The 57671-nt window shown below is 33.7% G+C and carries 61 protein-coding genes (2 of these 61 cut by a window edge); 9 read left to right on the top strand and 52 right to left on the bottom strand.

Annotated elements, in window-relative coordinates; all coding sequences use genetic code 11:
- From rfbB to RCH19_RS01690, 12 genes are all read right to left on the bottom strand, one after another.
- Positions 1–881, bottom strand: partial view of a dTDP-glucose 4,6-dehydratase gene (gene rfbB / locus RCH19_RS01745; protein WP_343021768.1) — the 5' portion only. Its footprint begins 166 nt before the window's first position; only the first 881 of its 1047 coding nucleotides appear in the window; it begins with the start codon at positions 879–881; its stop codon lies off the left edge, out of view.
- Positions 882–3260: 2379 nt separating this feature from the next.
- The gene (locus RCH19_RS01740; protein WP_343021817.1) at positions 3261–3530 is read right to left on the bottom strand and encodes a phosphomannose isomerase type II C-terminal cupin domain; all 270 of its coding nucleotides are present in this window, start codon (positions 3528–3530) and stop codon (positions 3261–3263) included.
- Between the two features lie 104 nt (positions 3531–3634).
- Positions 3635–4639 (bottom strand): mannose-1-phosphate guanylyltransferase, encoded by a 1005-nt coding sequence (locus RCH19_RS01735; protein ID WP_343021767.1) that lies wholly within the window; start codon positions 4637–4639, stop codon positions 3635–3637.
- A gap of 604 nt (positions 4640–5243) precedes the next feature.
- A complete protein-coding gene (locus RCH19_RS01730; protein ID WP_343021766.1) occupies positions 5244–6527 on the bottom strand; it encodes a nucleotide sugar dehydrogenase in 1284 nt (427 codons plus the stop codon).
- Between the two features lie 293 nt (positions 6528–6820).
- The gene (locus RCH19_RS01725) at positions 6821–7285 is read right to left on the bottom strand and encodes a UpxY family transcription antiterminator (protein ID WP_343021765.1); all 465 of its coding nucleotides are present in this window, start codon (positions 7283–7285) and stop codon (positions 6821–6823) included.
- Positions 7286–7596: 311 nt separating this feature from the next.
- The gene (locus tag RCH19_RS01720) at positions 7597–8988 is read right to left on the bottom strand and encodes a UDP-glucose 6-dehydrogenase (RefSeq protein ID WP_343021764.1); all 1392 of its coding nucleotides are present in this window, start codon (positions 8986–8988) and stop codon (positions 7597–7599) included.
- A 434-nt stretch (positions 8989–9422) separates the two neighbouring features.
- Positions 9423–9797 carry a four helix bundle protein gene (locus RCH19_RS01715; RefSeq protein ID WP_343021763.1) on the bottom strand — a complete coding sequence of 125 codons (375 nt, stop codon included), beginning with the start codon at positions 9795–9797 and terminating at the stop codon, positions 9423–9425.
- 329 nt (positions 9798–10126) lie between these two features.
- Complete coding sequence (locus RCH19_RS01710) at positions 10127–11110, bottom strand: SDR family oxidoreductase (RefSeq protein ID WP_343021762.1); 984 nt, start codon at positions 11108–11110, stop codon at positions 10127–10129.
- A gap of 36 nt (positions 11111–11146) precedes the next feature.
- Entirely contained in the window at positions 11147–13600 is a 2454-nt protein-coding gene (locus RCH19_RS01705; RefSeq protein WP_343021761.1) for a polysaccharide biosynthesis tyrosine autokinase, read from the bottom strand.
- 15 nt (positions 13601–13615) lie between these two features.
- Positions 13616–14407, bottom strand: a complete 792-nt coding sequence (locus tag RCH19_RS01700; protein WP_343021760.1) for a polysaccharide biosynthesis/export family protein — start codon at positions 14405–14407, stop codon at positions 13616–13618.
- A 73-nt stretch (positions 14408–14480) separates the two neighbouring features.
- Positions 14481–15101 (bottom strand): recombination mediator RecR, encoded by a 621-nt coding sequence (gene recR / locus RCH19_RS01695; protein ID WP_343021759.1) that lies wholly within the window; start codon positions 15099–15101, stop codon positions 14481–14483.
- Positions 15102–15360: 259 nt separating this feature from the next.
- Positions 15361–15726 (bottom strand): CoA-binding protein, encoded by a 366-nt coding sequence (locus tag RCH19_RS01690; RefSeq protein ID WP_121926120.1) that lies wholly within the window; start codon positions 15724–15726, stop codon positions 15361–15363.
- Positions 15727–15871: 145 nt separating this feature from the next.
- On the opposite strand from RCH19_RS01690, the gene RCH19_RS01685 reads away from it, so the two are divergent.
- Entirely contained in the window at positions 15872–16498 is a 627-nt protein-coding gene (locus RCH19_RS01685) for a MarC family NAAT transporter (protein ID WP_343021758.1), read from the top strand.
- 52 nt (positions 16499–16550) lie between these two features.
- Here the strand turns inward: RCH19_RS01685 and RCH19_RS01680 are convergent, their stop codons facing one another.
- The 37 genes from RCH19_RS01680 to rpsL all read right to left on the bottom strand — a co-directional run bounded on the left by RCH19_RS01680 (position 16551) and on the right by rpsL (position 40264).
- Positions 16551–17486 carry an arginine deiminase-related protein gene (locus tag RCH19_RS01680; protein ID WP_343021757.1) on the bottom strand — a complete coding sequence of 312 codons (936 nt, stop codon included), beginning with the start codon at positions 17484–17486 and terminating at the stop codon, positions 16551–16553.
- Positions 17487–17565: 79 nt separating this feature from the next.
- Positions 17566–18480: an arginine deiminase family protein gene (locus tag RCH19_RS01675; RefSeq protein WP_343021756.1), complete on the bottom strand. Its 915-nt coding sequence runs from the start codon at positions 18478–18480 to the stop codon at positions 17566–17568.
- Between the two features lie 63 nt (positions 18481–18543).
- Entirely contained in the window at positions 18544–19827 is a 1284-nt protein-coding gene (locus tag RCH19_RS01670) for a citrate synthase (protein WP_121925780.1), read from the bottom strand.
- Between the two features lie 159 nt (positions 19828–19986).
- Positions 19987–21279, bottom strand: coding sequence for a phosphopyruvate hydratase (gene eno, locus RCH19_RS01665; RefSeq protein ID WP_343021755.1), 1293 nt, complete (start codon positions 21277–21279; stop codon positions 19987–19989).
- A gap of 287 nt (positions 21280–21566) precedes the next feature.
- A complete protein-coding gene (gene carA, locus RCH19_RS01660) occupies positions 21567–22667 on the bottom strand; it encodes a glutamine-hydrolyzing carbamoyl-phosphate synthase small subunit (RefSeq protein ID WP_343021754.1) in 1101 nt (366 codons plus the stop codon).
- 344 nt (positions 22668–23011) lie between these two features.
- Positions 23012–23506, bottom strand: a complete 495-nt coding sequence (gene rplQ / locus RCH19_RS01655) for a 50S ribosomal protein L17 (RefSeq protein ID WP_121925776.1) — start codon at positions 23504–23506, stop codon at positions 23012–23014.
- Positions 23507–23569: 63 nt separating this feature from the next.
- Positions 23570–24562 (bottom strand): DNA-directed RNA polymerase subunit alpha, encoded by a 993-nt coding sequence (locus RCH19_RS01650; RefSeq protein WP_039110214.1) that lies wholly within the window; start codon positions 24560–24562, stop codon positions 23570–23572.
- Positions 24563–24583: 21 nt separating this feature from the next.
- Positions 24584–25189, bottom strand: a complete 606-nt coding sequence (gene rpsD, locus RCH19_RS01645; protein ID WP_072992271.1) for a 30S ribosomal protein S4 — start codon at positions 25187–25189, stop codon at positions 24584–24586.
- A gap of 88 nt (positions 25190–25277) precedes the next feature.
- Positions 25278–25661 (bottom strand): 30S ribosomal protein S11, encoded by a 384-nt coding sequence (rpsK, locus tag RCH19_RS01640; protein ID WP_024981527.1) that lies wholly within the window; start codon positions 25659–25661, stop codon positions 25278–25280.
- An 8-nt stretch (positions 25662–25669) separates the two neighbouring features.
- Positions 25670–26044, bottom strand: coding sequence for a 30S ribosomal protein S13 (rpsM, locus tag RCH19_RS01635; RefSeq protein WP_121925775.1), 375 nt, complete (start codon positions 26042–26044; stop codon positions 25670–25672).
- A gap of 2 nt (positions 26045–26046) precedes the next feature.
- A complete protein-coding gene (ykgO, locus tag RCH19_RS01630; RefSeq protein WP_008992256.1) occupies positions 26047–26163 on the bottom strand; it encodes a type B 50S ribosomal protein L36 in 117 nt (38 codons plus the stop codon).
- Positions 26164–26175: 12 nt separating this feature from the next.
- Positions 26176–26391, bottom strand: coding sequence for a translation initiation factor IF-1 (gene infA, locus RCH19_RS01625; RefSeq protein WP_007136545.1), 216 nt, complete (start codon positions 26389–26391; stop codon positions 26176–26178).
- A 4-nt stretch (positions 26392–26395) separates the two neighbouring features.
- Entirely contained in the window at positions 26396–27742 is a 1347-nt protein-coding gene (secY, locus tag RCH19_RS01620; RefSeq protein ID WP_121925774.1) for a preprotein translocase subunit SecY, read from the bottom strand.
- 13 nt (positions 27743–27755) lie between these two features.
- Entirely contained in the window at positions 27756–28208 is a 453-nt protein-coding gene (rplO, locus tag RCH19_RS01615) for a 50S ribosomal protein L15 (protein WP_066081007.1), read from the bottom strand.
- An 11-nt stretch (positions 28209–28219) separates the two neighbouring features.
- Complete coding sequence (rpmD, locus tag RCH19_RS01610; RefSeq protein WP_035668100.1) at positions 28220–28402, bottom strand: 50S ribosomal protein L30; 183 nt, start codon at positions 28400–28402, stop codon at positions 28220–28222.
- A 12-nt stretch (positions 28403–28414) separates the two neighbouring features.
- Positions 28415–28942 (bottom strand): 30S ribosomal protein S5, encoded by a 528-nt coding sequence (rpsE, locus tag RCH19_RS01605; RefSeq protein WP_121925773.1) that lies wholly within the window; start codon positions 28940–28942, stop codon positions 28415–28417.
- A 6-nt stretch (positions 28943–28948) separates the two neighbouring features.
- Positions 28949–29299: a 50S ribosomal protein L18 gene (gene rplR / locus RCH19_RS01600; protein WP_343021753.1), complete on the bottom strand. Its 351-nt coding sequence runs from the start codon at positions 29297–29299 to the stop codon at positions 28949–28951.
- Positions 29300–29310: 11 nt separating this feature from the next.
- The gene (gene rplF / locus RCH19_RS01595) at positions 29311–29853 is read right to left on the bottom strand and encodes a 50S ribosomal protein L6 (protein WP_121925771.1); all 543 of its coding nucleotides are present in this window, start codon (positions 29851–29853) and stop codon (positions 29311–29313) included.
- Positions 29854–29871: 18 nt separating this feature from the next.
- On the bottom strand, positions 29872–30270 hold the full coding sequence (gene rpsH / locus RCH19_RS01590; protein WP_121925770.1) for a 30S ribosomal protein S8: 399 nt from the start codon (positions 30268–30270) through the stop codon (positions 29872–29874).
- Between the two features lie 125 nt (positions 30271–30395).
- Complete coding sequence (rpsN, locus tag RCH19_RS01585) at positions 30396–30665, bottom strand: 30S ribosomal protein S14 (protein WP_007136553.1); 270 nt, start codon at positions 30663–30665, stop codon at positions 30396–30398.
- A gap of 3 nt (positions 30666–30668) precedes the next feature.
- Complete coding sequence (rplE, locus tag RCH19_RS01580) at positions 30669–31220, bottom strand: 50S ribosomal protein L5 (RefSeq protein WP_121925769.1); 552 nt, start codon at positions 31218–31220, stop codon at positions 30669–30671.
- A gap of 2 nt (positions 31221–31222) precedes the next feature.
- Positions 31223–31537, bottom strand: a complete 315-nt coding sequence (gene rplX / locus RCH19_RS01575) for a 50S ribosomal protein L24 (protein WP_343021752.1) — start codon at positions 31535–31537, stop codon at positions 31223–31225.
- Positions 31538–31548: 11 nt separating this feature from the next.
- Positions 31549–31917: a 50S ribosomal protein L14 gene (gene rplN, locus RCH19_RS01570; protein WP_026717863.1), complete on the bottom strand. Its 369-nt coding sequence runs from the start codon at positions 31915–31917 to the stop codon at positions 31549–31551.
- Between the two features lie 2 nt (positions 31918–31919).
- Positions 31920–32180 carry a 30S ribosomal protein S17 gene (gene rpsQ / locus RCH19_RS01565; RefSeq protein WP_086452759.1) on the bottom strand — a complete coding sequence of 87 codons (261 nt, stop codon included), beginning with the start codon at positions 32178–32180 and terminating at the stop codon, positions 31920–31922.
- Positions 32181–32197: 17 nt separating this feature from the next.
- Entirely contained in the window at positions 32198–32389 is a 192-nt protein-coding gene (rpmC, locus tag RCH19_RS01560; RefSeq protein WP_121925767.1) for a 50S ribosomal protein L29, read from the bottom strand.
- A 13-nt stretch (positions 32390–32402) separates the two neighbouring features.
- Positions 32403–32828, bottom strand: a complete 426-nt coding sequence (rplP, locus tag RCH19_RS01555) for a 50S ribosomal protein L16 (RefSeq protein WP_121925766.1) — start codon at positions 32826–32828, stop codon at positions 32403–32405.
- Positions 32829–32847: 19 nt separating this feature from the next.
- Positions 32848–33609, bottom strand: a complete 762-nt coding sequence (gene rpsC, locus RCH19_RS01550) for a 30S ribosomal protein S3 (protein WP_039110223.1) — start codon at positions 33607–33609, stop codon at positions 32848–32850.
- A gap of 6 nt (positions 33610–33615) precedes the next feature.
- Complete coding sequence (gene rplV, locus RCH19_RS01545; protein ID WP_007136561.1) at positions 33616–34026, bottom strand: 50S ribosomal protein L22; 411 nt, start codon at positions 34024–34026, stop codon at positions 33616–33618.
- A gap of 6 nt (positions 34027–34032) precedes the next feature.
- Positions 34033–34311 (bottom strand): 30S ribosomal protein S19, encoded by a 279-nt coding sequence (gene rpsS, locus RCH19_RS01540; protein ID WP_007136562.1) that lies wholly within the window; start codon positions 34309–34311, stop codon positions 34033–34035.
- 6 nt (positions 34312–34317) lie between these two features.
- On the bottom strand, positions 34318–35142 hold the full coding sequence (gene rplB, locus RCH19_RS01535) for a 50S ribosomal protein L2 (protein WP_104000022.1): 825 nt from the start codon (positions 35140–35142) through the stop codon (positions 34318–34320).
- A gap of 6 nt (positions 35143–35148) precedes the next feature.
- Positions 35149–35439 (bottom strand): 50S ribosomal protein L23, encoded by a 291-nt coding sequence (gene rplW / locus RCH19_RS01530; RefSeq protein ID WP_066081040.1) that lies wholly within the window; start codon positions 35437–35439, stop codon positions 35149–35151.
- A gap of 6 nt (positions 35440–35445) precedes the next feature.
- Positions 35446–36075, bottom strand: coding sequence for a 50S ribosomal protein L4 (rplD, locus tag RCH19_RS01525; RefSeq protein WP_121925765.1), 630 nt, complete (start codon positions 36073–36075; stop codon positions 35446–35448).
- Complete coding sequence (gene rplC / locus RCH19_RS01520; protein WP_121925764.1) at positions 36075–36692, bottom strand: 50S ribosomal protein L3; 618 nt, start codon at positions 36690–36692, stop codon at positions 36075–36077. Before rplC ends, rplD begins: the two co-directional genes overlap by 1 nt.
- A gap of 155 nt (positions 36693–36847) precedes the next feature.
- Entirely contained in the window at positions 36848–37153 is a 306-nt protein-coding gene (gene rpsJ / locus RCH19_RS01515) for a 30S ribosomal protein S10 (RefSeq protein WP_011963470.1), read from the bottom strand.
- 11 nt (positions 37154–37164) lie between these two features.
- A complete protein-coding gene (gene fusA, locus RCH19_RS01510; protein ID WP_343021751.1) occupies positions 37165–39321 on the bottom strand; it encodes an elongation factor G in 2157 nt (718 codons plus the stop codon).
- Positions 39322–39332: 11 nt separating this feature from the next.
- Positions 39333–39809 carry a 30S ribosomal protein S7 gene (gene rpsG / locus RCH19_RS01505; RefSeq protein WP_035668130.1) on the bottom strand — a complete coding sequence of 159 codons (477 nt, stop codon included), beginning with the start codon at positions 39807–39809 and terminating at the stop codon, positions 39333–39335.
- Between the two features lie 71 nt (positions 39810–39880).
- Positions 39881–40264, bottom strand: a complete 384-nt coding sequence (gene rpsL / locus RCH19_RS01500) for a 30S ribosomal protein S12 (RefSeq protein WP_022828353.1) — start codon at positions 40262–40264, stop codon at positions 39881–39883.
- Positions 40265–40507: 243 nt separating this feature from the next.
- Between rpsL and RCH19_RS01495 the strand changes: the two genes are divergently transcribed.
- The 7 genes from RCH19_RS01495 (at position 40508) to rlmB (ending at position 53747) form a co-directional block, all read left to right on the top strand.
- Positions 40508–42214 (top strand): hypothetical protein, encoded by a 1707-nt coding sequence (locus RCH19_RS01495; RefSeq protein WP_343021750.1) that lies wholly within the window; start codon positions 40508–40510, stop codon positions 42212–42214.
- A gap of 85 nt (positions 42215–42299) precedes the next feature.
- Positions 42300–45383 carry a SusC/RagA family TonB-linked outer membrane protein gene (locus tag RCH19_RS01490; RefSeq protein WP_343021749.1) on the top strand — a complete coding sequence of 1028 codons (3084 nt, stop codon included), beginning with the start codon at positions 42300–42302 and terminating at the stop codon, positions 45381–45383.
- 10 nt (positions 45384–45393) lie between these two features.
- Positions 45394–46914 carry a SusD/RagB family nutrient-binding outer membrane lipoprotein gene (locus RCH19_RS01485; RefSeq protein WP_343021748.1) on the top strand — a complete coding sequence of 507 codons (1521 nt, stop codon included), beginning with the start codon at positions 45394–45396 and terminating at the stop codon, positions 46912–46914.
- Between the two features lie 11 nt (positions 46915–46925).
- The gene (locus RCH19_RS01480) at positions 46926–47747 is read left to right on the top strand and encodes a hypothetical protein (RefSeq protein ID WP_343021747.1); all 822 of its coding nucleotides are present in this window, start codon (positions 46926–46928) and stop codon (positions 47745–47747) included.
- A 467-nt stretch (positions 47748–48214) separates the two neighbouring features.
- Positions 48215–51484 (top strand): SusC/RagA family TonB-linked outer membrane protein, encoded by a 3270-nt coding sequence (locus tag RCH19_RS01475; protein WP_343021746.1) that lies wholly within the window; start codon positions 48215–48217, stop codon positions 51482–51484.
- Positions 51485–51487: 3 nt separating this feature from the next.
- A complete protein-coding gene (locus tag RCH19_RS01470) occupies positions 51488–52939 on the top strand; it encodes a SusD/RagB family nutrient-binding outer membrane lipoprotein (RefSeq protein WP_343021745.1) in 1452 nt (483 codons plus the stop codon).
- Positions 52940–53009: 70 nt separating this feature from the next.
- Positions 53010–53747: a 23S rRNA (guanosine(2251)-2'-O)-methyltransferase RlmB gene (gene rlmB, locus RCH19_RS01465; RefSeq protein WP_343021744.1), complete on the top strand. Its 738-nt coding sequence runs from the start codon at positions 53010–53012 to the stop codon at positions 53745–53747.
- A gap of 47 nt (positions 53748–53794) precedes the next feature.
- Here the strand turns inward: rlmB and RCH19_RS01460 are convergent, their stop codons facing one another.
- Positions 53795–54577, bottom strand: coding sequence for a rhomboid family intramembrane serine protease (locus RCH19_RS01460; protein ID WP_343021743.1), 783 nt, complete (start codon positions 54575–54577; stop codon positions 53795–53797).
- 424 nt (positions 54578–55001) lie between these two features.
- On the opposite strand from RCH19_RS01460, the gene RCH19_RS01455 reads away from it, so the two are divergent.
- On the top strand, positions 55002–56279 hold the full coding sequence (locus tag RCH19_RS01455; RefSeq protein WP_121925756.1) for a replication-associated recombination protein A: 1278 nt from the start codon (positions 55002–55004) through the stop codon (positions 56277–56279).
- A 50-nt stretch (positions 56280–56329) separates the two neighbouring features.
- Here the strand turns inward: RCH19_RS01455 and RCH19_RS01450 are convergent, their stop codons facing one another.
- Together RCH19_RS01450 and RCH19_RS01445 are read right to left on the bottom strand one after the other, a co-directional pair.
- Complete coding sequence (locus tag RCH19_RS01450; RefSeq protein WP_343021742.1) at positions 56330–57079, bottom strand: hypothetical protein; 750 nt, start codon at positions 57077–57079, stop codon at positions 56330–56332.
- Between the two features lie 2 nt (positions 57080–57081).
- Positions 57082–57671, bottom strand: partial view of a YjjG family noncanonical pyrimidine nucleotidase gene (locus tag RCH19_RS01445; protein ID WP_343021741.1) — the 3' portion only. Its footprint extends 100 nt past the window's final position; the window shows 590 of its 690 coding nt (coding positions 101–690); its start codon lies off the right edge, out of view; its stop codon occupies positions 57082–57084.

Raw genomic sequence — 57671 nt, 5'->3', positions numbered from 1 at the left:
TAACGCAAGTCGTGTCCGGGTCTATCTTTCACATAGGTAATTAGTTGTTCACATGTACCACTTGGTCGTTTTAATTTTTCGTCCATTTGGCTGCAAAGTTCTTTGACTAAGTCAATATTCTGCCATTCATTAAAACCTCCTACATTATACGAACCGCCATCTTTGCCTTCGTGAAAAACCAAATCAATGGCTTTTGCATGGTCAATCACGTAAAGCCAGTCTCTTGTATATTTTCCATTTCCATAAATAGGAAGTGGTTTGTTGTTTAAAATATTATGGATGCACAGCGGAATTAACTTCTCCGGAAAATGATTTGGCCCGTAATTATTGGAGCAATTCGTGATCACAACAGGCAGTCCATACGTGTCGTGATAGGCTCGTACAAAATGATCGGAAGACGCTTTAGAAGCGGAGTACGGAGAGTGCGGGTCGTAACTCGTTTCTTCGGTAAAAAAACCAGTATCTCCCAATGCACCATATACTTCATCTGTAGAAACGTGGTGAAAGCGCTTTCCTTCGTACTTTCCTTTCCAAATGTGGTTCGCTGCGTTTAATAAATTAACCGTTCCAATCACATTGGTGATTACAAAATCAAGAGGATTGGTTATGGACCGGTCAACATGCGACTCGGCAGCTAAATGAATGATGCCTTCAGGCTGATGTTCTTCAAAAATTTCAAAGATTACTTTGGCATCTGTAATGTCTGCTTTTATAAATTTATAATTTTTGGAACCTTCCACATCAGTTAAGTTTTCCAAGTTACCTGCATAGGTTAAAGCGTCTATGTTTATAATTTTTACTTCGGGATATTTGTTTACGAATTCACGAATCACGTGTGAACCAATAAAACCAGCGCCTCCTGTTATTAAAATACTTTTCATTTTTTACTATATTTCAAAGTTACACTTTTTTCAATTGCACCGTTTATTTGTGATACAAATCAATTCTATATGTTGTTTCCATTGTAAGCTGAAAAAACTCGCAGTAAAGACCTTATGCGGCGTACACTGAGTTCACTTTTATAAACTACTGTCTACCGAATCGCGATTCATGCATGTTTTTGTATCGAACACTACTGACCTTTCTGCTTTTATCGCGGACAAATCTATATTTAAAAATTCGTTGTGTGTTACTGCAATTATAATTCCTTCGTATTTTTTGTCCGTTATAAGTTTTTCAATGATTTCAACCTTGTATTCTTTAAAAACCTCTTTTTTACTCGCCTAAGATTCGTAACTGTCAACTTCGACTCCGTATTCTTTTAGTTCTGTATAAATATCAATAACTTTAGAATTCCGAAGGTCGGTGCAATTTTCTTTAAAGGTAATGCCAAGAATTAACACTTATTAAACATAAATTTAAACTTACTTTTTATCATCAATTTAAGGGTTTCTGAATCAACAAATGGGCAATGATGTCGCTTACCTTCTTTTAGGCAAAATTACATCTTGGATTTAACTTTATTACTAATTTTATTTGTAAACTAATAAACATTTACCAAAATAAAGTCACCTTCAACTAGCCTTATTTTAAAATGTCTTAAGTGCCATTTTGTTATTACAGCTTCTAAAAATCAAATGTTTTTATTTCTAAAAAATTAAAAATCTTTGCCACTTCATTAAAAAAACTAATATTGGTATCTCTCTGTGAATTTTCAATTGACTTATCAGCCCCATTCATTTTAATTTACATTCAAAATTGGCATGTACAGTTATGAAATGTTTACATAAATAACTCACATAACACACGATATGTGCAGTCGAACGATAGGCGAATCTTGTTGCATTTTAATATGTATACACTTAATCCATAGGATTAATAAGAACGCGTGAATAATCTGCAAAAAAAATATTAAATTTAAAGCAACTGACACTATATAAAACGACCAATTAGGCTTCCTCGTTAAACACTGATGTGTAGTATATTCGTAAATTATGATGCCATCTTCTTTACACGCCGACACTACAATTGCAAAGTTGTGCAGGTTTAGGCCGTTTGTTTTCATCGAAAAGAGTAGAAATCGAATTTATATATATCTTTCAATCATAATTATCAAAATTATCAGACTAAAAAAAAGTAGTATAACAATCAAATTGAGTAACAAATACGCCTTGAAAAACATAATCAGAAATTTACAACTCAATATTACCTCGCCAATTTACTTTTTTAGTTTCAAATCCAATAATCAGCTATTTAGTTCCAGATAAACGCGACAGTGGCATATAACGTTTTAAATACCTTGTATTGCTATTTCGTTCATAAATATAATTTTGATTATTATATTTAATCTGTTATAGATTATTTTCTTAATTGTTAATTATTGCTAAAAATTAGATCTATACTGTTAAAAGCTTTACCAAAATTTGGGAAAGGTCGATCAAAGTTATTTCTAGTCGAAATCTTGTAATAAGTTAGGTAATTGTATATAATTTATTTTAGATGTATAAAAAATAATAGAATATATACATCCAATTTATATCAACTCTAATTATGACTCAGTCTAGCAGTAGAATGTTAACGAAGAAAAGCAAGATTGTAAGATAAATTTTAAACTCTAAATTGTTGAATATTATTATAGTTTAAATTATAAATCAAGAAGTATTATTAAGAAAAAAAGAATTTGAAGTATATAATAGTGGAACTTATCGAGCTTTATTATTAATTAAATACATAAAATTTGATATTATAATACCTTCTATTTTTAACGTAATATTTAGATTTTTTCATAGCTTCGCCCTTCCACATCCCATTTTGTAGAAATTATTCGACACATTTTAGCAAATATAGTTTTATAATCCCATTTTACATAATCGAAAATGAATTTCTAGTTAACACTTCATCGCATAATACATTAAAAGACTGCGTATGACATTAAATATCAAGTATGTTGCAAAGGGTTTATAATTTAAAAAAGAAATGAAATATCACTAAAATTAGCTAGAAAAAAAACCTATTCACAAAAGTTTAATTAATTAATTAGTTAAAGGATTAATAATTCTCTATTTTACTTGTTTTGAAAAGGAATCAAATTAGTAATTTTTTTACTTTTAATAGTGCTCTATCAAATACGTGCAACATTAAAGTTAACTACAAATCTATTTGATAAACAATACTAATACTATTAGTATTGTTACTCTTACCACAATAAATTATAAATTTCATTCCACCTTAAGCGATTCAACTTTTTGCTGTAATTATAGCTCTACTCTATTATAATCGTCTTTGATGCGCACATTATCATCTTCTCCAAAATAAGTGCACTATTTTACTTCTAGAAATAGTAGAGGTTGAGAAGAACGATTTTCTACATGATGTTTCATCCCTTGCGGTATTATTGCAACGTTACCTATATTATAGTCTTTCTCAATTCCATCAAGCGTAATTATTGCAGTACCAGCAACAACAGTCCAAACTTCTAATCGTTTGAAATGGTATTGATAAGATAACCGCCCTTTTGGATCAACAAGTATCCGTATCACGTTATAAGAAGAAGAATCCTCTAATACCCAATATTGTCCCCAAAGCCTTATGTCGTGCTCTATATATTTTTAATGTTATCTTTTAGTCTGTAAGCTTTATTTTATAATTAAAACTATAAAAATTCTTTGATCTTTATTATGTTTTTTCTAAAATATTAGTTTAATAAACTAGATTTTTCACGCTCTAATAAATGATAGACACTTTTTACATCCTGAGAAAATTCTTTTTTCAAAATTAAATTGGCACTCTCAGTATGAACAAAAATTGTATCTTTAACACCTATAAAAGCGGTGTAATTATTTGTACCAATAACCATATTTCCATTTTCATCGACGCTATGACCAATCGTAATTAGATAATCATACACAGATTCAAACGAACCTAAATCAGACCATTCAAAATGGGACGAAACTACTTTGATTTTTTTTGACCGTTCCATAATCGCATAATCAACACTTATGGAAGGAATCGTAAGTGATAATTCTAAATCGAGAATACCGTCTTTATTACTTTCCCATGCTAGCTTAGAAGTTTCATAAACTTCCGGAGCATAAACTTTTAGTTCTTCTAAAAACACATTAGCCTTAAAGCAAAACATGCCACTATTCCAAAGGAAATTTCCTTTAGCAATAAAATCACGTGCCGAAACTTGATTTGGCTTTTCCCTAAATGACACTACATTATCTCCTTTGCGCTCGATATAACCATATCCTGTTTCTGGTTTCGTAGGTACAATTCCAAAAGTTACGATAAAACCTTTAGCTGCTTTTTCAATTGCCTCTTGAATCGCTTGCTCGTACAATTGTATTTCGCCAATTATATGGTCTGATGGAGTCACAATCAAAATATCATCTGCTGAAGAAGCAAAAGCAGCAAAAGCGATTGCAGCTGCCGTGTTTCTTGGCGTTGACTCAATAATATCAATATATTCGGTACTTGACTTTTCTAAAACAGCTTTACTTAAATGACAGTTGTCAATATTCCCAACGACCATTACTTTATCCGCCAGATTTTTATTGCGGTCTACTGTCATCTCAAACAATGATTTTCCATCAAAAATATCGAGATACTGCTTTGGTTTACTTTTTCGTGATAGTGGCCATAAACGGCTCCCAACACCTCCTGTAAGTATAACGTGTGTAATTGAATTCATTTCCATAGTTAATATATATTTTGTAATCCATTGGCATAATTAATTTTCATCAATTATAGCAATATTTGATAGAATATTAAAGTATCGAGAATATTCGAAATTTCCTTAAAATGGAGTAAATCAATTGAACAAAAAAAATTTTATTAAATGTTTTTTTTCAGATTTCTATACATAAAAATCTCCAACAATTACGTCAAGTTAAAAGTAAAGAAAATTTATTTTCAGTAATTAAATTTTCTTTTTTCCTTGATCAAAAAAGAAACAAAAAAATACTTCAATCTTTTTATTTTTTTTTTGGATTCAGTGAATCTTCGATTTCAAGTCTGCGTATTCTCGTCGGTCAAATTAGTTTTAGAATGCTAAAAGAAAAGAACTCTTCGCCGCGGCGGATTAAACAGCTTTTCTTTTTGCACATTCTTCAAACATTTGACACTCGACTGCGGATACTAAGGACGATTAATTCTCATAATGAAAGATCTTTTTTTGCAACGTAAAAAAAATTAAAGGCCTTAAATAATTAATTAATATACTCCCTTTTTATAATAAATAAACCTTAGAATTTACTTTTTCAATTAATTACCATAAACGATTACTGTTTTAAAACTAAAATCTACAATCGTCCATCCGCCTTATCGCCTAAAACTCCCTTCACATCGTATACAATACTTTCAGAATTTCTTAATGCAGATAGATCTAGATTTAAAAACTCTTGATGTGCTACTCCTAATACTAAAGCATCAAACTTTTGATTCGGTATAGTTTGAGTTGTTTCCAAGTTATATTCATGCTTTACCGCTGATGGATCTGCTAATGGATCATAAATAGTTACAATTACTCCATAATCAACTAACGCAGCAATTACATCAACAATTTTTGTATTCCTAACATCCGGACAATTTTCTTTAAATGTAATCCCGAGCATTAATATCGTTGCACCACTAACTGAAATTCCTTTTTTAATCATCAGTTTAATTATTTGTGCCGCAACGTAATCACCCATACTATCATTTAGACGTCGGCCTGCTAATATAATTTCAGGATGATATCCAAATTCTTGAGCTCGTTGTGCTAAATAATAAGGATCCACGCCAATACAGTGTCCTCCAACTAATCCCGGTTTGAAAGGTAAAAAATTCCATTTGGTTCCCGCAGCTTCTAAAACTGCTTGCGTGTCAATATTCATCAAATTAAAAATTTTAGCTAACTCATTTACAAATGCGATGTTGATATCGCGTTGCGAGTTTTCAATTACTTTGGCAGCTTCCGCAACTTTTATAGATGGTGCTAAATGTGTTCCAGCAGTAATAACGGACTGATATAATTCATTCACTTTTTGTGCAATTTCTAGAGTAGAACCAGAAGTCACTTTCAATATTTTATCAACCGTGTGTTCCTTATCTCCTGGATTAATTCGCTCTGGCGAATAGCCTGCAAAAAAATCGATATTAAATTTAAGTCCCGAAACTCTCTCCAATACTGGAACACATTCTTCTTCAGTCACTCCGGGATAAACCGTAGATTCATAAATTACAATATCTCCTTTTTTCAAGACTTTACCTACAGCTTCGCTTGACTTGTAAAGAGGCGTTAAATCAGGCCGGTTGTTTTTATCAACTGGCGTTGGAACAGTAACAATATAATAATTACAATCTTTAATATCATCTAAATCTGTAGAGCAATATAATCCAATCGAGTTTGTGTTTTTTTGTTGCAAAACACTTTGCAATGTATCGGATTCAATTTCAAGTGTTGCATCATATCCTGATTTTAATTCAGCTACTCGCTTTACATTAATATCGAATCCTACAACAGAATGCTTTGTAGCAAACAAGCGTGCTAAAGGCAAACCTACGTAACCCAAACCGATAACTGCAATCTTTATATTAGAATTCATTGATTTGAATAATGACTATTATTAGAATGATACTATTACACAAGAAGTTATCTCTCATACTAAAATTAATAGTATAAGAAAATTTTTCAATAGTGCAAATATATGGAGTATGGACTAAAAAACAGTCTTAATTATGATTTATACTACTAAAAGACATTTAACACTTTTTAATTTTGTCAAAAATAAAGATTTAATTTTTTTACAGACAACATTAAACGCTGTTATCCTTACAATATTCATTTTCAAAAAAGATAAATATATAAATTGCCCGAAGGAATAAATCTATTTGGTAATTATTTTATTTTCATTTTTAAAACACATCCTAGCGATTCCAAAACTAAAACATAGTGAGTTTTATTTATCTCTTGAATAATGGCTTTTTGACTGGTAAATGGTCCTGATTCTAATTCTATCGAATCACCTGTTTTATATGCTTCTAGTGTCACATCTGAAACATCTGGATTATTCATCCATTTTTTTATAACGTTAATTTCTTCTTCACGAACTATTGCCGGTTTTCCTAACCAAAACAAGTAACGAACTGCTCCAGAAGATTGAAATACATTAGAGCGTTCAATTTCATCGATATAAACAAAAACATAAGAGTTAAAGAGTGGAACTTCTACTTTTTTCTTACGGTCAGACCACTGTCTTACTTGAGTTATAAGTGGACAATAACATTCGATTCCGTAATTATTTAATTGCTCAGCAACTTTTTTCTCCCATTTGGGTTTTGTATAAACTACATACCAATTCATATTTTTTTATTTTTATTGAGAAGATTTTGTGTTGTCTGTTGTCCGTTATGGGTTAAGAGTTATCCGTTGTCTATTTTCTCTTGTACGTTTTGGGTTGTCTGTTTTCGGTTATCAGATAGGTGCTTTGAGTTCTATATTATTTTCTTTTTACTTTAATCCGTTTTTCCTCAAACTTCGAATCTTGTACATCTACTTTCCACCTAGTATTTCGTACTTCAAACCTCTAATGTTGTACCTCGTACTTTCCATGTCGTACCTCGTACTACGTATTTCCTACTTCATACTTCATACTTCAAACCTCGTACCTTGACCTAAGATCCTACTCCCTGATATACAAAACCAATTTTTTCTAAATATTTGCCATTTAATACATTTCTGCCGTCAAAAATGAATGCAGGTTTTTGCATAGAGTCGTAAATTTTTTGCCAGTCGTATGATTTGAATTCATCCCATTCTGTTAGTACTGCAATAGCATGTGCGTTCTGGCAGGCTTCGTACGGATCTAAATGTGAAGTAATACTACTTGCATTATTCTTTACAGATCTTGTTTCTAAATAATTTAAGTCATCCAGTACTTTTTTACTTGATACTTTTGGATCATAAACGGCTATTTTTGCATGCTCGTTAATCAAATCATTCGCAACATAAATAGCTGCTGATTCTCGGGTGTCATTTGTATCTTTTTTAAATGCCCAACCTAAAAATGTTATTTTCTTATCAGAAACTGTATTATAAAGTGTCTGGACAATTGTATTGGAAAATCTTCTTTTTTGGTGATCATTCATTATAATCACTTGTTCCCAATAGTCAGCCACTTCGTTTAAACCATACGATTTTGCAATGTAAACCAAGTTCAAAATATCTTTTTGGAAGCAAGATCCTCCAAAACCAACAGAAGCTTTTAAAAATTTCGAACCTATTCGACTATCCATTCCAATCGCTTTTGCAACTTCATTTACATCAGCACCTGTTTTTTCACATAGTTCTGACATTGCGTTAATCGACGAAATTCGCTGCGCTAAAAATGCGTTTGCAGTTAGTTTTGATAGTTCTGATGACCATACATTAGTGGTCAATATTTTATCAGCATCTACCCAATTTGAATACACATCCACTAAAGACTGAATAGCTTTCTGTCCTTCAAATGTGGCATCACCGCCAATCAATATGCGATCTGGATTTAATAAGTCCTGAACTGCAGTTCCCTCAGCCAAGAACTCAGGATTTGAGAGGATTTGGAATTGTACGCCATTACCTGTATTATCTAAAATACTTTTGATAGCTTCGGCAGTTCTAACAGGAAGCGTTGACTTTTCGACAACAATTTTATTGTCCTTTGCTACTCTTGCAATTTGTCTTGCACACAGCTCAATATATTTTAAATCAGCTGCCATGCCTTTTCCTTTTCCGTAGGTTTTAGTTGGCGTATTTACAGATATGAAAATTATTTGTGCTTCATCAATTGCTTTGTCTACTTCTGTAGAGAAAAATAAATTTCGATCTCTTGCCTCACTAACTATGGAGTCCAAGCCAGGCTCGTAAATCGGTATATTATTTAAATCTTTATCGTTCCAAGCCGCAATACGTTCTTCATTCAAATCAACTACTGTAACTTGAATGTGTGGACATTTTTGAGCTATAACTGCCATTGTGGGTCCACCAACATACCCTGCTCCGATGCAACAAATTTTTGTAATTTTCATTCGTATTGTTTTGTGTTCTCCGTTGTCGGTTATCTGTTTCCGCTTTCGGTTATATGAGTTTTGAGGTACTAGTTTTGTTGTCTGTTTTCTGTTGTCGGTTTTCTGTTCTCCGTTTTCGGTTTTCCGTTGTCGGTTTTCTGTTTTCTGTTCTCCGTGTTCGGTTATGTGAGTTTTCAATCGCTATTTCAGCTAAATACTGTCTGTTCTCTGTTTTCTGTTTTCTGTTTTCTGTTTTCCGTGTTCGGTTATGTGAGTTTTGATTTACGTTTTCTATTTTCTGTTCTTTGTCTTCGGTTGTTTGAACTTATATTTTCAATTAGCCTTTAAAGTTTAAGCCATTACTGATTAAGGACAACCTAACCCATAACGGATAACTCAAAACAGCTAACTCAGAATGGATAACGGACAACTCATACCAGATAATAGAAAACTTTCTAATCAAATTTATTCCAGTTATTTTCAACGTAACGTAGGAAAGAATATAATTTCGCTCCTAAAATGTCATATTCTTGTTGAAGTGCATTAAATTCAATCGCTAAATCTGGATAAAGAAACGCTAATTTTTCTAAATGACAAATTGTCTCCAAATTACTCGCGTGAGAATAAGTAAGAAACTTAATAAAATCCATTTTATATCTTTTTCTCCCATATCCTTCTACAATATTAGTTGCTACAGAATCAGACGACCTTCTTATTTGACTTCCTAATTCGTATAATTCATATTTTGGCAGCTTTAATGAAAGCCCATGAGTTCTATAGAATAAAGACAACGATAAATTGTATACATCTAAATCTTTGTAGCTTTTCAAGTTTCTATTTCTTTTAATGGTTGGTTTTCGGTTTTCGGTTTTCGGTTTTCGGTTTTCGGTTTTCGGTTTTCGGTTTTCGGTTTTCGGTTTTCGGTTTTCGGTTTTCGGTTTTCGGTTTTCGGCACTTTGTGCCTCAGTGTTGTTGTTTTTTTTATTTTTTAAAATTATTCTTCAATCTATACTTTACAAACCTATAATATTAACAATAGGCAAAAACTGATAAAATGCAGCAGATAACAAACAACTCACATCAGTTAACAGATAACCCATAACTGATAACCCATAACAAATAACAGATAACTCATAACTCATAACGAATAAAAGAACTTCTATCTCAAATTTTCCCAATACCAACCCACTGCTTCTTTTAATCCTTGCTGCATTGAAAATTTTGGATTATACCCTAAAAGCTTTTTAGCTTTATCAATACTTGCCAAAGAATGCGGAATATCTCCTGCTCTATTTGGTCCATATTCAATTTCAATGTCTGCAATTTTAGAATCGTGCTCTGATAAATATTCTTTTAGATAATTGACCAAGTTGTTCAATGTATTTCTATCTCCAAAAGCAGTATTATAAACTGTATTAATAGCTTCAGGATTTTGAGTTAACATGGCTAATTCATTCATTTGAATAACATTGTCAATATAAGTGAAATCTCTAGAATAGTTACCATCTCCATTTATTTTTGGATTTTCGTGCTGCATCATTTGCATTACAAATTTTGGAATAACAGCAGCGTACGCTCCATTAGGATCTTGTTTTCTTCCAAAGACATTAAAATATCGCAGTCCTATAGTTTCTAATCCATAAGTTTTGCTGAATATTTCAGCATATAATTCATTAACATACTTAGTTATCGCATAAGGAGAAAGTGGTTTTCCAATTACTTCTTCGACTTTTGGCAATGATTCTGAATCTCCATACGTTGAAGAACTGGCTGCGTAAACAAATCGCTTTACTTTCTCATCTCTTGCCGCTACAAGCATGTTTAAAAAACCGCTTACATTGACATCATTAGTAGTAACGGGATCATTCAAAGATCTTGGTACAGATCCAAGAGCTGCTTGGTGTAGAACATAATCAACTCCTTGTACTGCAGCTGCACAGTCAGAAGCATTGCGAATATCTCCTTCGACAAGTGTAAAGTCAGGGTTATTTATAAAATCTTTTAAATTATGTCTGTGTCCTGTTGCAAAATTATCCAAGCAAACAACCTTATTTCCTTTTGCCAAAAAGTATTCACAAAGATTAGAGCCTATAAATCCAGCTCCTCCAGTGATTAAGATAACCTTCTTTTTTTCGTGTTCCATTATGTTTTTTTGTTCTGTCAAGCAAATATGATTGCTTTACTTTTTTAAAATTCTCTTTGCTATTTTTTGGTAAACGCTAGTTGATTTTTCTTCCTCATAATAACCATTAGCATAACTTCCATAGCCATAACCGTATCCATAGCCGTAACCCGTTCCGTACTTCGCTTTATTTTCTAAGCCATTCAAAATAATACTTGTATTATTTAATTCACCACGTTTTACACGATTGTTCAATAAAGCAATCATTTCCTTTTTAGTGAAATTCTGTCTCACAATATACAAAGTTACATCACAGTACTGCGCGAGTTCTAGAGCATCTGAAACTAAACCAACCGGCGGCGTATCAAGAATAATATAGTCGTACTTTTTCTTTAATTCATCTATCAATTCTCTCATTCCCTCATTAATAATCATCTCTGCCGGATTAGGAGGAACTGGACCAGATAAAATAACGTCTAGATACGGAATGTGAGTGTGATTGATAATCTCGTCTACCGTTTTTTGCTTAATTAAGTAATTGACAACACCAATATCATTTGACAAGTTAAACTCTCCAGCTAACTTGGGCTTTCTCAAGTCCAAACCAATAATAACAGTCTTTTTTTCGCTCAAGGCGAAAACAGTAGCGATGTTTATCGAACAGAATGTTTTTCCTTCTCCACTTATCGAAGAAGTAATCATTAATGTCTTCGCGCCATCTACATTTTGTTTCTTGTATAAAAACTGCAGCGAGGAACGAATCGCTCTAAAGGATTCTGATAATGCAGACTTTGGCTTATCATAAACAGCTAAATTCGTATTCTCTTTATTTACACCTACAACTCCTATCAACGGAATTTTTGTCATTTTACTGATATCTTCCGCATTTTGAACTGAATTATTGATAAAGAATACTGCAAAAACAAAAATTAAAGGAATAAGAATTCCTAAAAATAAAGCCAAAACATAATTGACAGATGTTTTTGGACCTATTAATCCTCCGCCTACATCTTTAGCAGGATCTATAAAGTGGATATCCGATAAGTTAGCTGCTTTTACAATATCTGCTTCACTCCTTTTTTGAAGAAACGTACTGTATATATTGTCACTTAAGTCATATTTCCTTTTAATTTTAATCAACTCTTGTTGATCCTCAGGAAGTTGTTTAATAGTGCTTTCCGTTTGATTTATCTTACTGCTTACAACAGCTAAATCATATTGTAAAGAAGATTTAGCACTTGCTATATTTTCTAACAAAACGTTTTTAACTGCTTCCATTTGGCTATCAAAGTCACTGAATATCTTATCACTTTTTACAGCATAAGCCATTTCAGAACGTTGAGCAGAAAGCGCAATCAACTTAGAAACATTTACTACAATATTAGGATCCTCTATTCCCGCTACCGATGGCGCTGGAAGTTTCGCATAATTCACACTATTCTTAAGATATGATTTTAGCGAATTGTAATAGGCCATTTTACGATTAACTTCATCCTTTTTGACATCAAATTCTAATATTTTCTCTGAGAATTTAGCTCCGCCATCTTCAACATCATAAATATTTTTACCTTTTCTAAATGTTTTTAATTCATTTCCAGTCTCCTTTAGTTGCGATTCCATCGCTACCAACGTGCTATCGATAAAAGAAATAGTATTAGTGGCGAACTGATTTTTCCCGTCCAATTGCCTTTTGATAAGCATCTTAACGGTCGCATTTAAGTACTCGACCATTCTAGCTTTGTTCGTTCCTTGCATTCCCAACGTTATGATGGAACCGCCCTTATCATCGGAGCGAACATTTATTCTTTTATAAGCAGACACTGTTCCGTTATAATCATTAAAACGCACAAAATATTCATTCCCCTTATAAAAACCAGGATTATCGTTTATTTGTAATTTCCAATTTAAGAAAGGAAGTGAAACTTGTTGTCCAACTTTATATCTTTTTACAAAATCTCCAATTTCAACATTGGTACTTCCATATGTATTGTTGGAGTATGTTAATGTAGATACGCTTGAATTTTCAAAAGGTATTTTAATTTCATACTCGCTTTCGCTTAAAAATTTAATACTGATTAAAGCTCCAGAAAGTTGTCCTTTTGATTTATCGATATTTACATAGAAGGGCACTGCGCCGTATGCATCCACCAGATTATATTTTCCTTGCGCTAGGTAATCAATATAATATTGCAATTTATCAACTACTAATTCATTATGCGATCGTGACTGTAGTGTTGTTGAAATCGTCTGCACTTGATCAGAAGTGCCACCCCAGTTAAACACTAAGCTTGTATTTGAAGTAAAAAGTGGATTGCTTTCTTCCTTAACAGAAATAAGCGTTTCCATACCGTAGATTTTCTCTTTACGAACGTTTACTTGATAGGCAATCGTAAAAGTGATCAACAAACTGATTAGAAACCACTTCCAGTAACTTCCAATTTTGATCAAAAAACCTTTAAAGTCAAAACTGACTTGATTTTCAAAAATTGAAAAATCTTTTATATCTAACATTTATAATCTCGGTTTTTATTTTTTTAATAGCAAGAAAGTCGTAGTCGCTAAAGATAATAAAGTAATTATTGTTCCTAATGATTCTATTCCCGTTTTTCCCGTTCCCCAAGTTTTTTGTTTGAGTGGTTTAATATAAACATAATCATTAGGTTGTAAATAGAAATAAGGAGATTTCATTACATTAATTTCCGTAAGATCTAGATCATGCATTTCAACTCCTGTTGGCGTTTTACGCATGATAGTCACTGCTTTTCGATTTCCAGTAATCGTTATATCTCCAGCATTGGCAATTGCTTCCATAATATTGACATGCTCTTGAAACAAAGTTTTTGTTCCAGGACCGCCAATCTCACCATTAATTGTATATCGAAATCCTGCTAATTTAACCGTTACAAAAATATTAGCTTCTTTATTGAAATATTCTGCTAACAGCTGTTTTTCAATTCGCAACCGCACTTCATCTAATGTGTATCCAATCACAGTAACATCTCCTAAAACTGGAATTCGTATACTACCATGATCATCTACAGTAAAGCCGTCAAAATACAATCCTGTTTCTGATTTTCCAGCAGTAGCATCACCATTAGTAGTATTAAAAATACTAACTAACTTAGGATCAATTGCTTTTATAGTAATACTCAAAACATCGTTAATTTGCAATCGATATGGCTTTGTTTCCACTGCTGCAACCACTGATTCTACTTGCGAACTATCTTTTTTTTGAAGATAAATTAAATCTTTAGTTGGAATACAAGAAGAAAATAGCACACATATAATTAGGGACAAACAGAGTACAGATTTGCTCATTTGATATTTTATTTAAGTAACAAATATAGCTTTTCATTTAATAATTAAAAGAATCACTATTTTTTTAACTTTATTAATTATTTTTAAAACCTTTTTCGAAAGGTATTCGATGTAAAATACTTCTTCCTAAAGTCACTTCATCAGCATATTCAAGCTCATCGCCAACAGAGATTCCTCTGGCAATCGTTGATATAATAATATTGCTATCTGTGATTTGTTTGTAAATATAGAAATTTGTAGTATCTCCTTCCATAGTTGAGCTTAGCGCAAAAATAATTTCGGTAACGGTACCAGATTTTACTTTCTCAACTAAAGAAGTAATGTTTAATTGGCTGGGGCCTACGCCATCTATTGGAGATATTTTACCACCAAGAACATGATAAATACCTCTAAACTGACCCGTGTTTTCAATTGCCATAACATCACGAATATCCTCAACAATACATATTATCTGATGATTTCTGTTTTTATTAGCACAGATTTCGCACATAACACTATCAGAAATATTATGACAGCTTGCACAATATTTTATGTCTTGTCGCATGGCAACTAAAGCTTGCGACAAAAAACCCGTTTGTTCTTTTGGTTGTTTTAGTAAATGTAGAACGAGTCGCAGCGCTGTTCGTTTACCAATACCCGGTAATTGAGACATCTCATTAACTGCTTTTTCTATTAATTTTGAAGAAAATTCCATAACTGCAAAAGTAGTTAATTTGCAACTAACGTTTAAGGTAGATATTTCAAAATTAGAAATTTATTTTGGAGAGAGATAATTTTTCAAAATCTGCTAATAAAGATAAATAACAACTTTTTTCAAAAATAAATTTTCTGTTAAGGATTTTTAATAGTAAAGTACATTATAGCAGTATGCTTTTCTTATTCCAAATTAAATAAGGAACAAGAAAAGCATAATATGTACTAAAAAATAAAAATAGGAGAACTTCCTAAAAAATTTAATATTGATTCGTTGTCAATAAAACAAGAGTACAAGCTATTTCAACTTTAATATCGTTCAACTTTAATAGTTGGTAGAACTCTGGGTTTTCAGTTCCAGGATTAAAAATTACGCGTTTTGGCTTAACCTCTACGATGTAGTTGTAATAATCACGCTGACGCGCTGGATTTAAATATAAAGTAACCGTATCAATATTTTTTATTGGAACAGCTTTAGTTTGAATTTTTATTCCGGCAACTTCACCAGCATTTTGACCTAAGGCAAGAACAGAATGTCCTTTATCAACTAACATTGTTATTGCTTTAAATGCATATCTTTCTGGCTTTGTAGTTGCGCCAAGAACTAAGGTTTTTTTACTCTTTATCATAGTATATAATTGTATTTGACAAAAGTAAGCAAAAAGCCTTGTTAGTGTAGCTATTTTAGTCTTTTGTTATAAATCAATAAAAAACGTTAGCTTAACATTAAACTATAAAAAATGAGTATTTTTGCTTACTTAAAAACAAAACATGGATTTATTTATTTATCTTTTTGTAGCCCTTTTTTCGGTGTTAAATCCTATAGGAACCGTTCCTATTTTTGTTGGATTGACACAACATGACACTAAAAAAGAACGCTCCCGAATTTCTTTATGGACTGCAATTAACGTATTTATAATACTACTCGTTTCCTTTTTTATTGGACAATATGTTTTGATTTTCTTTGGTATCAGTATCGATGCCTTACGTATAGCTGGTGGAATTATTATTGTTAGTTCTGGTTTCTCCTTACTTTCTGGGAAATTTACAAAAAAGAGAGGAATCAATAAAAAAGCAGAAACAGATGCACAAAAAAGGAATGATATTGCTCTGACACCTTTAGCAATTCCTATGCTTGCAGGTCCAGGATCTATTTCTCTTCTTATAGCTTTTTATCAGGAACATAATGAAACGTGGGAAATAATAGTTTCTTCGATGGCAATACTCGCAATTGCTGTTGCCATTTTTGTAATACTTAGAAGTGCACATTATTTAGCTAAAATTCTAGGTGCTTCTGGGATTGTAGCGATTTCTAGAATTGTTGGTTTTATCGTAATTGCAATAGGAATACAATACATTGTTAGTGCTATCATTAACATTATTAAAACCAATTTATAAGTAAAAATTAAAACGCTCTGAAATTTTGAATAGTTCTCAGAGCGTTCACATATTATACTCTTGGCAGGAAAATTTCTGCCATCATACATCTGGCACTTCCACCACCGCATGCTTCTATTGTATCCAAGCTAGAACTTAATATTTCAGCATGCTTTTCTAATTTCTCAATTTGCTTCGCTGTTAAAGATTGATGTGCCGCAGCGCTCATTATTAAATATCTTTTATCATCCGCTCCACGTACTTCTAGCATATTACCAGCAAAATTATTTACTTGATCTTCACTAATTGTAATAACTTCTTTGTTGTTTTCTTTTAGATTATCAAGAACCATTTTACGTTCTTTCTTATCATCGATACAATCTGAACAGATAACTGCAAAAGTTTCACCCAAACACATCATCACATTCGTATGATAAATTAATTTACGCTCGGAACCAACTGTTTGATAAGCTTCAAAAATTACTGGAGCATAGTCAAAATCTTCACAAAATTCTATAAATAATTCTTCATCTGCTCGTGGAGACAACGCACAGTACGCTTTACTATTTGCTCTATCTAGCAACAAACTTCCAGTTCCTTCAAGAAAGAAACCATCCTGTTCAGCAGAAGTATAATCAACAATATTGTTAATTTCAAAACCTTTCTCTTCTAGTAAATCTAGTATTTCTTCACGACGCTCATGACGGCGATTCTCAGCAAACATAGGATATAATGCTACGTCTCCATTTTGATGAAAAGATATCCAGTTGTTTGGAAAAATACTGTCAGGAGTATCTGGATCTAAAGTATCATCAACTACCGTCACATCAACACCAACAGCCCTTAATTTCTCAACAAAAGTATCGAATTCTTGTTGCGCTTTAGCATTTACTGTCGCTGGCAAAAGTCCGTCTAATACTTTTTGATAATAATTATTTACAGCCGTTTGTTCATTCATTCGAAACGCAACAGGACGAATCATTAATATGGAATTTGTCGTTTGTTTCATAATAGCTACCCAAAAAAAGGGATTTATTTTGTGTTATTTTATATCTTTTTTTCTATCTTCCTGGAAGTAAAGCATTGTTTCACTCTCTAATTAAAGGCAATGTGGAGCATCGCAGCAATCCTTCTTGCTTCGCAATTTCAGCGTAAGGAATCTCCTCTACGATAAAACCGTTTGTTCGTAACCAATTATTAAGGCGAGTGAAATTTCGCTCAGAAACTACAACATTCGAATCAATAGAAAATACATTGGAATTCATATTGTACATTTCGTCTCTCGTTAGGTGAAATAAATTTTCGTCACCAAAAAGATTTACTAAATACAAATAATCAGCTTCCTCTCTAAATCCGTTTTTATAAATAATTCCTTTGTCTCTGCCAATAGGTTGAAAACAACAATCTAAATGGAGTGCGTTATCACGAGCTTCTATTTTAGATTTTACCAAATCAAATTCTTTTACAATTTTATCTGGGAAAAGCGATTTTATATAATCAACACCTTCTTTATTAGTTCTTGCTGTAATATATTCTTTGTAATCACTTCCTTTATAAGTCCCAATAAAAATATGCTCATTCCATAACATAACATCGCCACCTTCAATATGGACTTCTTCAGGCGGACGCACAACTTTGTTCGGATTAACTTGGTCAACAATAAACTGAATTGCTCCTAATTCTAGTTCTCTGTCTGGTAAAATATTTGATTTCACGAAAACATCACCAATGACAAAACCAATGTCTCTAGTAAATATTTGATTGTAGTTATCGATATTCTGTGGACGTAAAACAGTTACATTATATTTTTTTAAAACTTCTTCAAAGGCACTTATTTCACTAACCATATCACCTTCTACAGGATAGGTTCCAGCTAAAATATGCTCTAATGATTTTGGATCGTATGCTTCTTCTATTTTTGGTGTGGGGCCACTGGAGAATGCTGAACCTAGAACCACGGCTTTGAGTCGTGAGGTTTCATTGTTTATATTTAATTCTAACATTAGTATTGCTTTTGGTAAATATAAAAAAAGCTCCACTACTATGTGAAGCTTTTAAATTTGAATTTATCTTTTATCAGATGCTTTAAAATCTCTCAAAGGATGTCCTGTGTAAATTTGTCGAGGTCTTCCTATTGGCTCTTTATTTTCACGCATTTCTTTCCATTGCGCGATCCAACCTGGTAATCTACCTATAGCAAACATTACCGTAAACATATCAGTAGGAATTCCTAAAGCTCTGTATATTATTCCAGAATAAAAATCTACGTTTGGATATAATTTCCTAGAAACAAAATATTCATCGACAAGTGCAGATTCTTCTAATTTTTTAGCAATAGCAAGAATAGGATCATCTACTCCTAAAGTTGCTAAAACTTCGTCAGCTGCTTTTTTAATAATTTTTGCTCTTGGATCGAAATTTTTATAGACTCTGTGACCAAATCCCATTAGACGGAATGGATCGCTTTTATCTTTGGCTTTAGCCAAATATTTATCTGCATCTCCACCTGTTCTATGAATTTCCTCCAGCATTTCAAGTACTGCTTGATTCGCTCCACCATGTAAAGGTCCCCAAAGTGCAGAAACACCTGCAGAAATAGAAGCGAACAAACCTGCGTGAGAAGAACCAACCATTCTAACTGTAGAAGTTGAACAGTTTTGTTCGTGATCTGCGTGAAGAATAAATAATTTATCTAAAGCGTCAACTACAACTTGGTTTGGTTTATAAGGTTCGTTAGGCAATTCAAACATTAATCTCATAAAGTTTTGCACATATCCTTTTGTATTATCGTAATAATTCAAAGGATAGCCCATACTTTTTCTGTATGTCCATGTTGCAATAACTAAGAATTTACCCATAGTTTTACAAACTGCTTCATACATTTCTTTTTCATTCTCTGCGTTAACTGATTTTGGATTAAAAGCAGTTAATGCACTTGTCAATGCAGCCAAAACACCCATTGGATGAGCAGTTTTTGGAAAACCATCTATGATGCTTTTCATTTCCTCATTGACTAGAGTATATCTTCTGATATCTTTTTCAAATTGTTCTAATTCAGCTGCTGTAGGTAATTCACCGAAAATAACTAAATAAGAAACTTCAAGAAAATGTCCTTTTTCCGCTAAATCTTCAATGGAATACCCTCTATAACGAAGAATTCCAAGCTCGCCATCTAAGAAAGTAATTTTGCTAGTACATGAACCTGAATTTTTATAACCTGGATCGAGAGTTATCATTCCTGATAAATCACGTAATTTACTAATATCAACAGCAACCTCATTCTCACTTCCTATTACGATAGGCAGCTCAAATTTCTCACTATCAACTTCTAATATTGCAGTTTTTGACATAATATAATTGGAATAAACTTTTAAAAATAATAATTTACCAAATCTAGGGAATTTAACATTAAATAAAAAGAGAATAACCCAATGAATGTGTTAAATATAACAAAAAAACTGTCCTTTTGTGAAAGACAGTTTTAGTGTAATGAAAAATATAAAGTGAAATTATTTTATTTTAAAAGCATTTTTACCAGGAAAATATGCAGTATCTCCTAATTCTTCCTCAATTCTTAATAATTGATTATATTTAGACATACGATCAGAACGAGATGCAGATCCTGTTTTGATTTGACCACAGTTTAATGCAACTGCTAAATCAGCAATTGTATTATCTTCCGTCTCTCCTGAACGGTGAGACATAACGCAAGTATAACCAGCATTTTTAGCCATATTAACCGCTGCAATTGTTTCAGTAAGCGTACCAATTTGGTTCACTTTAATTAAAATAGAATTAGCTATTCCTTTATCAATTCCTGTTGATAGACGCTCTACATTAGTAACAAATAAATCATCTCCAACTAATTGTACTTTATCACCTATTTTCTCTGTAAGCAATTTCCATCCATCCCAGTCATTTTCGTCCATTCCATCTTCAACAGAGATAATTGGATATTTAGAAACTAACTCAGCTAAATAATCTACTTGCTCAGCAGAAGATCTAATTTTCCCTGTTTCTCCCTCAAATTTTGAATAGTCATACTTACCATCAACATAAAATTCTGCCGCAGCGCAATCTAAAGCAATCACAATCTCATCACCAAATGAATATCCAGCCTTTTCAACTGCATTTTTAATGGTGTCTAACGCGTCTTCAGTTCCTCCAGGAAGATTTGGTGCAAAACCACCCTCATCACCCACAGCTGTCGAAAGACCTCTATCATGTAATACTTTTTTCAAGCTATGAAATATCTCTGTTCCCATTTGCATTGCGTGAGAAAAAGAAGTTGCTTTAACTGGAAAAATCATGAACTCTTGAAAAGCGATTGGCGCATCTGAATGCGATCCACCGTTAATGATGTTCATCATAGGAACTGGTAGCGTATTAGCCGAAACACCACCTACATATCTGTATAATGGCAAACCTAATTCGTTAGCGGCAGCTTTAGCTACTGCAAGAGAAACACCTAAAATAGCATTTGCTCCAAGATTAGATTTGTTTTCAGTTCCATCCAAATCGATCATCATTTGGTCAATTAAATTTTGTTCGAATACTGAAACTCCTAATAGCTCCTCAGCAATAACCGTATTCACATTTTTCACTGCATTCAAAACACCTTTACCAAGATAGGCTTTACCACCATCACGTAATTCAACCGCTTCATGCGCTCCTGTAGAAGCTCCAGAAGGCACTGCTGCTCTTCCTAAAATACCATTGTCGGTAATTACATCTACTTCAATAGTAGGGTTTCCTCTTGAATCGAAAATTTGTCTTGCGTGAATTTTGATAATTATACTCATATTACTAAATTTTAAAATTTAAAATACAAATATATCCTATCTTTTTGATTCATTATATGAAAACAATGAATCTTATTAACGAAAACGATGTAATTAATTTTAAAAAGTTCACATACCACTTTTCGCATCAAATACAAGAGAAATTATCACCGAAAAATTTTTCGATAATAAATTTTAGATTTATAATACTAAGAGATTATGCAATTATTACAGATTCAAAACCACTTGAAATAAAAAAAGGATTGACTCCACATTGAAAGTCAATCCTTTTTTTTAATAAGCTAAAATTATTTATTAATATTTTCGATAAACTGATCGAATAGATATGAGGAATCATGTGGACCAGGACTTGCTTCTGGATGATATTGAACAGAGAAACAATTTTTGTTTTTCATTCTCATTCCAGCAACTGTTCCATCATTCAGATGCAAATGCGTAATCTCTAAATCAGCATTAGCTTCTAATTCTTCTTTGTTAACTGCAAAACCATGGTTTTGAGAAGTAACCTCTCCTTTACCAGTAATAATGTTTTTTACAGGATGGTTAATACCTCTATGTCCGTTGAACATTTTATAAGTTGAAATTCCGTTAGCTAAACCAATTACTTGATGACCCAGACAAATTCCAAACAAAGGGTTGTCATGCTCTAGAATCTCTTTTGCTACTTGAATGGCGCTAGAAAGTGGCTCCGGATCACCAGGACCATTAGATAAGAAGTAACCATCTGGACTAAAAGAAGATAAATCTTGGTATGTTGCGTCAAATGGAAATACTTTGATGTAACAATCTCTTTTAGCTAAATTGCGTAAAATATTCTCTTTAATTCCTAAATCAAGAGCTGAAATTTTGTATTTAGCATCTTTATTACCGTAAAAATAAGGTTCTTTAGTAGAGACTTTTGAAGCTAACTCTAAACCTTTCATGTCAGGAACATCGGCCAATATCTTTTTAAGATCTTCGACAGAAGTACCATCTGTGCATATTACAGCGTTCATCGCTCCGTTATCACGAATGTAACTAACAAGAGCTCTTGTATCTACATCAGAGATGCAAATAAGATTTTGTTTAATAAAATAGTCTTCCAAACTTCCTGACGCATCTACACGAGAATAATTGAAACTGAAATTTTTACAAATTAAACCAGATATTTTTATGCTTTCTGATTCCACTTCAGAATCATTTACACCATAATTCCCAATATGTGCATTGGTTGCTACCATTAGCTGACCGAAGTAAGAAGGATCAGTGAATATTTCTTGGTAACCCGTCATTCCAGTATTAAAACAAACTTCTCCAAAAGTAGTTCCACTGATTCCAATAGATTTACCGTGAAAAATGGTACCATCACTCAATAAAAGTATAGCGCTTTGTCTTGTTGTGTATTTCATTAGTTGATTTCTTTGTGTTGTAAAGGTTGATGAAACTCGTTAAGCAAATTTCACTTGTAGTTAAATATTATGCAAATTTAATTTTTTAAAATAGTGAAAGCAAAAAAATAAAAGAAATAAATGCTTTTATACTTTATTTCTAAAAGCTATTAAAAAATAAAATTTCTACTATAGCCGTGATGGCAGCGGCATCCTTATTGCCCATGGTTTGGGCAAGAAGATAAAGCTAACAGCAGGACATCTTATGTTTTGAAATTGAATTCTGTGCTCATAAAAAATCAAAAAAAAAAGGATAAACTATAAATAGCTTATCCTTAAATTTTATTGAATGATTATCTTCATAATTATTCAGCTGCGTCAGTAGTCGTTTCAGTTTCGGCTGCTGGAGCAGAAGCTTCAGTAGCATCATCTGCTTTTTTAGCTTTAGCACCACGACGGCTTTTTGCTTTTTTAACTTCTTTTTTACCACCGTTGTAAAGTTCATTGAAATCTACAAGTTCGATCATTGCCATATCAGCATTATCTCCTAAACGATTTCCAACTTTAATGATACGAGTGTATCCACCTGGACGGTCACCAACTTTAGCTGCAACATCTCTGAACAGGTCAGTTACTGCATATTTGCTACGTAAGTAAGCAAAAACGATACGACGATTGTGAGTTGTATCAGATTTTGATTTTGTTATTAAAGGCTCAACAAATTGTTTAAGCGCTTTCGCTTTAGCAACAGTAGTGTTAATACGTTTGTGCTCGATAAGAGAACAAGCCATATTAGCTAACATAGATTTTCTATGAGCTGTCTGTCTGCTTAAGTGGTTGAATTTTTTTCCGTGTCTCATGACGTGTTTTTTTATACTTTCATCTTGATGCTATCCATTTTGGAGATCAAAATATGAAGTAATTTATTCTTTATCTAATTTGTATTTCGCTAAGTCCATACCGAAGTTTAAATTTTTAACTGCAACAAGTTCATCAAGTTCAGTTAAAGATTTTTTACCAAAATTACGGAATTTCATTAGGTCATTTTTATTGAACGATACTAAATCACCAAGTGTATCAACTTCAGCCGCTTTCAAGCAATTTAATGCTCTAACAGAAAGATCCATATCTACAAGCTTAGTTTTAAGCAATTGTCTCATATGTAATGATTCTTCATCATACGATTCTGTTTGTGCAATTTCGTCAGCCTCAAGTGTAATTCTTTCATCAGAGAACAACATGAAATGGTGAATAAGAACTTTTGCAGCCTCAGTAAGAGCATCTTTTGGATTGATTGATCCATCAGTTTTAATTTCAAAAACTAATTTTTCATAATCTGTTTTTTGCTCTACACGGAAGTTTTCAATAGCATATTTTACATTTTTTACCGGAGTAAAAATTGAATCTGTAAAAATAGTTCCAATTGCAGCATTCTGTTTTTTATTCTCTTCAGCAGGAACATATCCTCTACCTTTTTCGATTGTTAAATCGAAATTAAGTTTGATTTTACTATCTAAATTACAGATAACTAGTTCTGGATTCAAAACTTGGAAACCTGAAATAAATTTTTGAAAATCACCAGCTGTTAGTTGGTCTTTACCTGAAACAGAAATAGTAACTGATTCATTATCTATATCTTCAATTTGACGTTTGAAACGTACTTGTTTAAGATTAAGAATAATTTCGGTAACGTCCTCAACAACTCCTGAAATAGTAGAAAACTCATGATCTACACCTTCAATGCGAACAGATGTAATTGCATAACCTTCTAATGCTGAAAGCAAAACTCTTCTAAGTGCATTACCAACGGTCAATCCGTAACCAGGTTCTAAAGGTCTGAATTCAAACTTACCTTCAAAATCGGTTGAATCGATCATGATAACTTTATCGGGCTTCTGAAAATTAAATATTGCCATAAATTTCGACTAAGTCAATTATTATTTGTTGTACAACTCTACGATTAATTGTTCTTTAATGTTTTCTGGAATTTGAAGTCTAGCTGGTACAGTAACAAAAGTACCTTCTTTAACGTCGTTATTCCAAGTAATCCACTCATAAACATGACTTGAATTAGATAAAGAACGTTCGATAGCATCTAAAGATTTAGATTTTTCACGAACTGCAACTTTGTCACCTGGTTTTAGGTGGTAAGAAGCGATATTAACAACATCACCATTAACAGTAATGTGTCTGTGCGAAACTAATTGTCTAGCACCTCTTCTAGAAGGAGCAATACCCATTCTAAAAACTACGTTGTCTAGTCTTGCCTCACATAATTGTAAAAGAACTTCACCAGTAACACCTTTAGTAGCTGATGCTTTTTTGAATAAACCTCTAAATTGCTTTTCTAATATTCCGTAAGAATATTTAGCTTTTTGCTTCTCCATCAACTGGATTGCATATTCAGATTTTTTTCCTCTTTTTTTAGCCATCCCGTGTTGTCCAGGTGGGTAACTTCTTCTTTCGAATGCTTTGTCGTCTCCGAATATTGCTTCGCCAAATTTACGAGCAATTCTAGTTTTTGGACCAGTATATCTTGCCATTTCTAAAAATTATTAAGGTAGAGATTATGAATTCAGGTCATATCCTTCGATAATCGTGTATTCTACCTAGTTATACTTAAATATATTATTAAACTCTACGTCTTTTTGGAGGACGACATCCGTTGTGAGGCATTGGAGTAACATCGATAATCTCTGTAACTTCAATTCCACCGTTATGCAAAGAACGGATAGCAGACTCACGTCCGTTTCCTGGTCCTTTTACATAAACTTTAACTTTTTTCAATCCAGCTTCAAGAGCTACTTTACTACAATCTTCTGCTGCCATTTGGGCTGCGTATGGAGTGTTCTTTTTAGAACCTCTAAAACCCATTTTACCAGCTGAAGACCATGAAATAACCTCACCTTTTTTATTAGTCAAAGATATGATGATATTGTTAAAAGTAGCAGAAATATGAGCTTCTCCCGTTGATTCAACGATAACTTTACGTTTTTTTGCAGTTGCTTTAGCCATATTACTTATTATTTAGTTGCTTTTTTCTTGTTAGCAACAGTTTTTCTTTTACCTTTTCTAGTTCTAGAGTTGTTTTTAGTTCTTTGTCCTCTTAAAGGAAGACCAGATCTATGACGGATACCTCTATAACATCCAATATCCATTAAACGTTTGATGTTTACAGAAACTTCAGAACGTAATTCTCCTTCAATTTTGAAAGTTGATACTGCTTCACGAATCGCTCCGATCTCATCATCATTCCAATCTTGAACTTTTTTATCTTGGCTAACTTGAGCTTTTTCTAAAATCTCAATAGCTCTACTTTTTCCTAATCCAAAGATGTAGGTAAGTGCTATAACACCTCTCTTGTTTTTTGGGATATCTACCCCTGCTATTCTTGCCATAATTATCCTTGTCTTTGTTTAAATCTAGGATTCTTTTTGTTTATTACGTACAATCTCCCTTTTCTTCGCACAATTTTGCACTCGGGACTTCTCTTTTTTACTGAAGCTCTAACTTTCATTTTGAATATCCTTTAATATCTATAAGTAATTCTTGCTTTTGACAAGTCATAAGGGCTCATTTCTAGTTTCACTTTATCACCAGGTAATAATTTGATGTAATGCATACGCATTTTTCCAGATATATGTGCGATTACAATATGTCCATTCTCTAACTCTACACGGAACATTGCATTTGATAATGCTTCAATGATCGATCCGTCTTGTTCTATTGCTGATTGTTTTGCCATAAAGTTAAGCTACTGCTTTTCTATTTTTACCACTTTTCATTAAACCATCATAATGTTTATTCAACAAATATGAATTGATTTGCTGCATTGTATCTATGGCAACACCAACCATAATTATTAATGATGTACCTCCAAAAAACATTGCCCAAGATTGTTGAACATCCATCACACTTACAATTATTGCTGGGAACACAGCAATCAGAGCTAGAAATAAAGATCCTGGAAAAGTTATTAAAGACATCACTTTGTCAAGATAATCAGATGTTTCAACTCCTGGACGAATTCCTGGAATAAAACCGCCGCTTCTCTTTAAGTCGTCTGACATTTTGTTTGTAGGAACTGTAATGGCAGTATAAAAGAAAGTAAATACAATAATTAAAGTTGCAAATACTAAATTATACCAAAATCCAAACATGTTACTAAAAGCACCAACGACAGACTGTGATGCATCTGATTTAGATAAACCTGCTAAAGCAGCTGGAATAAACATAATCGCTTGAGCAAAAATAATTGGCATAACCCCTGAAGCATTAAGCTTTAAAGGAATCCATTGTCTATTTCCATTTAGCATGTCTTGTTCGAAATCACCTGATGTTGTACGACGAGCATATTGAACAGGAATCTTACGAACTGCCATAACTAATAGTACACAACAAATAATAACTAACAACCAAACTATGATTTCAATAACTAACAACATTGGACCACCATTATTATTGGTAACCCTAGTTGTAAACTCTTGAATGAATGCTTGTGGCAGTCTAGCCAATATACCAACCATAATCAACAATGATATACCATTCCCAATTCCCTTATCAGTAATCTTTTCTCCTAACCACATGGCAAAAATTGTACCTGTAACTAAAATAATAACTGAAGAAAATAAGAATTCAAATGAATTGAATCCCAATAAAAATGCATTACTAGGTAATGTTCTATATAAATTATAGATATAAGTTGGACCTTGAACTAAAGTAATTCCAATTGTCAACCAACGAGTGATTTGATTAATCTTTTTTCTACCGCTTTCTCCATCACTTTGTAATTTTTGTAAATAAGGAATAGCAATTCCCATTAACTGAACTACAATAGAAGCAGAAATATAAGGCATAATACCTAAAGCGAAAACTGACGCTTGAGAAAATGCACCTCCAGTAAACATGTCAAGAATTGAACCAATTCCTTCTTTGGTTTGCCCAGCTAAATTACCTAATTGTGTAGCATCAATGCCTGGTAGGGTAACTTGAGCCCCAAAACGATAAACTAAAAGTAGACCTAATGTTATTAAGATTCTATTCTTTAATTCTTCAATTTTCCAAACATTACTTATTGATTCAATAAATTTCTTCATATTAATAGAAAAATTACATTGTTACAGCTTCTCCACCAGCAGCTTCAATAGCAGCTTTTGCAGTAGCAGTAAATTTGTGAGCGGTTACTTTTAATTTTGCTGTTAGTTCACCTCTACCTAAAATCTTAACGATTTCATTTTTAGTAGCTAAACGGTTAGCAACGTAAACTGTCATATCAACAGTATCTTTGATAACACCATTATCAACTAAAAGTTGAAGTGTATCAAGATTTACACCTTCGTAATCTTTACGATTGATGTTTGTAAAACCAAACTTAGGTACACGTCTTTGAAGTGGCATTTGCCCTCCTTCAAATCCAATCTTTTTAGAATAACCAGAACGAGATTTTGCTCCTTTGTGTCCTCTTGCAGAAGTACCACCTTTTCCAGAACCTTCTCCTCTACCTAATCTTTTATTTTGATTGTGTGTAGAACCTTCAGCAGGTTGTAAGTTACTTAAATTCATAACAGTATTTGTTATTTAGTTTCTTCAACAGAAACTAAGTGTTTAACTTTATTTATCATCCCAAGGATTGTAGGGTTTGAATCATGCTCTACAACTTGTCCCATTTTACGTAGACCTAAAGCTTCTAATCCTCTTTTTTGAGTAAGTGGACAGTTGATTTTGCTTCTAACTTGTTTTACTAATAATTTAGCCATAATTTCCTTGAATTAACCTTTAAAAACTTTTTCTAAAGAAACACCTCTTTGTTTTGCAACAGCGTAAGCACTTCTCATTTGTAATAAAGCATCAAAAGTTGCTTTTACTACGTTGTGAGGATTTGAAGATCCTTGTGATTTAGATAATACATCATGAATTCCTACTGACTCTAGAACTGAACGAACAGCTCCACCAGCAATAACTCCTGTACCATGAGAGGCAGGAATTAAGAATACACGTGCACCACCAAATTTACCTTTTTGTTCGTGAGGAACTGAAAGACCGTTTAAAGGAATCTTAACTAGATTTTTCTTAGCATCTTCTACTGCTTTCGCAATTGCTTCAGAAACATCTTTAGATTTACCTAAACCATGTCCAACTACTCCATTCTCATCACCTACAACTACAATAGCAGAAAAACCGAAAGCTCTACCACCCTTTGTAACCTTAGTAACACGATTTACACTCACCAAACGATCTTTTAATTCAAGACCACTTGGTTTTACTAACTCTACATTCTTGTATTTACTATTAGACATACTATATTAGAATTTAAGTCCAGCCGCTCTTGCGCCTTCTGCTAATGATTTAATACGACCGTGATATAAATAACCTCCTCTATCGAAAGTTACTACCTCTATTCCGGCTTTTAAAGCTTTTTCAGCAACTAGTTTTCCAACTGCTGTAGCAACTTCAATATTCGTACCGTTACCTATTTCTTTTTCTCTTGAAGAAGCTGCTAGTAAAGTAACACCGTTTACGTCATCAATAAGTTGAGCATAAATTTCTTTGTTACTTCTAAATACAGATAGTCTTGGATTTGCAGCAGTACCACTAATCGTTTTTCTAATTCTGAATCTAATTCTTTGTCTTCTTTCAGGTTTTGTTAATGACATAATCTTATTTTTTAAGCTGATTTACCTGCTTTTCTTCTTAATACTTCACCTACGAATTTAACACCTTTTCCTTTGTACGGCTCTGGCTTACGGAAACCTCTGATTTTCGCAGCCACTTGACCTAAAAGTTGTTTGTCAAATGATGTTAATTTAACGATAGGGTTCTTACCTTTTTCAGATATTGTTTCTAAAGTAACTTCAGGAGCAATTTCTAAAACTATATTGTGAGAGAATCCAAGTGCTAAATCTAATTTTTGTCCTTGGTTTGAAGCTCTATAACCAACTCCAACCAATTCTAAAGACTTAGTAAAACCTTCTGTAACACCGATAATCATATTATTGATTAAAGATCTGTACAAACCGTGCTTTGCTCTTTGGTCTTTGTGATCCGACGATCTTTCAACTTGAACTTGATCGCCTTCAACTGTAACAGTAACGTCCGAAAACTCCTGAGTTAGTTGACCATTTTTTCCTTTTACTGTAATAATACCGTTTGCAACTTCAACAGTTACACCAGCTGGTATTGTTACTGGACTTTTACCTATTCTTGACATCTTTATATAGTCTTTAAATTAGTATACGTAACAAATAACTTCACCACCTACGTTCAATTGTTTTGCTTTCTTTCCAGTCATTAACCCTTTAGAGGTAGACACGATAGCAATACCTAACCCGTTAAGGATTCTAGGAATAGATGAAGAACTTGAATATTTACGTAAACCTGGTTTACTAATTCTCTGGATATCTTTAATTACTGGCTCCTTAGTATCTTTGTCATACTTTAAAGCGATTTTGATTGAACCCTGAACAGCGTTGTCTTCAAATTTGTAACTCAAGATATAACCTTGATCAAATAAGATCTTAGTTATTTCTTTTTTTAGATTAGATGCAGGAATTTCGACAACTTTGTGGTTTGCGGCCACAGCGTTACGAACTCTTGTCAAATAATCAGCAATAGGATCTGTATACATTATGTATCAATTTGCGGTTTTGGTTTTCAATGAACTATTCACTGAACCTGAAACCAGTTTATAAATATGAATGATACAGACGTAACTAAGTTGCGTCTGTATCAGAACGTAATAAAATTACGTTTTTACCAAGATGCCTTTTTAACACCTGGAATCAATCCGTTATTTGCCATTTCACGAAATGTAACACGTGAAAGACCGAATTGACGCATATATCCTCTTGGTCTACCCGTTAATTTACAACGATTGTGTAAACGAACTGGTGAAGCATTTTTCGGTAACTTTTGCAAACCTACGAAATCTCCAGCTTCTAACAAAGCTTTTCTTTTCTCAGCATACTTAGCTACTGTTTTTTCTCTCTTAACCTCGCGGGCTTTCATTGATTCTTTAGCCATGTCTTAATTCTTTTTAAAAGGTAATCCTAATTCTGTCAATAGAGACTTTGCTTCTTTATCCGTTTTTGCTGAAGTTACAAAAGTGATATCCATTCCTGATATTTTGTTTACTTTGTCAATATCAATTTCTGGGAAAATGATTTGCTCTAAAACACCAAGATTGTAATTTCCTCTTCCGTCAAAACCAGTAGCTTTAATACCACTGAAATCTCTTACACGTGGTAAAGCTGAAGTTACAAGTCTATCTAAAAACTCATACATTCTTTCTCCACGTAGAGTAACTTTTGCTCCAATAGGCATCCCTTTTCTCAATTTGAAAGACGCAACGTCCTTCTTAGAGATAGTAGATACTGCTTTCTGTCCAGTGATCTTTGTTAACTCATCAACTGCATAGTCAATTAGTTTTTTATCAGATACAGCTGCACCAACTCCTTTACTTAAAACGATTTTCTCCAATTTAGGAACCTGCATTACGTTTACGTATCCGAATTCCTCTTTAAGAGCAGCAATTACTCTGCTCTTATATTCTTCTTTTAGTCTAGGTATATACGCCATTACTATAGTACTTGATTAGATTTTTTTGCAAATCTTACTTTCTTATCTCCTTCTACTCTAATACCAACTCTAGTTGCTTCCTTAGTTTTAGGATCAATTAAAGAGATGTTAGATATTTGTATAGAAGCTTCTTTCTTTACGATACCACCTTGAGGGCTTTTTGCACTTGGTTTCGTATGTTTAGAAACCATATTTACACCTTCAACAATCGCTTTGTTCTTGTCTTTGTACACACGTAATACTTTACCTTCAGCACCTTTATGGTCTCCAGCAATTACTCTTACGATGTCACCTGATTTTATTTTTAGCTTTATCATCTTAAAACGAATTAAAGCACTTCTGGTGCTAATGATACAATTTTCATGAATTGTTTTTCACGAAGTTCTCTTGCTACTGGACCAAAAACACGAGTTCCTCTCATTTCCCCTGCAGCGTTCAAAAGAACACATGCATTGTCATCGAAACGGATATAAGAACCATCAGCTCTTCTCACTTCTTTTTTGGTACGTACAACAACTGCAGTTGAAACAGCTCCTTTTTTAACGCTTCCGTTAGGTGCTGTATCTTTGATAGAAACTACAATTTTGTCACCAACAGAGGCATACCTTCTTTTGGTACCTCCTAAAACACGGATAGTTAAAACTTCTTTTGCTCCCGTATTATCTGCTACTTTTAATCTTGACTCTTGTTGTACCATAATTATTTAGCTCTTTCTAAGATTTCAACTAACCTCCAACATTTAGTTTTACTTAAAGGACGCGTTTCGCTAATCCTTACCGTATCTCCAACGTTGCAGTCGTTCATTTCGTCGTGTGCGTGATACTTTTTAGTTTTCAACACGAACTTACCGTATAATGGGTGTTTTACTTTACGCACTTCAGCAACAACAATAGACTTGTCCATTTTGTCTGAAGTTACAACACCAATTCTCTCTTTTCTTAAATTTCTTTTTTCTTCCATCTTTCAGCAGACTACAGTTATTGTAACTCTCTTTTAGTAAGTTCTGTAGCTAATCTAGCAACAACTCTTCTCGCACTTCTAATTTGAAGTGGGTTCTCAATTGGTGAAATAGCGTGAGCCATTTTTAGATCAGCATATGTTTTCTTAGACAAGCTAAGCTTTTCTTGCAACTGTGCTGCAGAAAGATCTTTTATTTCTGATTGTTTCATAATATAATATAGATTATGCTTCGAAATCTCTAGCAACAACGAATTTAGTTTTTACTGGAAGCTTTTGAGCTGCAAGACGTAACGCCTCTTTTGCAACTGATAAAGGAACTCCTCCAACTTCAAACATAATTCTTCCGGGTTTAACAACAGCAGCCCAATATTCAACGGCTCCTTTACCTTTACCCATACGTACCTCAAGAGGCTTCTTAGTAATTGGTTTGTCTGGAAATACTTTGATCCATAATTGTCCTTCTCTCTTCATAAAACGAGTTGCAGCAATACGCGCAGCCTCGATTTGACGTGAGGTTAAGAACATTCCATCTTCATGTACAGATTTAATACCAAACATTCCATTTGAAAGTTCATACCCTCTATGAGAGTTACCCTTCATTTTACCTTTTTGTACCTTACGGTATTTTGTTCTTTTAGGCTGTAACATTTTTCTTTAATTTAAAAATTTACTTTCTTTTACGAGCGTCTGGTTTTCCACCTTTGTTAAAAGGCTTTCTGTCTCCTCTCGGAGAATCGCCACCTTTACCTCCACCAGTACCAGATTGTTTTTTGTCCATTCCAGCAAGCGGAGAAAGATCTCTCTTTCCATAAACTTCACCTTTCATGATCCACACTTTGATTCCCATTCTACCATAAGTAGTATGAGCTTCAGCAAGCGCATAATCAATATCGGCTCTGAAAGTTGATAGAGGAATTCTTCCTTCTTTGAAACCCTCTGAACGTGCCATCTCTGCACCATTCAAACGACCAGAAATCAAAACTTTTATACCTTCAGCGTTCATACGCATAGAAGCAGCAATAGCCATTTTGATTGCACGTCTGTAAGAAATACGGCTTTCGATTTGACGACAGATGCTTGTAGCAACTAGATACGCGTCAAGTTCAGGTCTTTTTATTTCAAAGATGTTGATTTGAACCTCTTTGTCAGTAATTTTTTTAAGTTCTTCTTTCAACTTGTCTACCTCTTGTCCACCTTTTCCGATAATGATACCAGGTCTAGCAGTAGTGATAGTAACGGTTACAAGTTTCAAAGTTCTCTCAATGATTACTTTTGATACACTAGCTTTTGATAAACGAGCATGGATATACTTTCTGATTTTGTGATCTTCGGCAAGTTTATCACCATAATCATTTCCACCATACCAGTTTGAGTCCCATCCTCTGATGATACCAAGTCTATTTCCAATTGGATTTGTCTTTTGTCCCATCTTGTATTAAATTGCTTGTGTGTTATTAATAGATCCAAGCACGATTGTTACGTGGTTAGAACGTTTTCTAATTCTGTGAGCACGACCTTGTGGAGCTGGACGAAGTCTTTTCAACATCATTCCACCATCAACCGTGATCGTTTTAACAAATAAACCAGCCTCTTCCATATTAGCGTCAGGGTTTTTTGCTTGCCAGTTGGCAATAACAGATAAAACCAATTTCTCTAATTTTCTTGAAGCTTCTTTAGAACTGAATCTTAAGATGTTCAATGCTCTCTCTACCTTCTGACCTCTTACCAAGTCCGCTACTAAGCGCATTTTTCTAGGTGAAGTAGGGCAGTTATTCAATTTTGCGAAAGCAATAGACTTATTAGCCTCTTTTCTCGCATCTGCTGTTTCTCTTTTACGAACTCCCATTGCTTCTTATTTTTTACCTTTATTTTTTGCTCCAGCATGACCTCTAAAAGATCTAGTTGGTGAAAATTCTCCTAATTTGTGACCTACCATGTTTTCTGTTACGTAAACTGGTACAAATTGACGACCGTTATGAACTGCGATAGTTTGTCCAACAAAGTCTGGAGTAATCATAGAAGCTCTAGACCAAGTCTTAACCACTCCTTTATTTCCACCTGCAATGTTTTCTTGAACTTTCTTGTCTAACTTATAATGTACAAAAGGTCCTTTTTTTAATGAACGTGCCATATCTTATTATTTCTTTCTACGTTCTACGATATACTTGTTACTCGGGTTTTTCTTAGAACGAGTTCTATAACCTTTAGCTGGTATTCCATTTCTTGAACGTGGATGTCCACCAGAAGAACGTCCTTCACCACCACCCATTGGGTGATCGACAGGGTTCATTGCAACAGGTCTTGTTCTAGGTCTTCTACCTAACCATCTTGTTCTACCTGCTTTACCAGATACAACTAATTGGTGGTCTGAATTTGAAACCGCTCCAATTGTAGCCGAACAAGTTAACAAGATTAATCTTGTTTCACCAGAAGGCATTTTGATTGTAGCATATTTTCCATCTCTTGCCATTAATTGAGCAAATGTTCCAGCAGAACGAGCGATTACAGCTCCTTGTCCTGGTCTCAATTCGATACAAGAAATTACAGTTCCTAATGGAACTTTACTTAAAGGTAATGTATTACCAATTTCAGGTTGAGATTCTGGACCAGAAACTAATTTCTGACCAACTTTCAATCCGTTTTGAGCAATAACATAAGTTTTCTCACCATCAGCATAAGCTAATAATGCGATAAACGCAGTACGATTTGGATCATACTCAATTGATTTCACTGTCGCAGGAATTCCTTCTTTTGTACGTTTGAAATCAATAATACGATATCTCTGCTTGTGACCACCACCCGTATAACGCATGGTCATCTTTCCTTGACTATTTCTACCTCCAGAGTTTTTTATCGGCGCTATCAAAGAGCGTTCCGGCTTATCAGTTGTAATGGCGTCATAACCATTCACAACTCTAAATCGCTGACCTGGGGTAATAGGTTTTAATTTTCTTACTGACATTTTATCTTAGATATTGTTGTAAAAATCAATTGTTTCTCCTTCTTGTACTTGTACAATTGCTTTTTTAATAGCATTTGTCTTTCCACTGATTAAACCACTTTTAGTGTATTTAGTAGTTCTATCCGGTCTTACGTTCATCGTGTTAACACTCAAAATCGTTACTCCATAAGCAGCTTCAATAGCTTTCTTAATTTGTACTTTATTTGCTTTTTTGTCAACAACGAATCCGAAGCGGTTTAAAACTTCACTTTCTTTGGTTACTTTTTCCGTTACTATAGGCTTAATTATGATGCTCATATCCTATTATTTACTTAAATTTTCTTCAATTATCTCTAAAGAACTCTCTAAAAGAACTAAGTTATTAGCGTTAAGAATAGCATAAGTACTTAATTCTAAGCTACTTACGACGCTAGACCCTTTTAAATTGCGTGAGGACAAATATACATTTTTATTGGTATCACCCAACACAAATAGAGATTTTTTATTTTCTAACTCTAAAGCTTTCAAAACGTTGATGAAATTTTTAGTGTTTGGTGTTTCAAAATTAAAGTCTTCAAGTACAATAATATTTGACTCTTTTGCTTTAATCGAGAAAGCAGATTTTCTAGCCAAACGTTTCAAGTTTTTATTCAATTTGAATGAATAACTTCTTGGTCTTGGTCCGAAAACTGTTCCACCACCTTTAAACAATGGATTCTTTGCACTACCCGCACGGGCAGTACCAGTTCCTTTTTGTTTTTTAATCTTACGTGTACTTCCCGCTACTTCAGCTCTTTCTTTAGCTTTGTGCGTTCCTTGTCTTTGATTAGCAAGATATTGCTTTACATCAAGGTATACTGCGTGATTGTTTGGTTCTATACCAAATACTGAATCAGAAAGTTGAACTTTTCTTCCAGTATCTTTTCCGTTGAAATCTAATACTTTTGCTTCCATTACTTCTGAATGATTACATAAGAGTTGTTATGACCAGGAACACATCCTTTTATAACAAGTAGATTCTTTTCAGCAACTACTTTTAAAACTCTAAGGTTTTGAACTTTTACATTTTCTCCTCCCATTCTTCCAGCCATACGCATTCCTTTGAATACTCTAGATGGATAAGAAGAAGCTCCTACAGAACCTGGCGCTCTTAAACGGTTGTGTTGACCGTGAGTTGCTTGTCCAACACCACCAAAACCGTGACGTTTAACAACCCCTTGGAAACCTTTACCTTTAGATACACCTTGTACATCTACAAATTCTCCTTCTTCAAAAATAGAAACATCAATAAGATCTCCTAATTTTTGTTCAGTTGCAAAATCTTGGAATTCAACGACTTTTTTCTTAGCTACAGTTCCTGCTTTTTTAAAGTGACCTAAAGCCGCTTTTGTGGAATGTTTCTCGTTTTTGTCATCGAAACCAAGTTGCAACGCTTCGTACCCGTCAACACCTTTGGTTCTGACTTGGGTAACAACGCATGGTCCAGCTTCGATTACTGTACAAGGAATGTTTTTCCCGTTCTCGTCGAAAATACTAGTCATGCCGATTTTTCTACCAATTAACCCAGACATAATTATTAATTATTAATTATTAAATATAAACATAGAACGCAGCTTTTAACCGAATCCTATTTTTTTAAAGTGGTGCAAAAGTATAACTTATTTACACACAAACCAAAAAAATATTTTTCAATCAAAAGCAGCGTCCCTTTTTACTCTTAAACTACTTAAACTTTGATTTCTACTTCAACTCCACTTGGCAATTCAAGTTTCATTAATGCATCAATAGTTTTAGATGAAGATGAATAAATATCAATCAATCTCTTGTATGACATTACTTCAAATTGCTCTCTCGCTTTTTTGTTAACGTGTGGAGAACGCAATACAGTGAAAAGTTTTTTGTGAGTTGGCAAAGGAATTGGTCCTGTTACTACTGCACCTGTACTCTTAACAGTTTTTACAATCTTCTCAGCAGACTTGTCTACTAACATGTGATCGTAAGATTTTAATTTTATTCTGATTTTTTGACTCATTTTCTTAAAGATTAAGCGTTTCCTTTTGCTTTTTTGATTACTGCTTCTGAAATATTAGCAGGTGTTTCAGCGTAGTGTGAAAATTCCATCGTAGAAGTTGCTCTACCAGAAGAAAGTGTTCTTAATGTTGTAACATAACCAAACATCTCTGATAACGGAACATCCGCTTTAATAGTTTTAGCACCAGCTCTATCACCCATGTCATTTACCTGACCTCTACGACGGTTAATATCACCTACGATATCTCCCATGTTTTCTTCTGGTGTAATAACTTCCATCTTCATTATTGGCTCAAGAATAACAGCTCCAGCAGCTTTAGCTACTTCTCTGTACCCCATTCTAGCAGCTAACTCAAAAGATAGTGCATCTGAATCGACAGGGTGGAAAGATCCGTCTGTCAAAGTTACTTTCAAACTATCAACTTGGTATCCAGCTAATGGACCAGTTTTCATAGCTTCACGGAAACCTTTCTCAACAGATGGGATATATTCTTTAGGAACGTTACCACCTTTTACAGCATTTACGAACTGTAATCCAACAGCAGGCTTACCATCAACTTCATCAGCAGGCTCTAATGTAAATACGATATCACCGAATTTACCACGACCTCCAGATTGTTTCTTGTATGTCTCTCTGTGTGTAGCAGATCTTGTAAAAGCTTCTTTATATTCTACTTGAGGCTCACCTTGATTCACTTCAACTTTAAACTCACGTCTCATACGATCGATAAGTACATCTAAGTGAAGCTCACCCATACCTGATATAATAGTTTGACCTGAAGCTTCATCAGTTCTAACTGTAAACGTAGGATCTTCTTCAGCTAATTTAGCTAAAGCCATACCCATTTTATCAACATCAACCTTAGTTTTAGGTTCAATTGCAACCCCGATTACCGGTGCTGGAAATTTCATTGACTCAAGAATAATTGGGTGTTTTTCATCACACATTGTATCTCCAGTCTTGATATCTTTAAAACCAACTGCTGCTCCAATATCTCCAGCTTCGATAAAATCGATTGGATTTTGTTTGTTAGCATGCATCTGGTAGATACGAGAAATTCTTTCTTTGTTTCCTGAACGAGTGTTCAAGATATATGAACCTGCATCTAAACGTCCTGAGTAAGCACGGAAAAACGCTAAACGACCTACGAATGGGTCAGTAGCAATTTTAAAAGCTAAAGCCGCGAATGGCTCAGCTACAGATGGCTTACGCAAAATTTTAACTTGGTCTTCTTCTAATAATTCAGCATCATCAGGATGAATTCCCCAAATACCTTCTTTCTCCATTGGAGATGGTAAGTATTTACAAACTGCATCTAATAAAAACTGAACTCCTTTATTTTTAAATGAAGATCCACATAACATAGGAATAATCGCCATGTCAATAGTAGCAGCTCTTAATGCGTTGTTAATCTCTTCTTCAGTGATAGAAGTTTCATCTTCCATGTACTTATCTAAAAGATTCTCATCGTAATCAGCAACAGCTTCAATTAATGCAGAACGGTATTCTTTAACTTCGTCAATCATATCCTCAGGAATAGGTACAATATCATAAGTAGCACCGTAATTTTCATCATGCCAAATCATAGCTTGATTTTTCACTAAGTCAACTACTCCTTTGAAATCGTTCTCTTCACCAATAGGTAAAGTGATTGCAACAGCGTTAGATTTCAACATGTCTCTAACTTGCTGACAAACTCCTAAGAAATTTGAACCTTGACGGTCCATTTTATTTACAAATCCCATACGTGGAACTCTATATTGATCTGCTAGTCTCCAGTTAGTTTCTGATTGTGGCTCAACACCATCAACAGCACTAAATAAGAAAACTAAACCATCAAGTACACGTAGTGAACGATTTACTTCAACAGTAAAATCAACGTGTCCTGGAGTATCAATAATATTAAAGTGATACGGTAAAGATTCAGGTAATTTCTCACCTTGTTTTGTTGGGAAGTTCCACTCACAAGTTGTAGCAGCAGAAGTAATTGTAATACCTCTTTCTTGCTCTTGCGCCATCCAGTCCATTGTTGCAGAACCTTCGTGCGTTTCACCTATTTTGTGGTTTTTTCCTGTATAGAAAAGAATACGCTCTGTTGTTGTTGTTTTACCAGCATCAATGTGTGCAGCGATTCCAATATTTCTTGTATATCTTAAGTCTCTAGCCATTTCTCTATGAATTAAAATCTAAAGTGAGAGAAAGCTTTGTTAGCTTCTGCCATTTTGTGAGTATCCATTCTTTTCTTAACAGCAGCACCTTCTTCTTTAGCCGCAGCTAAACATTCTGAAGCTAACCTTTGAGCCATAGACTTTTCATTTCTTCTTCTTGAATAAAGTATTAACCACTTCATTGCCATAGAGATTTTTCTATCTGGTCTAATTTGCATCGGAATTTGGAATGTAGCTCCACCTACTCTACGACTACGTACTTCTACGTGAGGCATAACGTTAGTTAAAGCATCTTTCCATATTTCTAACGATGGCTTTTCAGCATCTTGTTTTTTAGACTCAATGATGTCAATAGCATCATAAAATACTTTAAACGCTGTCGATTTTTTTCCATCCCACATTAAGTTGTTCACAAAACGTGTTACCAGTTGATCATTAAATCTTGGATCTGGTAAAAGTGGTCTCTTCTTTGCCGCTCTTTTTCTCATGTCTTTTTTTTAATAAAATTACACACCTATAGACAACGATCACTCGCGTCTACAAAATGCAAAACTTTAAATTACTTTTTTGCTTCTTTTGGGCGTTTTGCTCCGTACTTAGATCTTCTTTGCGTTCTTCCTGCTACTCCTGACGTATCAAGTGCACCACGAACGATGTGATATCTAACTCCTGGTAAATCTTTTACCCTTCCACCCCTAACTAATACTATCGAGTGCTCTTGTAGATTGTGTCCTTCACCAGGGATGTAGGCATTTACTTCATTACCATTTGTCAAACGTACACGCGCTACTTTACGCATTGCAGAGTTTGGTTTTTTAGGTGTTGTAGTGTAAACACGCGTACAAACCCCTCTTCTTTGAGGACAAGAATCTAAAGCAACCGATTTACTCTTCTTAGTCATCTGAGTTCTTCCTGTTCTTACTAATTGTTGAATTGTTGGCATAATTAATACTAAAAATTTCTTATTATATTAAATTCCCGCTTTTTACGGGGTTGCAAATGTAGAAAATATTTTTTATTCCACAAACGTAAAATCATTATATTTTTTATCGACCAATAATTATTCTTTAATGCGATACCAAATAAGCTTCAACTGATTACCATTTTAAACTCTGTATATAGTACCGTTTGAAATCTATAATAAACCACAGATATTTGCATTACATTTATCAAAATTATCAATCAATTGAAAACATTACTTCTTTTAATTTTCTTCTTATTAATTCCTTTTATACCACATGCTCAAAATTTCGAACTGAAAATTATTGGAAAGAATGCTGTAGAAACAAAAGTAATTGACTCATTAGGCTACTCCAATAAGCATAAGAACACTAAATTAATAAGTGACGAACTATTACAATTATCTGAAAAGTTATCCAATTTAGGATTTATTGACAACAGTGCAACGAACGCAAAACAATTAAACGATTCCACTTTTCTAGCAGAAATTTACTTAGGTACAAAAATCAAATATGTACATATATATATAGGTACAAATAAAACAATCATAAATTCGCTTTCGTATCCACTAGTAGATGGGAAAATAAAGATTCCCTACATCAAATTAGATTCTTTTCTAAACAACACTATTCTACAATTAGAGCAGGAAGGATATTCTTTATCTAAAGTACAATTAACAAACGTTGAACGACAAGACTACACACTAAACGCTGATCTATTAGTTGAAATTGACAAAAAAAGAAATCTTAATGCCATAATCGTAAAATATGCAGAAAGCAATCGTTCTGATTTTTTTCCAAAAGGACATTTAAAACAAATTAATAATAAGTATCGCAAAAGCATCTTCAATCAGAAAACCGTAGAAAACATTAATTCAGATTTTAACAAATTTAGCTTTGTTAGTCAACTTAAGTATCCTCAAATATTATTTACTAGTGATACTACCGCTGTTTATGTTTACCTCGAAAAAAAGAATTCAAACACATTTGATGGGTTTCTCGGTTTTTCAAATAATGACGGCAAGAAGATCTCGCTAACGGGATACGTTGATCTTACTCTTGAAAATATTTTAAAATCAGGTGAACAAATAGCAATTAACTGGAAAAGCGATGGAAACGACCAAAAAACATTTAAAGGAAATATTGAACTTCCATACTTATTTAAAACTCCGATAGGAATCAAAGCCGAAATAAATATTTTTAGACAAGATTCTACTTTTCAAACTACTAAAACATCTGTTGACTTAAATTACTATTTAAATTATAACTCTCGCTTTTACTTAGGATATCAAACTAGCACTTCGAGTGATATTCAAAATTTAACCGGAACTGGAATAAGTGATTTCAATAATTCTTTTTTAACTGCAAAATTCGAATATCTTAAAACTGAAATATCAAATTCTTTATTCCCTACAAAAACAAAACTAAAAAGCTCTTTAGGAATTGGTCAAAGAGAATTGAGCACGGAATTCGAAAACAGAAAAAACCCACAAATAATATTAAATATCGATTTTAGTCATAATTTTTATTTAAATAAAAATAATTCTATTTATTTAAATAGTCAAAATAATTATTTGAGCAGTAATGCCTATTTAATCAATGAATTGTTTCGTTTTGGGGGTATGAATAGCATAAGAGGATTTTCGGAAAATAGCTTACAAGCATACTTCTTGACCGCATTACTCACCGAATACAGATATACACTATCAACAAACCTATACATTCATAGCATATTGGATTACAGCATTTTAAAAAATAAATTAACAAACGAAAATATTACAATTACGGAAAATCTTTTTGGTATCGGAATAGGATTAGGATTACAAACCAAAAACGGTCTGTTTAAATTTGCTGCAGCCAGTGGAAAGGATGATAAACAGGAATTTGATATTTCCAACACTATTATCCATGTAAGTTACAATGTTAAATTTTAATTTAGACGTAAAATTTGCAAAATATATATTAGGAATGTTAACAAATTATTATGAAGTTTGTGAAACTAATTCAAAATATTATAAAATGAAACTAAAATTTAATGGATTCTTAGTACTACTAGTAGTACTTGTGGCGCAAATTACTTTTGCACAAGAAAGAGTAGTTTCAGGAACAGTTTCCGATAATGCAGGATTGCCCTTACCAGGGGTAAGTGTATTGATTAAAGGAACTCAAACTGGAACTCAAACAGACTTTGATGGAAAATTCTCTATCAAAGCAACACCAACCCAAGTCTTATTGTTTAGCTATATTGGGATGAAGTCGCAAGAAGCTTCAGCTAGCTCAACAAAAATTGCAGTTAAACTTAAAGATGATTCAGTTCAACTTGAAGGAGTAGTTGTTACTGCATTAGGTATCAAAAGAAAACCGAAAGAGCTTTCTTATGCAGTAGAAAACATTAAAAGTGACGATTTAACAAAAACTAAAGCTGTAAACGTTGCAACTGCATTAGCAGGTAAAGTTTCTGGTTTACAAGTTAACGTTACTAATAATGGTATTAATCCTAGTACAAGAGTTGTATTAAGAGGAAACAGATCACTACTTGGAAACAATGAGGCACTTATTGTAATTGATGGTTTTCCATCTGCAAGAGGTGTACTTGATCGTATCAACCCAAATGACATTGATAACGTAACAATCTTGAAAGGTGCAAATGCATCAGCTCTTTACGGAACAGAAGCTGCAAACGGAGTTTTAGTTGTTACTACTAAAAAGGGTTCAGGTAAGTTATCTATTACTTACAATTCTTCATTACAAATGGAAACTGTTTCTTACTTACCTAAGCTTCAAGACCAATTTGGTGTAGGTGGATTTCCTGATGGAACATTATTACCTCTTGAAAACGTTAACTGGGGACCTCGTTTTGATGGCCGTTTAGTTGATGCAAGTGAAGTTACACTTGACGGTACTACTTTGCAAGTGCCATTTTCTCCGATCAAAAATAACGTAAGAAACTTTTTTGATACGGGAATTTCTACAAGACATGGTGTTACGTTTAAAGGTGGTGATGAAAATAGCGATTTTTTATTCTCTATTGACCAAACAAACACTAGCGGTATCGTTCCAAAGGATACTTACAACAGAACAAACGTTAGATTAAAAGGTAGCAGAAAATTTGATCGTTTAAGTGTTGGTGGAAACGTTAGTTTTTTCAGAGCACATGCTAATCAAGTAAGTGAAGTTGCTGGAAGACAAGGTAGACCATTGTACTGGAATGTATTAAATACGCCACTACATATCCCTTTAGATCAAATGAAAAACTGGAAAGACGGTAGATATAGCAGAAATGAAGTTTCATTCTTCCGTTTCTACGAAAATCCATACTTCATCGTTGATACGCAAAGAGAAAAATCTAACTATACAGAATTCAATGCGTTATCTAACATTGATTATAAAGTAGCTGACTGGTTTACAATATCTTTAAACACAGGTTTCACAACTTTCAATGATGATTTCAAAAGACAATTTGGAGCATTAACTTATGCTTTCGAATTGGACGAACCTTATGGACAAATAGATGCATACGGTGCTAGCACAGCTTCTAGAATAACAATTGGACAACGTTTTAATAATGACTTATTGTTTAAATTTGATAAGGAAATTAACAAAAACTTTTCTACTAAATTAACTTTAGGTGTTAATACAAGACTCACTTCATCAAATGGAGTTGCAGTTAGTGGTGATAACTTAATTATCCCAGACTTCTACAACGTTTCTACAAGAACAGGAGATTTAATAGGATCAGAAGCTCTTAATCAATTTAGAAGACAAGGTGTTTACGGTGATTTCACTTTAGGATTTAAAGAATATTTATTCTTAAACGTAACTGCAAGAAATGACTGGTCTTCTGCATTGCCAAAAGACAGCAATAACTTCTTCTATCCTGGAGCAGGTTTATCATTTGTAGTTTCAGATGCATTTCCTGGAATCAAAAGCGATAACGGAATTGATGTTTTAAAAGCTACAGTAAACGTAACTAAAACAGGTAATGACCCATCAGCTTACGATATTCAAAGTATTTTTGCAGCACCAGCAGGTTTCCCTTATGGTACTACAACAGGATTATCTCAAGGAGCTAGAGATCCAGATCCATCATTAAATCCTGAATTTACTTTATCTAAAGAGGTAGGTATTGAATTAGGTTTATTCAACAGCAGATTAATGTTTAATGGTACATTGTACCAAACTAATACTACTGACCAAATCGTTCCGATTAACGTTTCTGTTGCTTCTGGAGCAACAAGTATCCTTGCGAATATTGGAGAAATTCAAAACAAAGGTGTGGAACTAGATTTAAAAGGTACAATTATTAGATCAAACGATTTTAGCTGGAAATTAGGAGCTAACTACTCAGGATATAAATCTAAAGTAGTTTCATTATTTGAAGGTGTTGATGAAGTAGTTATTGGAGGTTTTACTGATGCAACAGTTATAGCAAAAGTGGGAGAATCTTATCCTTTAATTAAAACAACATCATATGACAGAGATCCTCAAGGTCGTGTAATCGTTGGAGCTAATGGTAACCCAGTGAAATCTTCAGATTTGAAGGTTCAAGGTAAAACTACTCCTGATTACATTGTAGGTATGAATACAACTTTTTCATACAAAGGATGGACATTATATGCTGTAGCAGATTACAGAACTGGACATGTTTTTTACAATAACCTAGATGATTTATTATCTTTTACAGGTTTATCTGAGCGTACTGCTAGTGCAGGAAGACAGGCATTCGTTTTCCCAAACTCAGCATATTCTGATGGAGCAGGTGGATTTACAGCAAACAATGATCGCTTAACAGCAGGTGGTGGAAATGCTTTCTGGGATGAATACGGTACTATTAAAGAAAATTTTGTAAGTGATGCAACAACTCTAAAATTAAGAGAAGTATCATTATCTTATGACTTTTCAAATGACTTTACTTCAAAAATTGGTATTCAATCTATGAATGTCGGTGTTTTTGGTAGAAATCTATTAACACTTAGACCAAAAGACAATACAACAACAGATCCTGAATTTAACTTAAATACAGGTAACGGAGTTGGTGTAGGATCTCAAGCTCAAACACCTCCTACAAGACAGTTTGGTTTAAACTTTAATATAACATTTTAATACATAAAATATGAACACAAAAACAATCATAAAATCATGTGTAGTACTTTTAGTTACTGCCTTGACTACCGTAAGCTGTAGTGATTATTTAGATGTCAATGATAATCCTAATAGTCCTGCATCTTCAACACCTTTCCAAACGTTACCAGTTGCACAGAGAGATCTAACGGCTTTAAATGCTCGTGAAATGACTTACTTAGGGAATTTTATTTCCTACAACTGGGCGACTCCATCAAACTGGTCAGCTAATCAGGAATTCTCTAGATACACGATCAATTCAAGCTTTTATTCAAATATCTTTGAAACTTCGTATGCTACGATTTTCAAGAACTTGACTTACGTACAAAACTACACTGATAAGACAGGTGTAGTAGATTACAGCGCATACAAAGCTATAGCGTCAGTATTAAAAGGTTTTCAGTACCAATATTTAGTAGATCTTTATGGTGATGTTCCTTATACAGAAGCTAACTTAAGAAGTGGTAATATCACTCCTAAGTATGACGATGCACAAACGATCTATAAGGCGGTAATTGCTGATTTAACTTCAGCTGCTGAATTAGCATTAGACTTACCAGACAATGCAGAGAGTCCAGGAAAACAAGATATTATCAACAAAGGTGATATGACTAAATGGGCTAAATTTGCGAATAGTGTTAAATTGAGAATGCTTATTCGTTTAAGTAACACAAACCAAGATGCTTACATTAAAGCGCAAATAGCATTAATCGATGCGAATGGTGCAGGTTATATTACAGCTGACGTTGCAACTCAACCTGGATATAGCGATAATGCTGACAAGCAAAATCCTTTTTACGGATATTTCAGAAAACCTAGCACAAATGCGGAACAAGATAGAGGAGATTATACTGTTGCAACTGATTACGTTGTAAATTATTTGAGTGGTACAAATGACCCTCGTTTAAATAGATTGTATGCAGGAGCTAAAACTGGTGGAGCATTCAAAGGAGCTCCTCAAACTACAACTCTTCCTGGAGTAGGATTTACTTCTAATGATCTAGCAAAAATTGGTCCTGGATTAATAGTACCAACTACAGGAATGACAGCAGCTCAAACGATAATGAGTATGCCAGAAATTTTATTATTGCAAGCTGAAGCAATAGCTAGAGGATATATCGCTGGTGGAGATGCTGCTGCAAAAACTAAGTACGAACAAGCAATTACCGCTTCATTTACTAGACTTGGAGTGCCTACTGCCGCAACTGCTGCCGTAACTTACTATTCTCAAGCATTACCAAATGTTGCTTGGCCAACAACAGGCAACTTGAGTGCAAAAGTTCAAGCAATCATTACTCAAAAGTGGGTAGCATTAAATGGTACATCGTCTATTGAATTATGGATTGAAAAAACCAGAACTGGCTTCCCAGCTGGATTACCTCAACCTGCAGAAGGAGGAGGAATTAGACCAGTTAGATTGCTTTATCCAGGATCTGAAAATTCAAGAAACTCGTTAAACGTACCAAAACAAACTGCACAAACTGCTTTTACTTCTAACCCATTTTGGAAATAAAAAATATAATTATGAGAAATATTTCAATAAGATCAAAAGTCGCAGGACTTATAATGCTCATGGTAGCTTTTAGCTCCTGTGATGCAGTTTTGGAACAAGACAAAACTGAATTTGGAAAAGGGCCGATTCTTGCTCAATTTGCTAAAGCAAGCACAACTGCTAAATTTTTGCAAGATGGAAAAATTCAAACTTACAATTATCCATTAACAATTATTGGCGGTAACAATGAGCCAATAAACGAGCCAGTAACTATTACTATTAGTGTAGATCCTAGTTCTACTGCAGTTTCTGGAAAAGAATATACGTTAGAAAAAACTACGTATACTATTCCAGCTGGAGAGATGAGTGTAAATGCTGAAGTAAAAGTAATTACAGCTAACCTTGACTCTTTCAACGCTAAAACATTGGTTTTAAAAGTTGAATCTTCAAGTAAAGGTGTTTCTGATAGAAATAAAGCTAAAATAGTTTTACAAGCAGTTTGTCCTTTAAACTTAAATAGTTTTTTAGGTAACTATACTTCTACTACTGGTACAAGTTCTAAAACTTCAGTAATTACCTTAGGAGCACAACCAAATACGTTATTAATCACGACGGGAGCAGAGAAGATTTTAATCGAATTAAATCCTGATCCAGTTAACGGTACGATTACTTTTGTTCCTAAAGGAGCAGTATTATCAATGCATCCTTCATATGGTCCAATATGGGCTACAACTATAGAAGCAGATGCTTCTAACTATAATTCATGTGACATGTCTATGGATCTAGAATTTAAGAGGTGCGTAGGTATTGGATGCTTTGCGGGAACAATAGAAACAAGTTTCGTGAAGCAATAAAGAGTAACATTTTTATATTAGTTAAACGTCCTTTTAAATTTATTTAAAAGGACGTTTTTCATTTACAGATATTTAGAATAATTTACCACAGTATTGACACTTTTATACTATTTGAGTATAATTTTTAAACAGAACTATATTTTATACGACAAATAATTTTTAATGCGAAATTGAACTCTAAAATCAACATTTTCATAATAATGCTGATAAAATAAATTTTAAGTGAGTTTATATTGTAGATAAGTAAATATCCTACATAAAATGGTAAAAAAATACAGTGAAACCTTACTATCAGTGCGATACCAGTGAATTCTCACAATTATTAAAAATGAATTTTGAATCATATTTTGTTAGATAAAGTACTTTTAATATAATAAAAACAGCCACTTGGTGTTAAAAGTTAAAAGAAATTAGGAATTTTAACGATTTATTAAGAGGTTTGCGAGACTAATTCAAAACATTATAAAATGAAACTAAAGTTCAATGGATTCTTAATGCTATTAATAGCATTAGTGGCGCAGATTACATTTGCGCAAGAAAGAGCCGTTTCAGGAACTGTTTCCGACAATTCAGGATTGCCTTTACCAGGCGTGAGCGTATTAGTCAAAGGAACTCAATCTGGAACACAAACTGATTTTGATGGAAAGTATTCTATCAGAGCAACACCTAGCCAAGTGCTTGTATTTAGCTACATCGGGATGAAATCTCAAGAGGTTAAAGCAAGTTCAAGTTCTATGAACGTCAAACTAGCAAGTGAAGCAATCGAACTAGAGGGTGCTGTCGTTACAACAGCATTAGGAATAAGAAGAGAGAAAAAATCTCTTACTTATGCTTCGCAAGAAGTAAAAGGTGGTGATATCACTGCAGGTGCAGGAAGTGGAAACTTCTTCAATGAACTTTCAGGTAAAGTAGCAGGAGTAGCAATTAGAAGAAACAACAACTTTGGTGGTTCTACTAACATTGTATCTCGTGGTATTAAAAACCTTACTGGAAGTAATCAGATGCTTGTAGTAATTGATGGTGTTCCATTGAACAACTCAAACGTAAACTCTAATACTGGTGGTCAAACTACAGGTTCTGGTACAACATATGACTATGGAAATAGTGCAATGGACATCAATCCTGATGATATTGAATCAGTAAACGTTTTAAAAGGAGCGGCTGCATCAGCATTATACGGTTACCAAGCTGGTAATGGTGTAGTAATGATTACAACTAAAAAAGGAAGAGCTAAAAAAGGTTTAGGAGTAACCATATCTTCTGAAGTTACAGTTGGTAGTATTGACAAATCAACATTTGTTAAATACCAAGATAAATACGGAGCTGGTTATGGTCCTTATTACGGTCCAACTGGAAAAGGTCCTTTTGACAGAGCAGACATTAATGGTGACGGAACTATTGACAATGTAGTTCCTACTTATGAAGACGGTTCATGGGGAGCTGCTTTTGATCCAAATATTATGGTTTATCAATGGAGTGCATTTACACCTTTTACTGATCAATTCGGTAAAGCTACTCCTTGGCAAGCTGCAAAAAATACTCCACTTTCATTTTTTGAAACACCACTTTCTATTGGTAATTCAATCTCTTTAGAAGACGGTAATGACAAAACTAATTTTGTTTTAAACTATAATAATTTTAGACAAACTGGTTTAATGCCAAATTCTGAAATGAAGAAAAACAGCTTTAGTTTGAAATTTAGTCACGAAATTTCAGATAAATTATCTTTATCTTCTTATGTGAACTACAACGCACAAACTACAGTAGGTAGAAACTCAACAGGATATAGCGCTAACATTACAGGTTTATTCCGTCAGTGGTGGCAAACTAACGTTGATATCAGCGAATTAAAACAAGCTTATGATAGATCAGGTGGTAAAAATATCTCTTGGAACATGACAAGCCCTATCAAAGGAAACCTTATTCCAGCTTTCTGGGACAACCCTTACTTTGAAAGATACCAGAATTACCAAAATGACGAAAGAAATCGTTTCAACGGTTACGTAAAATTAGATTATAAATTTACAGACTGGTTAACTGCAACTGGACGTGTATCTACAGATACTTACGCTGAATTAAGAGAAGAAAGAAGAGCTTTTGGTGCAAAAGCACAAGCATTTGGTATTAACCGTTTGTCAGAATCTTCAGGATACCAAAAATTCAACCGTAATTTCTCTGAGCAAAATTATGATTTCTTCTTAGCATTCAAGAAAAACATCAGCGAAGACATTACTTTCAACGGAATCCTTGGAGGTACTGCAAATAGAATAAGAACAACGTCTATCTTAGCTTCAACGCAAGGCGGATTAATTGTTCCTGGAATCTACAGTTTATCTAACTCAGTTGCAGCTAACCCTTTCCCAGTTGAATCTGAAGTAAATACAGGAGTTAACTCTTACTATGCTTCTGCTTCTTTTGGATACAAAGATTTTATCTTTGTTGATGGAACTTATAGACGTGATGCATTCTCCGTATTACCTGCTGGAAATAACTCAATGCCTACTTCTTCGATTTCTGGAAGTTATGTATTTACAAAATCTATCGATGCTCCATGGTTATCTTTTGGTAAATTAAGAGCTAGTTATGCTGAAAGCCCATTAGGTTCTCCTTCACAAGCTTTAGTTGACGCTTATGATAAATCAGATCCATTTGGTTCAAACCAAATTTATTCCGTTCCTTCTACTAAGAACAACTCAGCTTTACGTCCAGTAAAATCAACGACACAAGAACTTGGTTTAGAAATGCAATTCTTCAACAGAAGACTTGGATTTGATGTTGCTGCTTACAAAACGTTGAGTGTTGATCAAATTTTCCCAGTATCTTACCCAACATCTACAGGTTATTCTTCAAGATATGTAAATGCAGGTTCTGTTGAAAATAAAGGTATTGAGGTTCAATTTAATTTGACTCCAGTAAGAACGAATGATTTTACATGGGACATATTTGTTAACTGGGCTACTAATAAAAATGAAGTAGTAAGTTTAAATGAAGGTCTTCCAAATTTACAATTAGGAAGTTTCCAAGGTGGAGTTACTATTAACGCACAAGTAGGACAAGCTTACGGAGCGATTAAAGGAACTGACTTTACTTACCTTAACGGTGAAAGAGTTATTAGCCCACTAGGACGTTATGTAATCAATACATCTACAAACAATGTAATTGGTAATGTTACTCCAGATTGGACTGGTGGTGTTCGTAATAAATTTACTTACAAAAATTTATCTCTTGGTTTCTTAATTGATATGCAAAAAGGTGGAGATATTTTCTCTTTAGATCAATCATACGGTCAAGCATTAGGAATATCACAATCAACTGCAGGATTAAATGATTTAGGTAAACCAGTACGTAATACACTTGCGAATGGTGGAGGTCTAATCCATAAAGGTGTTCAAGCAAACGGAACTCCAAATACAGTTAGAACATCTGCTCCAGAAGAGTACGGTAACGTTTTTGGTTATAGAAGAGCTCCAAATGCTGCTTTCATCTATGATGCATCTTTCGTGAAATTAAGAGAAGTTAACATTACTTACAGTTTTCCAACTTCAATTACCTCAAAATTAAGATTAACAGACATGAAATTCAGTGTTGTTGGTTCTAATCTTTGGATCATTCACAAAAACCTTCCAGAAGCAGATCCAGAATCTGGTTTAGCATCTGGTAACTTATCTTCTGGTTATTCAGCTGGTTCATTACCATCGACAAGAAATATCGGTTGTAACCTAACATTTAAATTCTAAATTATGAAAAAGATAGTATTATTAATGGCGTTTGTCGCACTATCAGTTTCTTGTACTGATGATATTACCGGATTAAATGAAGACAAAAAAAATCCGACCACAACACAACCTGAGTATTTATTTACATCTGCCCAAAAAGCAATGGTAAACCAAATGCAAAGTACTAGCGTAAATAATAATGTTTTCCGTTTATTCGCACAGCACTGGACTGAAACTACTTATCCTGATGAAAGTCAGTATAATATCACGACACGTTCTATTCCAGATACGCACTGGACTGTGTTTTATCGCGATGTAATTACAGATTTGAGAGAATCAAAAATGTTATTAGACGCTCAAACACCGCTAAACGCTGCTGAAACAGCGATTTTGACTAACAAGAAAGCAATTATTGATATTCATATCGCTTATTCTTACAGTATTTTAGTTGACACTTTTGGCAATGTTCCTTACACTGAATCAAATGACATTTCAACTAAACCATTACCTAAGTACGATGATGCAAAAACAATCTATAAAGACCTAATCACTAGATTAACTGCTGATGTAGCTGCATTGTCAACTACAGCAGGAAGTTTTGGAACTGCTGATTTAGTTAATGGTGGATCTGCTGCAAAGTGGAAAAAATTTGCTAACTCATTGCGTTTACGTTTAGCTGTTAACATGTTTGATGTTGAACCAGCTTACGCAACTACTGAAATTTTAGCAGCTGTTGCAGCTGGTACGATTGCTTCAAATAGTGAAAATGCAAAATTAAATTACTTAGGAGCACAACCAAATGCAAACCCATTATTTGTTGATTTAGTCGCGTCAGGTAGAAATGACTTTGTTCCTGCTAATACTTTAGTAGATAAAATGAATGCTAAATCGGATCCAAGAAGAGCAAAATACTTCGCTTTGAATGATGGAGCGACTACTTATTCAGGAGGTATTTACGGAGCTGGAAACACTTATGAAAATTTCTCTAAAATCAATCCAAGTTTAACTTTACCTTCTTACCCAGGAACTATATTTGACTACGTTGAAATAGAATTCTTATTGGCAGAAGCTGTGGCTAAAGGTGTTGCTGTAGGTGGTACTGTTACAACTCACTACAATGCTGCAATCACTGCATCAATGGAAAGCTGGGGAGTAGGCGCTACTGATATTGCTACTTATTTAGCTAGACCTGATGTTGCTTATGCAACAGCTACTGGTACTTACAAACAAAAGATTGGTGAACAAGCTTGGTTTGCATTATACAACAGAGGTTTTGAAGCATGGAGTTCTTACAGAAGATTAGATTTCCCAATTTTAGTAGCACCAGTTGCTGCTTATAACGGAATCGCTGCTGTACCAGTTCGTTATTCTTACCCTGCAAGAGAGCAGACTTTAAATACTGCTAATGTTGACGCTGCAATTGCTGCAATAGGCGGTAATGCTCTTTCAACTAAAATATTCTGGGATAAATTCTAATTTAGTCCAAAATTAAATACTTAAAAACCCATCAGTACCAACTGATGGGTTTTTTTTATATCTTTGCACAATGGAAAAAGAACATCAAATATTTGGGATTAGAGCGATCATTGAAGCAATCCAAGCAGGCGCTACAGTAGATAAAGTCTACATTCAGAAGGAAGCTAGCAGCGAACTAATGAAAGACTTAATGAAAGTGATGAAGCGAGGAAATATTAATTTTTCCTATGTTCCCGTTGAAAAACTAAATAGACTAACGCCTAATAACCATCAAGGTGCTGTAGCAACAATTTCTCCTATTTCATTTTTTGACTTAGAAACTTTAATAGAATCAGTTGTTGAAAACGGAAAAAAACCGTTGTTCTTAATCTTAGATCAAATATCTGATGCACGTAATTTTGGTGCAATAATTCGTACTGCCGAATGTACAGGCGTAAATGGAATTATAGTTCAAAAAGCAGGTTCTGCACCTGTAAATGGCGATACAGTAAAAACATCCGCTGGAGCAGTATTCAATATTCCTATTTGCAAGGTGGAACATATTAAAGATGCTATTTTTCTTTTACAAGCTAGCGGAATTAAAACTGTTGCTGCAACTGAAAAAACAGATAAAAATATCTACGAAATTGCATTAGACGAACCGGTAGCAATCATTATGGGTTCAGAAGATCGTGGTGTAAACCCATCTGTTTTAAAAATCGTTGATGAGAAAGCTAAATTACCAATGTTTGGAACTATCGGCTCACTAAATGTTTCCGTGGCTTGTGGTGCTTTTCTATATGAAACGGTAAGACAAAGACAACAATAAGCGACCAATCTTTTTTAAAAAGAGGTAGAGAATATATAAAAAACGAATCAAGACTCCAGTTTTGATTCGTTTTTTTCGTTTACTACAATGATATAATTAACTGGTAAATCAGTCGTGAAGTAGCTTATAATTAGCTCCTCCTCTACCACTACCGGTAAATTAACAAAATTACCATTATCATCAAATCGCTGCATAAATTTATCGTTTATTGGATCGTAGTCAGGCATTTCCCATTCATATTTGGCCACTTTTTTAAATTCAGGTGTTTTATAAATAATCGATAGAATAAATCCAGTCAACAATCCTGCTAAATGTCCTTCCCAAGAAATTGATTTTTCACCACGAACATCAGGTGTTGGAAAAATGTACCATACTAGTCCACCGTAAACAACGATAACGGCAAGCGATAAGGCAACGAGTCGGATATGTTTTGTTTGAATTCCTTTGAAAAAGATAAAGCTAAATAACACATAAATCAATCCGCTTGCGCCAATATGGTAATTTTCCCTACCAATAATCCATGTTATCATACCCGACAATAAAATGCCATAAACTATTACTGCTAGAGATTGCTTTGGGTAAAAAAACTGCAATGCTGCTAAAAGAACTAAAATAGGAATTGAATTATTATATAAATGTTCTAAATCAGCATGGATAAAAGGACTAAAGATTACACCTTGTAAACCAGAAAAAGACCGAGGGTAAATTCCGTTTTGCACAAATTTAAAATCGAATCGAAAATCAAGCCAAAATACTAGCCACAATACAACAACAAATAAAAGAGGTGCTGTAATCACAGCGTTAGTAAATTTAAAATGTTTGTCGCTCATCTTTTATCGTGTTGGATAGTTACTTATCTTTTCAATAATGGAACCAAAGTAAAAATAGTGCTATTTTGTCATCTTTATGCTGAAGATGATCACGGTTAACAATAATAGAATACCTTCTAGAGGAATTTATTATAGTGTACATCTTTGTCAAAGTTCTAAACTTTGACAAAGATTCCTTTAACTAGCCGAATATCATCGCAAAGCGGAAAGTAAGAATCGAAATTTAATCTACCTATTAACGATTTTCTTTTTGAATAATACTCTCATAGCCCAGATAGAAATGAAAATCCTTGATTGCCGGTGTTCGGCATGCAAGATTGCAAAGGATAGCTGGAATAGCTCCTAAAAAAATAGTAATTTTACACTGTATTAGCAGCGCTAAACTGAATTGTACAAATCTTTATCTCGGAATAAAAGTAATAAAATGGAAGCACCACTTGCAGAACGCATTCGCCCTCAAAAACTTGAAGAGTATATTAGTCAGGATCATTTAGTTGGCCCAAACGGATCTTTAACTCAGCAAATTATAAAAGGAATTATTCCTTCAATAATTTTTTGGGGTCCGCCGGGAACAGGGAAAACCACTTTAGCACAAATTATTGCGCAAGAATCTAAACGTCCTTTCTATATTTTGAGCGCTATAAATTCTGGTGTTAAGGATATTAGAGATGTTATTGAAAAAGCAAAGCAAAGTGGCGGTTTGTTTACTGCACGAAATCCTATTCTTTTTATTGATGAAATTCATCGTTTTAGTAAATCGCAGCAAGACTCTTTATTAGCAGCAGTAGAAAAAGGTTGGATAACACTGATAGGTGCTACTACAGAAAATCCGAGTTTTGAAGTTATTCCCGCTTTACTTTCTCGCTGCCAAGTTTATGTATTGAATGCTTTCACAAAAAAAGATCTAGAAGCACTTTTAGACCGCGCGATGACAACTGATGCCTATTTAGCAACTAAAGATATAAGACTAAACGAAACAGAGGCTTTACTGCGTCTTTCTGGAGGCGACGGACGCAAACTATTGAATATTTTTGAACTAGTAGTAAACGCTTCTAATGAAGACGAAATTATCATCACTAACAAACGCGTTTTTGAATTAGTGCAACAAAACACCGTTTTGTATGACAAATCAGGTGAGCAACATTATGACATCGTTTCTGCATTTATAAAATCAATTCGCGGTAGTGATCCTAATGGAGCCGTTTATTGGTTGGCTAGAATGATTGAAGGTGGCGAAGACGTAAAATTTATTGCAAGAAGGATGCTTATCTTGAGTAGTGAAGATATTGGTAATGCAAACCCAACAGCCTTTATCATGGCAAATAATACATTTCAAGCCGTAACAACTATTGGTTATCCAGAGAGCAGAATTATTCTCAGTCAATGTGCCGTTTATCTTGCAACTTCAGCTAAAAGCAATGCGTCGTATCTAGCAATAGGAACTGCGCAACAATTAGTAAAACAAACGGGGGATTTACCAGTGCCGATTCATTTGAGAAATGCACCAACCAAATTGATGAAAGAATTAGGATATGGTGAAGAGTATAAATACTCGCATGATTATGCTAATAATTTTGCAGAGCAAGAATTTTTACCAGACGCTTTAAGTAAAAACCCAATATATATTCCCGGAAACAATTCAAGAGAGAATAGCATCCGGGAATTTCTTAAAAACCGTTGGAAAGATAAATACGGATATTAAATTCTAGCTATTAGCTATTGGCAATTGGCAATTGGCATATAATTAAAGTACTAAAACTTAACATTCACCCTCTCAGAAACTAATTGGTCATTTTTATAGTATTCAAAAAACCATTGATTTTCTTTTAAAATCAACGAACCTTGAATCGCATCTCTAATAGCGATAAAGGAATTTGGTTGCGAAGTTTTCATCAATTTCATTACTACTTTTGGTGTGCTATCAATCAACTGAAAACCTGTCGCAGTTGCCTGAGCATACAACATATTAACATCATTTAAAATCACAGCCGATTTTGTTACTTCAGCAGGAATCGCTTTAGCTACTGCAGGCGCTATCACTGTTTGCTGAACAACTGCTTCTTGAGTTTTTACAGTTACACCACTATACTTATACTGTAAATCATAAATAGACTTAAAAGCCTCGTTCAATGCATCAGCATAAGCAAGTTTAAATTCTTTTTCTTTGCTGCGTCCTACTGCGGATTTAAAGACAACTTTGTCATTACAATCCCTTAATGTAATATATAACTTTGTTACTAAAAACCCATTTTCCTTCTCCACATTAGCACGTAATACACTGCAACGATCATTATATTCTGCAGGAAGAGTTTCCTCAGCGTAAAACGCAACAAAACCTGCATTGATGAAATTGTATTTTGTCAAGGTGTTCAAACGATATTGATTTTCCTCTTTCAAAAAATCATATTTTAAGGGCACGATAACAGCGCTATAATCATTAATCGATTGCGCGAAAGAATTACTCACTACAAGTATCAAGAATAATAAGAATGACTTTTTCATAATTATAAATATTTTTTAAGTTCTAATAAATGATTAATATGTTTAATGTGGTCTTCGACAGCACTATTACTCTCATTGAAATAAATTGCGTCTAAACCGGCATCTAGTGCTCCTTGAACATCAGCATCTAAACTATCACCAATCATAATACTATTTTCTTTATTGGCTTTTGCCAAATCTAAAGCAAAGTCAAAAATTATTGGATTTGGTTTTTTGACACCGGCCATTTCAGAATTAGTAATTGTCGAAAAATATGAAGTGATTTTAGAATTGTTCATTTTTTTAAATTGAACCTCAGCAAAACCATTTGTTATAATATGTAAATTATAATTTGGTTTTAAGTATTCTAAAAGTTCCATTGTCCCGTCAAAAAGATGATTGTTTTCAGGTAAAAAAGCAATATATTCATCTGATATTTTATCTATTTCAGTATCTGATATTGAATAATTTATTGCGTCAAATGAATTTTTCAACCGATTGTAGCGCAGTTCCTCATGTGTAATTTTATCGTACTGATATAATTTCCAGCATTCTTGATTAATAGGAACATATTTTCCAATAAAATCTTTGATTTCAATTTCAGGATGGCTCC

This window comes from Flavobacterium sp. PL12 (assembly GCF_039123485.1).
In the GTDB taxonomy this organism is placed as follows: domain Bacteria; phylum Bacteroidota; class Bacteroidia; order Flavobacteriales; family Flavobacteriaceae; genus Flavobacterium; species Flavobacterium weaverense.
The sequence above is the reverse complement of the archived record's forward strand: the minus strand, read 5'-3'. Positions and strand labels throughout refer to the sequence as shown.

Excerpts from the sequence above, each read along its gene's own strand:
- rpsK (WP_024981527.1), bottom strand. The coding sequence starts at position 25,661 with ATGGCTAAAGCAACTGCAAAAAAACGTAAAGTTATCGTTGAATCAACG.
- RCH19_RS01480 (WP_343021747.1), top strand. The coding sequence starts at position 46,926 with ATGAGAAATATTTCAATAAGATCAAAAGTCGCAGGACTTATAATGCTC.
- RCH19_RS01705 (WP_343021761.1), bottom strand. The coding sequence starts at position 13,600 with ATGTTAGATATAAAAGATTTTTCAATTTTTGAAAATCAAGTCAGTTTT.
- infA (WP_007136545.1), bottom strand. The coding sequence starts at position 26,391 with ATGGCAAAACAATCAGCAATAGAACAAGACGGATCGATCATTGAAGCA.
- fusA (WP_343021751.1), bottom strand. The coding sequence starts at position 39,321 with ATGGCTAGAGACTTAAGATATACAAGAAATATTGGAATCGCTGCACAC.
- rpsE (WP_121925773.1), bottom strand. The coding sequence starts at position 28,942 with ATGTCTAATAGTAAATACAAGAATGTAGAGTTAGTAAAACCAAGTGGT.
- rpsS (WP_007136562.1), bottom strand. The coding sequence starts at position 34,311 with ATGGCACGTTCATTAAAAAAAGGACCTTTTGTACATTATAAGTTAGAC.
- rplB (WP_104000022.1), bottom strand. The coding sequence starts at position 35,142 with ATGTCAGTAAGAAAATTAAAACCTATTACCCCAGGTCAGCGATTTAGA.
- rpmD (WP_035668100.1), bottom strand. The coding sequence starts at position 28,402 with ATGGCTAAATTATTAGTAAAACAAGTTAGAAGCAAAATCAACTGTCCA.
- RCH19_RS01490 (WP_343021749.1), top strand. The coding sequence starts at position 42,300 with ATGAAACTAAAATTTAATGGATTCTTAGTACTACTAGTAGTACTTGTG.
- RCH19_RS01675 (WP_343021756.1), bottom strand. The coding sequence starts at position 18,480 with ATGTTAGAATTAAATATAAACAATGAAACCTCACGACTCAAAGCCGTG.
- RCH19_RS01470 (WP_343021745.1), top strand. The coding sequence starts at position 51,488 with ATGAAAAAGATAGTATTATTAATGGCGTTTGTCGCACTATCAGTTTCT.
- rpsN (WP_007136553.1), bottom strand. The coding sequence starts at position 30,665 with ATGGCTAAAGAATCAATGAAAGCCCGCGAGGTTAAGAGAGAAAAAACA.
- RCH19_RS01475 (WP_343021746.1), top strand. The coding sequence starts at position 48,215 with ATGAAACTAAAGTTCAATGGATTCTTAATGCTATTAATAGCATTAGTG.
- rpsG (WP_035668130.1), bottom strand. The coding sequence starts at position 39,809 with ATGAGAAAAAGAGCGGCAAAGAAGAGACCACTTTTACCAGATCCAAGA.
- RCH19_RS01670 (WP_121925780.1), bottom strand. The coding sequence starts at position 19,827 with ATGTCAAAAACTGCAATATTAGAAGTTGATAGTGAGAAATTTGAGCTG.
- rplR (WP_343021753.1), bottom strand. The coding sequence starts at position 29,299 with ATGTCATTAACAAAACCTGAAAGAAGACAAAGAATTAGATTCAGAATT.
- rplD (WP_121925765.1), bottom strand. The coding sequence starts at position 36,075 with ATGGAAGCAAAAGTATTAGATTTCAACGGAAAAGATACTGGAAGAAAA.
- rpsD (WP_072992271.1), bottom strand. The coding sequence starts at position 25,189 with ATGGCAAGATATACTGGTCCAAAAACTAGAATTGCTCGTAAATTTGGC.
- rlmB (WP_343021744.1), top strand. The coding sequence starts at position 53,010 with ATGGAAAAAGAACATCAAATATTTGGGATTAGAGCGATCATTGAAGCA.
- RCH19_RS01485 (WP_343021748.1), top strand. The coding sequence starts at position 45,394 with ATGAACACAAAAACAATCATAAAATCATGTGTAGTACTTTTAGTTACT.
- RCH19_RS01720 (WP_343021764.1), bottom strand. The coding sequence starts at position 8,988 with ATGAAAATTACAAAAATTTGTTGCATCGGAGCAGGGTATGTTGGTGGA.
- rplV (WP_007136561.1), bottom strand. The coding sequence starts at position 34,026 with ATGGGAGTTCGTAAAAGAGAAACAGCAGATGCGAGAAAAGAGGCTAAT.
- RCH19_RS01735 (WP_343021767.1), bottom strand. The coding sequence starts at position 4,639 with ATGGAAATGAATTCAATTACACACGTTATACTTACAGGAGGTGTTGGG.
- rpmC (WP_121925767.1), bottom strand. The coding sequence starts at position 32,389 with ATGAAACAATCAGAAATAAAAGATCTTTCTGCAGCACAGTTGCAAGAA.
- RCH19_RS01685 (WP_343021758.1), top strand. The coding sequence starts at position 15,872 with ATGGATTTATTTATTTATCTTTTTGTAGCCCTTTTTTCGGTGTTAAAT.
- rpsH (WP_121925770.1), bottom strand. The coding sequence starts at position 30,270 with ATGTATACAGATCCTATTGCTGATTATTTGACAAGAGTTCGTAACGCT.
- rplN (WP_026717863.1), bottom strand. The coding sequence starts at position 31,917 with ATGGTACAACAAGAGTCAAGATTAAAAGTAGCAGATAATACGGGAGCA.
- RCH19_RS01680 (WP_343021757.1), bottom strand. The coding sequence starts at position 17,486 with ATGAAACAAACGACAAATTCCATATTAATGATTCGTCCTGTTGCGTTT.
- rplE (WP_121925769.1), bottom strand. The coding sequence starts at position 31,220 with ATGGCGTATATACCTAGACTAAAAGAAGAATATAAGAGCAGAGTAATT.
- rplC (WP_121925764.1), bottom strand. The coding sequence starts at position 36,692 with ATGTCTGGGTTAATTGGTAGAAAAATCGGCATGACTAGTATTTTCGAC.
- rpsJ (WP_011963470.1), bottom strand. The coding sequence starts at position 37,153 with ATGAGTCAAAAAATCAGAATAAAATTAAAATCTTACGATCACATGTTA.
- rplQ (WP_121925776.1), bottom strand. The coding sequence starts at position 23,506 with ATGAGACACGGAAAAAAATTCAACCACTTAAGCAGACAGACAGCTCAT.
- recR (WP_343021759.1), bottom strand. The coding sequence starts at position 15,101 with ATGGAATTTTCTTCAAAATTAATAGAAAAAGCAGTTAATGAGATGTCT.
- RCH19_RS01710 (WP_343021762.1), bottom strand. The coding sequence starts at position 11,110 with ATGGAACACGAAAAAAAGAAGGTTATCTTAATCACTGGAGGAGCTGGA.
- carA (WP_343021754.1), bottom strand. The coding sequence starts at position 22,667 with ATGAAATACACAACAAGACAAAGCGCTATACTTTTATTGAGTGATGGT.
- RCH19_RS01650 (WP_039110214.1), bottom strand. The coding sequence starts at position 24,562 with ATGGCAATATTTAATTTTCAGAAGCCCGATAAAGTTATCATGATCGAT.
- rplF (WP_121925771.1), bottom strand. The coding sequence starts at position 29,853 with ATGTCAAGAATAGGTAAAAGTCCAGTAACAATACCAGCTGGTGTAACT.
- eno (WP_343021755.1), bottom strand. The coding sequence starts at position 21,279 with ATGAGTATAATTATCAAAATTCACGCAAGACAAATTTTCGATTCAAGA.
- rpsQ (WP_086452759.1), bottom strand. The coding sequence starts at position 32,180 with ATGGAAGAAAAAAGAAATTTAAGAAAAGAGAGAATTGGTGTTGTAACT.
- RCH19_RS01725 (WP_343021765.1), bottom strand. The coding sequence starts at position 7,285 with ATGAATTGGTATGTAGTTTATACAAAACCCAAATGGGAGAAAAAAGTT.
- rplP (WP_121925766.1), bottom strand. The coding sequence starts at position 32,828 with ATGTTACAGCCTAAAAGAACAAAATACCGTAAGGTACAAAAAGGTAAA.
- RCH19_RS01700 (WP_343021760.1), bottom strand. The coding sequence starts at position 14,407 with ATGAGCAAATCTGTACTCTGTTTGTCCCTAATTATATGTGTGCTATTT.
- rpsM (WP_121925775.1), bottom strand. The coding sequence starts at position 26,044 with ATGGCAAGAATAGCAGGGGTAGATATCCCAAAAAACAAGAGAGGTGTT.
- RCH19_RS01455 (WP_121925756.1), top strand. The coding sequence starts at position 55,002 with ATGGAAGCACCACTTGCAGAACGCATTCGCCCTCAAAAACTTGAAGAG.
- rplW (WP_066081040.1), bottom strand. The coding sequence starts at position 35,439 with ATGAGCATCATAATTAAGCCTATAGTAACGGAAAAAGTAACCAAAGAA.
- ykgO (WP_008992256.1), bottom strand. The coding sequence starts at position 26,163 with ATGAAAGTTAGAGCTTCAGTAAAAAAGAGAAGTCCCGAGTGCAAAATT.
- RCH19_RS01460 (WP_343021743.1), bottom strand. The coding sequence starts at position 54,577 with ATGAGCGACAAACATTTTAAATTTACTAACGCTGTGATTACAGCACCT.
- RCH19_RS01450 (WP_343021742.1), bottom strand. The coding sequence starts at position 57,079 with ATGAAAAAGTCATTCTTATTATTCTTGATACTTGTAGTGAGTAATTCT.
- rpsL (WP_022828353.1), bottom strand. The coding sequence starts at position 40,264 with ATGCCAACAATTCAACAATTAGTAAGAACAGGAAGAACTCAGATGACT.
- secY (WP_121925774.1), bottom strand. The coding sequence starts at position 27,742 with ATGAAGAAATTTATTGAATCAATAAGTAATGTTTGGAAAATTGAAGAA.
- rplO (WP_066081007.1), bottom strand. The coding sequence starts at position 28,208 with ATGAATTTAAGTAACTTACAACCTGCTGAAGGTTCTACACACAATCAA.
- rplX (WP_343021752.1), bottom strand. The coding sequence starts at position 31,537 with ATGATAAAGCTAAAAATAAAATCAGGTGACATCGTAAGAGTAATTGCT.
- rpsC (WP_039110223.1), bottom strand. The coding sequence starts at position 33,609 with ATGGGACAAAAGACAAATCCAATTGGAAATAGACTTGGTATCATCAGA.
- RCH19_RS01730 (WP_343021766.1), bottom strand. The coding sequence starts at position 6,527 with ATGAATTCTAATATAAAGATTGCAGTTATCGGTTTGGGTTACGTAGGT.